Raw genomic sequence first — 56,748 nt, forward strand, 5'->3', positions numbered from 1 at the left:
CTACGAATCTGAGGGTCGGACGTTCGAATCGTTCCGGGCGCGCCATTTTTCAAACGGCTTAGCGGGTGGCTTCCACCCTTATTCCGACTTTAGCGACGTCGGAATCCCGACATCTGCTGAACCCGCCGCATCGCCCCCCTCTTTCACCGTCCGCAGCCGGTCGAGGATCGTGCGCCCGTGGCGTTCGCCCGTCTCGGCCAAGGCCGCCTCCAGCGCACGATAGGCGGTGACGACCGCGCGCCCCTCCTCGGTCAGGGTCGCGCCGATCCGGGCGCCGGGGTGGAGCGCGACCAAGGGTTCGGCGAAGGCGCGGTTGGTCGCGTCGATCATCAGCCACGCGCGGCGATAGCTGAGCCCCATCGCCCGCGCCGCCGCCGAGATCGAGCCCTCGCGCCCGATCGCTTCGAGCAATTCGGCCTTGCCGGGGCCGAGCGCGATCACCTCGCCCACCAGCAGCTGCGTCTTGATCCTGAGCCTGGCCACGCCGGCATAGTGTCGCCGATCGCGGCGCCAGGCAATCACCCCCTTTTCCGTGAGTGCTCTCCTATATACAGACGGATATAGCGAGTCGAAACGCAAAAGGTGGATGAATGCCGTTGATCTGGGCGATGACGCTTGCCGCCGACGCCGCGCCGACCGCGCCCGATCCGGTAGCGGTGGCCGAGGCGCCGGCGGACGTGACCGTGACCGCGCGCCGCCGGCCCGAGCCGGTGCAGCGCGTGCCGGCGGCGATTTCGGTGGTCGACGCGCCGCTGATCGAGCGCAGTTACACGGTGAACACCCAGGGGCTGACGGTGCTGGTGCCGAGCCTCAATTACAGCTCGGCCAACCCGCGCAACACCGCCTTCACCATTCGCGGGCTCGGCAGCAGCGTCGTCGCGGTGAGCCAGGCGAATGACGGGCTGGAGCCGGGCGTCGGCTATTATGTCGATCAGGTCTATCACGCGCGGCCCGCGACGGCGGCGTTCGATTTCGTCGATCTGGAGCAGGTCGAGGTATTGCGCGGGCCGCAGGGCACCTTGTTCGGCAAGAACACCACCGCCGGCGCGATCAACATCACCACCAAGGCGCCGAGCTTCACCCCCGAAGGGACGGCGGAATTTTCCTATGGCAGCTATAATCTGGTGCAGGCGCGGGCCGCCGTCTCGGGGCCGATCCTGGGCGACACGATCGCCGCGCGGCTGTCGGCGCTGCTCACCCGGCGCGACGGCGTGATCCATAATGTCCGCCGGCGCGAGGACGAGAACAGCGTCAACAACGCCGCCCTGCGCGGCCAGCTGCTGATCGCGCCGAGCAACGATGTGCAATTCCGCCTGAGCGTCGATTACTCCAGTTTCGACAGCGCCTGCTGCACCCAGGTCTATCTGCGCGTCGGGCAGAGCCTGCGCGCCGTGGCGCGGCAATATCCGGCGCTCGCGGCGGGGGCGAACTACGCGCCGCCGAGCCTGAACTACGCCGACCGGCTGACCGACATCGACGCGCCAGTGGGGGTCAACACCAATGAAGGCGGCATCGGCCTGATCGGCGACTGGAATCTGGGGCCGGCGACGCTCACTTCGGTAAGCGCGTGGCGCTTCTGGCGCTGGGACGCGGCGAACGACCGGGACTATACCGGGCTGCCGATCCAGCTCACGCAGCGCATCCCCTCGCGCCAGGATCAATATAGCCATGAGGTGCGGCTGGCCTCGAACGGCGACCGCCGGCTGAGCTATGTCGTCGGGCTCTATTATTTCTACCAGAAGATCAGCGGGCAGCCGATCAGCATTTATGGCCCGGCGGGCGCTTATTGGTTGCTGGGGCCGCCATCGCAATTCCCGGCCAATCTGCTCGATGGTTATGGCCAGGACGGGCGCACCCGCTTCCGCACCGATAGCGTCGCGGTGTTCGGCGAGGCCAATTGGCACGTCGCCCCCGCCCTCACGCTCACCGGGGGCCTGCGTTATACCTATGAGGAGAAGTCCGCCGATTATACCACGACCGTGGGCGGCGGCCCGCCCGTCACCGATTCGCGGCTGATCAACGCCCAGCTCTCGGTGCTGCGGCCGCAAAGCTATTCGGCGGCGAACCGCGAGGGCAATCTCTCGGGCCGCGCCAACATCGCCTATCAGCCGGCGCCGAACATGCTCGCCTACGCAAGCTATGCGCGCGGCTTCAAATCGGGCGGGATCAACGTGTCGGGGCTGCCGCTCGACGCGCAGAACCGGCCGGCGCTGGGCACCGCGGTCATCCGGCCCGAGCTCAACACCACTTATGAAGTCGGGCTGAAGACGAGCTGGTTCGCCAAGCGGCTCGAGCTCAATCTCACCGGCTATTATACCGAAGTCACTGATTTCCAGGCGACGATCGTCGATTCGAGCCAGACGGTCGCGCTGCGCGGTTATCTGTCGAACATCCCCAGGGTCACGGTGTCGGGGTTCGAGGCGGACGCGGTCGCCCGACCGGCGCAAGACGTCGTGCTGCGCGGGGGGCTGGCTTATGCGAACGGCACCTATGCGCGTTATCCAGCGGGTCCGTGCCCGCTCGAACTGCAAACGGCGGGCACTCAGGCGTGCGACCTGACCGGGCGGCCACTGGTCGGCCTGCCGCGCTGGTCGGTGAGCTTCGGCTTCGACATCGACCGCTCGCTCGCCGCGCTGGGGGTGCGCGGCAAGGCCTATCTCCATGCCGACAGCAATTGGCGCAGCGGCTATTATGGCGACCCTTCGCTGTCGCGCTTCACTTATATCAATGCCTATAACCTCACCAACGCGACGCTCGGCTATCGCGCGCCCGGCGGGTGGGAGGTGGCGCTGTTCGTCCGCAACCTGTTCGACGAGGCCTATGTTCAGAATGTGACCGTCCAGGCGGGCAATTCGGGGCTGATCCTGGGCCTGCCGAGCGACCCGCGGATCATCGGGCTCACCTTCCGCATCGCCCGCTAGTCGCCGCCGGTGGCGCGTGACGGCAAGGGGCTGGACGCGCGCGCGCGCGCATGGCATCGGCGGGGCGCCTCGCACGCGGGCGTGGCGGAATTGGTAGACGCAGCGGACTCAAAATCCGCCTCTGGCAACAGAATGTCGGTTCGAGTCCGACCGCCCGCACCACGCCCTCCAGGCAGCAAACACGCGGAAATCGTGCAAGCCGGCCGCCCGGCGCCCTGGGTATCCCGCGCGAACGCCCCGTTCGAGCAGGAGAGCCCCCATGTCCGCCATCGCCCCCACCCGCGTGCAAGCGACCCGCGCCTATCGCCGCAAGCTCGGCGATTATGAGATCACCGCCTTGTCCGACGGGTTCGTCGACCTGTCGTTCGGCGTCTGGCAGGGGATCGAGCAGGAGGCGTTCGACGCCGCGCTCACCGACCACTTCATGCCGACGGGCGGATTTCGCAACGGCATCACCTCGTTCGTCATCAATACCGGCGCCAAGATCATCATGATCGACGCGGGCGCGGCGGGATTGTTCGGGCCGAACAGCTATCACTTTCCCGATAATCTGGCGCATGCCGGGCTCACCGCCGCCGACATTGATCTGGTGATCCCCACCCATGCCCATCCCGATCATATCGGCGCGTTGCTGAGGGACGGGCAGGCGAGCCTGCCCAACGCCGAAATCCGCGTGAACCAGACCGAGCTCGATTTCTGGACGAGCGAGGCGGCGCAGGCCAAGGCGCCCGATTTCATGCGCGGCTGGTGGGATCTCGTGCGCGGGGTGGACCGGGCCTATGCCGGGCGGCTGACGAGCTTCGCCGACAATGCCGCGCTTGGCGATGGCATCACCCATATGCCCTTTCCCGGGCACACGCCGGGGCATAGCGGCTATCTGATCGAAAGCGCGGGCGAGCAGCTGCTGATCTGGGGCGATCTGGTCGTCCACCACGCGATCCAGTTTCCGCACCCGCAGGCGAGCATGATCTTCGATATCGATCCGGGGCTTGGCCACCAATCGCGGCTGCGCGGGCTCGATCTCGCGGCGACCGACAAGCTGCTCACCGCCGCCACCCATCTGCCTTTTCCGACCTTCGGCTATGTCGCCCGGCGTGGAGACGCCTATCAATGGGTGCCCGAGACGTGGCGGTATGACGTTTCGGGCCTCGCCTGGCAGCCGGTGGTTTAAGGCGCAAGATCGGCCATGCTCGCGCAGGATCGGCACCGCGTCGTTCGGCCGCCCGCGCCATGTTCCGGGGGCCGGGCCGGGCCCCCAATCGGCATTGCTTCCGGCATAACCCGCCCCAGGGCGCCTGGCCGAGGATCATGCCGATGTCGCAAGCCCCCGCACCGATCGACACCATGTTCGACGCGCGATTGCGCGCCGCGATGAGGCAGCGGCCCCGGGGGCCGGCACAAGCAATGATCGTCTCCGGCGGGCTCGCCCCGCACCGGCTGCGGCGGGTGGACGACTATGTCGAGGCGCATCTCGCCGAGCCGCTGCTGCTGGTCGATCTCGCGAAAATCGCCAAGCTCAGCCCCAAGCATTTTTCGCGCGCTTTCACCCAGACCACGGGGCGACCGCCGCATCGCTGGCTGATCGAAAAGCGGGTCGCGGCGGCGCGGGCGTTGCTGCGCGGTTCCGACAAGTCGTTGAGCGAGATCGCGCTCGAATGCGGTTTCGCCGACCAGAGCCATTTCACCTCGCTGTTCCGCCGCTATCTCGGTGCGCCGCCCGGGCTGTGGCGCCGGGCCTGGCACGAGGGTCAGGCCCGCGCGGCGTGACGGTGCCCGACCGCACCGGAAATGGCGCTTTGGCAACAGCGCGCGCGCGACAAACAGGGTAAGCATCACGGATGCGGACATTCCTCTAGACGTTGGCCAAGGTGGCGCCAATCGGCCCCGATGGGGGAGCGCCCCCGCCATCCTATCTCCACTGGATGCGCGGCGTCGCGGCGCGGCTCGGCAATCGCTACGAGGATCGCGTCGCCCCCCGGCAGCGACTGGCGATGATGCGCGGGCTGATCGGCGAGGCGCACAGCGATGCCGCCACGCCGCAATTGTCGCTGCAGCTCTGTACCGCCGGCGATTATGAGCTGACCGCCGATCTCGGCGCCGGCCGCTTTCGGGCGCGGCGGCGCGGCGGAGACATGGTGATCGGCCCGCCCAACCAGCCGCTCCAGCTTTCGGGGGGCAGCAAGGCGGGGATCGAGATGACGATCCTGGCGCTCGATTGGGCCGATGTGGCGGCGGTCTGCGAAGGTGTGCAGGCGCCGTCGCTTGGCGACTTCGGCCCGCTCCATGCCGGGCTGGTGCGCGATCCGCCGCTCGCCGCGGTGATCGAAACATTGTGGGACGAGCTGGGCAGCGATGGCGCCTTGCCCCGCCTCTATGTCGATAGCGCCAAGCAGCTGACGGTCGCGCGGCTGCTGCGACTGGGGCGCAGCTATCGACCGCGACCGGGCGCGGCGCTCGCCCCCTGGCAGCTCAACCGGGTGATGGACCTGCTCGTCGCCCGCTTCAACGAGGAGCTGTCGGTGGCCGAGCTTGCGGGCGCCATCGGCATGTCGCCCTTCCACTTCGCCCGCGCGTTCAAGGCGAGCACCGGCCGGCCGCCCCACCGCCGGCAGATGGAGCTGCGCATCGAGCGTGGCTGCGCGATGCTCGCCACCAGCGCGCTGAGCGTGATCGAAATCGCGATCGCGGTCGGCTATGGCTCGCCCCAGACCTTCGCCCGGCTGTTCCGGCAGATGATGGGCATGACGCCGAGCGAGTATCGGCGTCGCGCCGGGGGCCAGGGCAGCACCCGTCGCGACGGGTAAGTCCGGGAAATTCCGCAATATTCAGGGGCGCTTCACGCGCGCATTGGCAGAGCGATCGGCGGCAAGCGGGATGCGACGATGCGCGAGCGATGGACGGCGGAAGCGGCAGCGGCCTGGCATGGCGCGCAGCCCTGGCTGATGGGCTGCAATTTCACCCCCTCGACCGCGATCAACCAGCTCGAAATGTGGCAGGCGGCCACCTTCGACCTGCCGACGATCGAGCGCGAGCTGACGCTGGCGGCGTCGGCGGGGATGAACGTGGCGCGGGTGTATCTCCACGATCTGCTGTGGGTGGACGACGCGCCGGGCTTCCTGGCGCGCGTCGAGCAACTGCTCGCCGCGGCCGACGCGCGGGGCATCGGGGTGATGCTGGTGCTGTTCGATTCGTGCTGGCGGCCCGATCCGGCGCTGGGGCCGCAGCCGCATCCGGTCGATGGTGTCCATAATTCGGGCTGGCTGCAGGCGCCCGGGCCGGCGGCGCTCGCCGATCCCGCGCAGCATCCCCGGCTGCGCGCCTATGTCGAGGGCGTGGTCGCGCATTTCGCCCATGACCGCCGCGTGATCGCGTGGGACGTGTGGAACGAGCCCGATAATGGCGCCGAGGTTTCGGCGTGCGACCCGGCCGAGCTGAACGCCAAGGCGGCGCTGGTGCTGCCGGTGCTCCGCGCGGCTTTCGCCTGGGCGCGAGGCGCGGCGCCCACCCAGCCGCTGACGAGCGGCATCTGGTTGGGGGACTGGTCCGCGCCCGACAAGCTTACCGAGCTGCAACGCGCGCAACTGGATGAATCGGACATCGTCTCATTCCACAATTACGGCGACGCCGCTGATTTCGCGCGGCGCATCGCGTGGCTCAGCGCCTGGGGGCGGCCGATCCTGTGCAGCGAGTTCATGGCGCGCCCGGCGGGGAGCACGTTCCAGTCGATCCTGCCGATCGCGCGCGCGGAAGGGGTGGGCGCGATCTGCTGGGGCCTGGTGCGCGGCAAGACGCAGACGCATCTGCCCTGGGTCGCCTGGCAGGAAAAGGGTTTCGGCGGGGTGGGCGAGCCCTGGTTCCACGACATTTTCGAGGTGGATGGCGCCGCGCACGATCCCGCCGAGGTCGACTTTCTGCGCCTGATCGCCCGGATCGACGCCCGTGCCCCGCACTGGCCGATCGTGGCCGTGGGCGGCGTGGGGGCGCCCGACGTAGCCGATCAAGGCCGCGCGGCGGCCTGACCGCTCAGGCCAGCGCGCGTAGCCGCGCCAGATCCTCGGGGGTGTCGATGTCGATCAGCTCCTGCGGGCTGGTGACGATGTGGACCCCGCCCTGGATCAATGCCCGCGCGCCGTGATCGCCCTCCAGCGCGAGCAGTTCGGCGAAACGGCCGGCGGCGAAGAGCGCGGGGGGCGAGGGGCGCGCGCCGTCGCTGGAGGCAACGACCGCGTCCGCCGTTTGCGCCGCGTCGAGCAGCCGGAGGATTTGCACCGCCGTCACGCGCGGCATGTCGGCGAGGGCGATCAGCAGCGCCGCCGCGCCGCAATCGCGTGCCGCCTGCGCCGCCAGCCGCACCGATCCCGACAGGCCGGCGTCTGGCGCCGGGTTCTCGATCCGTCGATAACCGGGAAAGGCGACCCCGGTGCCCGAGACGATCGCGACGCGCGCGAGGAAGGGCACGGCTTCCAGCGCTGTCGCGACATGGCTGGCGAGTGGGCGGCCAAGGAAATCGGCGGCGAGCTTGTCCTCCGGCCCGAACCGCTCGGAGCGCCCCGCCGCGAGCAGCGCGAGCAGGGTGCGGCTAGCGTCGACCATTGAAGGCGCCCACCATCGCGGCGGCGATCGACAGCGCGATCTCCGCCGGCCCGATCGCGCCGATGTCGAGCCCGACCGGCGCGTCGATGCGGGCGATGGCGTCCTCGCCGACCCCGGCGGCCTTCAGGCGCTCGATCCGTGCGGCATGGCTACGGCGTGAGCCCAAGGAGCCCACATAAGCGGCGGGGGAGGCGAGGCCGGCGATCAGCGCCGGGTCGTCGATCTTGATGTCGTGGCTCAGGGTCACGATCGCGGTCGCGGGATCGGGCTTGAGCGCTTCGATCGCCTCGTCGGGCCAGCGATCGTCGAGCGTGACGCCGGGGAAGCGTTCCTCGGTCAGGAAGCGCGCGCGCGGGTCGATCACGGTGACGGCGATCCCCAGTTCGCGCGCGAGGCCGGCAAGCGCCTGCGCGATCTGCACGGCGCCGACGATCAGCAGCCGCCGCGGCGGATCGTAACGGTTGACGAAATCGCCTTCGCTGCCTTCGCGCGACTGGCCGCTGGCGAGATCGGTCGCGATGCTGAACGCTTCGCCGCGCGCGCGCGCCTCGCCGATGGCGGCGAACAAAGCGGGCGGGAAGCCGGCGTCGCGCACCGGCTGTACCAGCACGTCGATCTTGCCGCCGCACGGCAGGCCGACTTCCCAGGCGGCGTCATCGGCGACGCCATAATGTTTGAGCACGGCCGGGGCGCCGGCGATCACTTGCGCGGCGGTCGCGAGGATGTCGCTCTCGACGCAGCCACCCGAGACCGAGCCCTCGAAGCGGCCATCGCCATGCACCAGCATATGGCTGCCACGCGGCCGGGGCGCCGAACCCCAGGTGGAGACGACCGTCGCCAGCGCGAGCGGCGCGCCAGCCCATTGCGCGGCGGCGGCGAGGACGGAGTCGTTATCGGCCATGGTTTTGGTCCTGTGGTTGATCGGGTGTTGCGCGCTGGAAGGCCCTCACCCAACCCTCTCCCGTAAACGGGAGAGGGCTTTTCTGTTCCGCTTGCCATCAGCCCTCTCCCGCAGGCGGCAGAGGGCGTTACCGCCGCTTCCTTCCTATAGCCCTCTCCCGCCTGCGGGAGAGGGTTGGGTGAGGGTTCTTCTCCCCCCTCAAACCCCCGGCAATCCCGGCAAAATCTGGTCGAGCGTCATCGGCCAATCGCGCGCGCGCACGCCGCAGGCATTGTACACCGCATTGGTCACCGCCGCGCCCACGCCGGAAATGCCCAGCTCGCCCAGCCCCTTGGCGCCAACGGGGCTCGCATGGGGATCGATCTCCTCGATGAAATAGGCCTCGATCTGCGGCACATCGGCGTTCACCGGAATGTGATATTCGGCCAAGTCGCGGTTCACATAAGCGCCGGTGCGCGGATCGAGCACCGCCGCCTCGTGCAGCGCATAGCCCAGCCCCCAGATCATCCCGCCGATCGCCTGGCTGCGCGCGGTCTTGGCGTTGAGGATGCGCCCGCAATCGAACACGCCGAGCAGGCGGCGCACGCGCACTTCGCCCGTCACCGCGTGAACGCCGACTTCGGCGAATTGCGCGCCGAACGTGCCCTGGCTCCAGCTGCGCGAGTTGCGCCCGGGGGTGAGCACGCCGATTTCCTCGATCGCCGCGCCGCCGACGAGATCGCTGAGCGCCACACGCCGGTTGCCGGCGATGGCGTGGCCGTCCTTCAGCGTCATTTCCTCTGGCGCCGCGCCCATCCGCCGCGCGAGTTCGGCGACGATCGCGTCGCAGGCGATCAGCACCGACGACGTGCTCGACGCCGCGCCGAACGAGCCGCCCGAGCCCGCGCCGGAAGGATCGCGCGAATCGCCCAGCCGCACTTTCACCGCGCCGATCGGCAGGCCAAGCGCCTCGCCCGCCACCTGCGCCAGGATCGTGTAGGTGCCGGTGCCGATATCGGTCATATCGGTTTCGATCTCGGCATGGCCCTCGGGCGTCAGGCGGACGCGTGCCTTGCTGTCGGCGAGGAAGTTGACGCGCGCCGCCGTCGCCATGCCCATGCCGATCAGCCAATCACCCTCGCGCCGCGCGCCGGGCGTCGCCACCCGCTGATCCCAGCCGAAGCGCTTGGCGCCCTCGTCATAGCAATCGATCAGGCGTCGGGTGGAGAAGGGCGCGCCGCTGGTCGGGTCGCTCGTCGGCTCATTAGCCTTGCGGAAGGCGATCGGGTCCATGCCGAGCTTTTCCGCCATCTCGTCCATCGCGGTTTCCAGCGCCATCATCCCCACCGCCTCGCCCGGCGCGCGGACCGCGCCGGCGGGGGTGACGTTGATCTTGGCGATCCGCGTGGTGAAGCGGCGATTCTCGCCCGCGTAGAGCGACAGCGCGCCGAGCGCGACGGGCTCGAAGAAACCGAGGCCGGTCTTCTGGCTCACCAGGCTGTCCTGCGCGATCGCCGTCAGCTTGCCCTCGCGCGTCGCGGCGAGGCGGATGCGCTGGTGGGTATCGGAGCGACCATAGACCGAATGGAACAGCTGCTGGCGCGTCAGCTGCACTTTCACCGGCTGCCCGATCTGCTGCGCGGCGATCGCGGCGAGCAGCGTTTCCGGCCCGCCGCTCTTCCCGCCGAACCCGCCGCCGATATAGGGCGACAGCACATGGATCTTCTCGATCGGCACGCCCAGCGAATTGGCGAGCACCGGGGTGAAGCCGCGCATGATCTGGATCGAACCGTAAAGCGTCAGTTCGTCGCCCTGCCACTCGGCGATCGCGGCGTGCGGCTCCATCGCGGCATGGACCTGATAAGGGGTGGTGTAGGTGACATCGATCGTCACCTCGGCCGTCGCCATCGCCGCGTCGACATCGCCCTTGATCACATTGGGCAGCATCGCGCCCTCGTGCGGGTCTTGCGCCTTATGCTCGGCGGCGCGGGTGTCGTATTCACCCTTCACCGCGACATAATCGACCTTCACCGCATAGGCCGCCGCGCGCGCCGCCTCGAAACTCTCGGCGACCGCGAGGCCGAGGATCTGGCCATAGCTTTCAAGCGTGCCGTCATTCACCGGCATCCGTTCGGCGCGGATGATGTGCGCCTCGCGCGGCAGGCGGGGGTCTTCGGTGATGACCGCGATCACCCCGGGCATCGCCTCGGCCTCGGTCTTGTCGAGCGATTTGACCGCGCCGGTCGCGACGCTCGCGGTGATCGGGAAGCCGTAAGCGAGCTTGCCTTGCGGCTGGTGCTCGGCCGCATAGCGCGCGGCGCCCGTCACCTTGGCGACACCGTCGATGCGGTCGATCGGCGCGCCGAGCAGCCCCTGCACCCCGCGATCGAGCGCGGAGGCGCCGTAATCGGCATCCATGCGGAATTCGGCCATGGTTATGCCTCCGTCAGTTCGGCGAGCGTGGCGATCAGCGTGCGGCGCGTGAGCGGGATTTTGAAGTCATTATGCCCCTGGCCCATCGCGTCCATGAGCAGCGCGTCGGCGGCGGCGGCGAAGGTTTCGCGCGTCGCCGGCTGGCCGATCAGCGCGGCCTCGACCTCGGCGCTGCGCCAGGGGAGCGGCGCGAGCCCACCGAACGCGAGTTGCGCGGTGCTCACCACGCCATCCTCGACCGCGACCGCCGCCGCGACCGATACGAGCGCGAAGGCATAGGACGCGCGGTCGCGCACCTTGCGGTAGAGCTGGCGTCCGGGTGGCGGCGGGGGCAGCTCGACATGGGTGATCAATTCGCCGGGCGCGAGCACATGTTCGAGCTGCGGCGTGTCGCCCGGCAGGCGGTAAAGCCCGGCGAGCGGAATGCGCCGCCGGTCGCCCCCCGGTGCCAAAGTCAGCACCACCGCGTCGAGCGCGCGCAAGGCGACCGCCATGTCGCTCGGGTGCGTCGCGATGCACGCCTCGCTCGCGCCGAGGATCGCGTGGATGCGGTTATACCCGCCCTGCGCCGCGCAGCCGATGCCGGGGGTGCGCTTGTTACAGGGGGCGGCGGGATCATAGAAGAAATAGCAGCGCGTGCGCTGGAGCAGATTGCCGCCGACGCTCGCCTTGTTGCGCAGTTGCGCCGACGCGCCGGAGAGCAGCGCGCGCGCGAGCATCGGGTAGCGCGCGCGCACGTGCGGATGCGCGGCGACGTCGGAATTGATCGCGAGCGCGCCGATGCGCAGCCCGCCCTCGTGCGGCTCGATCTCGGCGAGCGGCAGGCGGCTGATGTCGATCAGCGCGTCGGGGGTTTCGATCTGGAGCTTCATCAGATCGAGCAGGTTGGTGCCCCCGGCGATGAAGCGCGCGCCGCCCGCGCCCTGCGCGACCGCGGCTTCGGGGGTTTCGGCGCGGGTGTAGGTGAAGCTTTTCATGGTTGCTCCTGGAAGGCCCCTCTCCCAACCCTCTCCCCTGAAGGGGAGAGGGCTATCACGTTGCGCAACGGCAAAGCCCTCTCCCCTTTAGGGGAGAGGGTTGGGTGAGGGGGCTAGGAAGCCCCAACCCCCGCCACCTCCTTGATCGCATCGACAATGTTCGGGTACGCCGAGCAGCGGCACAGATTGCCGCTCATCCGCTCCGAAATCTCAGCCTCGTCGAGCGTCACCGTGTCGAGCGAGGCGCTCGCATGGCTCGGCATCCCGGCCTCGACCTCGGCGAGCATCCCCGCCGCCGACATGATCTGCCCGGGCGTGCAATAGCCGCACTGGAAGGCATCATGCTTGATGAACGCGGCCTGCAGCGGGTGGAGCGTATCGCCCGCCGCCAGCCCTTCGATCGTGGTGATCGCATCGCCCTCGTGCATCGCGGCGAGGGTCAGGCAGGCGTTGATCCGCCGGCCGTTCACCAGCACGGTGCAGGCACCGCACTGGCCGTGATCGCAGCCCTTCTTGGTGCCGGTAAGACCCAGATGCTCGCGCAGCACATCGAGCAAGGAGGCGCGGATGTCGGGCTCGGTTTCGACCGATTGGCCGTTGATGATGAAGCGCATGTTGCCCCCTTCAGGAATGAAGACACGGCACAGATAAGGCCGTACAAGTGGCGCGGGTTGCACGGGAGCACAAGCCATGCGCGCGATTTTCCTGGCCGCGATGTTCGCGTTGGTCGGCGCCGCTCCGGGAGAGGATATGGTTCGGGACGTGATCGTGATCGCCCATCGCGGCGCCAGTGGCCTTCGGCCCGAACACACGCTCGCCGCCTATGATCTGGCGATCGCGCAAGGCGCCGATTTCATCGAGCCCGATCTGGTGCTGACCAAGGACGGGGTGTTCGTCGCGCGGCACGAGAACGACATCACCGCCACCACCAACGTCGCCGATCACCCCGAATTCGCCGCCCGCCACGCCACCAAGGTGATCGACGGCGAAAGCCACACCGGCTGGTTCACCGAGGATTTCACCCTCGCCGAGCTGAAGACGCTGCGCGCCAGGGAGCGGTTGCCGCAGCTGCGCCCCGGCAACACGCGTTATGATGGCCAGTTCGAGGTGCCGACGCTCGCCGAGATCATCGCGCTCGCCAAGAAGCGCGGCGCCGAGACCGGGCGCGTGATCGGCATCTATCCCGAAACCAAGCACCCGAGTTACTTCGCGGGGCTTGGCCTGCCGATGGAGGAGAAGCTCGCCGCCGAATTGCGCGCGGCTGGATGGGATTCGCCCACGGCGCCGGTGTTCATCCAATCGTTCGAGGTGGAGAATCTGAAGCGGCTCCACGCGCTCACCAAGGTGCGGCTGATCCAGCTGATGGACGCGCAAGGCGGGCCGGCGGACAAGGCCGCGCCGAGTTACGCCGCGATGGCCACCCCGGCGGGGCTGCGCGCGGTCGCCGCTTATGCTTATGGCATCGGGCCGAACAAGGCGATGATCTGGCCGGGCAAGGGGAGCGTCACCGCGCTCGTCGAGCAGGCGCACGCGGCGGGCCTACGCGTCCACCCCTGGACCTTCCGCGCCGAAAACGCCTTCCTGCCGCCGGTCTGGCAGCGCGGGCGGGTGCCGGAGGGCCAGGGCGATGTCGGCGCGGAGATCACGTATTTCCTCCAGGCCGGAATCGACGGTTTCTTCACCGATTTCCCGGCAGAAGGGGTGCGCGCCCGCGCCGCGTCGCGCTAAGCCGCTGGCGACACGGGGAGAATCGATGCGTATCCTGATCATCGCGGCGCTGCCGCTGCTCGGCGGCTGTCTCGCCAAGACCGCGATCGGGGTCGCGACCGCGCCGGTGAAGGTCGCCTCCAAGATGGTCGATTGGACGACGACCAGCCAGGACGAGGCCGATCGCAACTACGGCCGCAAACTGCGCAAGCAGGAAGCGCGCGAAGGCCGCGAACGTCGCGAAGCCGAGCGCCGCTGCCGCCGCGATCCGGAGGCGTGCGGGACCGATTATCGCTGACGCCCGGGCCGCATCGCCCCCATTCTACGCGGCGCGCTTCACCGGCTCGGTCCAGCCGAGCTTGGGCATCGCGCCGTCGATCCCCGTGATCAGCCGCGCGCCGCGATCGAACGTCAGATAGCTCCACATCCACTGCGCGCCCACGATCAGCCGGCTCCTGAAATCGGCCAGATAGTAGAGATGCGCGGTCGACCAGACGAACCAGGCGGCGTAGCCCGACAGGGTCGTCCAGCCGAAATCGGCGACCGCACGCTGGCGGCCGATCGTCGCGAGATTGCCGTAGTTCTTATAGACGAACGGCGCGGTCAGCGGCTGCCCGCGCAGCCGCGCCAGAATCGCGCGGGCGACGTAATGGCCCTGCTGCTTCGCCGCCGGGGCGACGCCGGGCACTGGCTTGCCGCCTTCGCCCGTCACCATCGCGGTATCGCCGATCACGAAGATGTTCGGCATGTCCGGCACGGTGAGATCGGGGCCGACCGGCACCCGACCGGCGCGATCGCCCGCCACCCCCAGCCAGCGCGCGGCGGGGGAGGCCTGGACGCCCGCCGCCCAGATCGTCGCCGCGACCGGCACCCGCTGCCCCGCGACCGTCACCGAATCGGCGTCGATCGCCGTCACCGCCGCGCCGAGCCGCACCTCCACGCCCAATTGCTCGAGCGCCAGCTTGGCCTTGGCCGAAAGCGCCTCGGGAAAGCTCGCCAGCAGCCTGGGGCCGGCCTCCACCAGCAGCACGCGCACACAGGCGCCGGTGATATAGCGGAACTCCAGATCGGCGGCGTGACGGGTCAGCTCGGCGATCGCGCCCGCCATTTCCACCCCGGTCGGGCCGCCGCCAATCACCACGAAGGTCAACTGCTGGCCGCGCGTCTCGGGCATTTGCTGGCGCTCGGTCTCGGCGCGTTCGAGCGCGCGGAGGATCTGCGCGCGCACCCGGGTGGCATCGTCGATCGTCTTGATGCCGGGCGCGTGCTCGGCCCAATCGTCACGCCCGAAATAGCTGTGGCGCGCGCCGGTCGCGATCACCAGCTCGTCGTAACCGAGCGCGATCCCGCTCGCGAGCCGCACCTGGCGCGCGTCGCTGTCCACCCCCACCACCTCGTCGAGCAGCACCCGCGCGTTGCGCTGGTGGCGCAGGATGGTGCGGACGGGCGCGGCGATCTCCGCCGGCGACAGCGCCGCCGTCGCGACCTGGTACAACAGCGGCTGGAAGAGATGATGGTTCTGCTTGTCGATGATCGTCAGCTCGACATCGCGGGCGTGGCGCAGCCCGCGCGCGACCGCGAGCCCGCCAAATCCCGCGCCGATCACCACGATGTGCCGCTTCGCCATCCTTCATCTCCTCGTGCCCGCCCAAGTTTACGTTGCGCTGCGGCAGAAGTTACGCACCGTTTGGAGCAACACGCTGGCATTGCTATAAGGTTGGGATGAGCGACACACATGTCCATAGCGCGCCACCCCCGGGCGCCGGCCCCGATTGGCTGATCCCGCAAGGCTGGGAGGCGTACACGCCCGAGGAGCACCGGGTGTGGGACATATTGTTCGAGCGCCAGGCGAAACTGCTCCCGGCGCGCGCCTCCAAGGCGTTTCTGCGCGGGCTGGAGCTGCTGAAGCTCTCCGAAAGCGGTATCCCCAATTTCGAGGAATTGTCCGAGCGGCTGATGAAGCTCACCGGCTGGCAGGTGGTCGCGGTGCCGGGGCTGGTGCCCGACGATGTGTTCTTCGATCACATGGCGAACCGCCGCTTCGTCGCGGGCAATTTCATCCGCCGCGCCGATCAGCTCGATTATCTGCAGGAGCCGGACGTTTTTCATGACGTGTTCGGCCATGTGCCGCTGCTCGCCGATCCATACTTCGCCGATTACATGGAATGCTATGGCCGCGGCGGCCAGCGCGCGCTGGGGCTGGGGGGCTTGAAGAACCTTTCGCGGCTTTACTGGTACACGGTCGAGTTCGGGCTGATCGAGGAAGCGGATGGCTTGCGCATCTATGGCGCGGGCATCGTCTCCTCCGGCGGCGAGAGCGTGTTCGCGCTGGACGACCCGAGCCCCAACCGGCTGGGCTTCGACCTGAAGCGGGTGATGCGCACCGAATACCGGATCGACGATTACCAGCAGAATTATTTCGTGATCCCGAGCTTCGATGAGCTGCTGCGGGTGACGGTGGAGACCGATTTCGCCCCGGTTTATGAAGAGCTGGCGGGGTTGCCGGATATTCGGATCGCGGAAATTGTCGAAGGGGACCGGGTGATTACGCGCGGCACGCAGGATTATGCGCGGGCCAAGGGTGGGGTGGCGGTTTTGGCTTGATCCAGCCGGCTTTTGCTGGCCCGCAAATCAGCCCGACCGAATTGGGTCTCGCTCGCGCGGCGTTTTGCCGTGGACAACCATTTTAAAATTCGCTTTTCTCAATGAAAAGAGCAGTGGCTTAGCAAGGCAAGCGCTGCCGCGCTGCTCTGATCAAGTCGTGGGAGGCGAGATGCGTTCATTGTTCCCGGCCATCATCCTAATCGGTTTTTTTATCGGTTTGTCGGCGTGCGACCGCCAATCCCAGCCGACGGGGAAAGCCCCTGTCGCCAAAAGCAACGAAGCCGCGATCAATGACCCGGAGATGGCGAAGAGGCTGGCCGAGGCCAAAGCTGCCTATGCAAAGCTCACGCCGGCAGAAAAAGCCAAACTTGCCGCTCGGTGGGAAAAGGAGCGCTCCACGCTGCCCATTTCTCTTACCGAGGCACGGTCCATAAAGATCAGGCCCGTTGGCGCCGCAGAGACAACCCTTGGCGCCAGGGCCCCGGTCGGAACGCCCACCGTTGTGGCGGCATGGGCGAGTTGGTGCATCCCGTGCAAGCTGGAAGCACGCGAACTGGCGCGCCTTCGCCAACAATATGGACGCGACAAACTCAACATCGTCTATCTGAACATCGGTACGCCCGACGAGGAGCGCGCCAAAGGTCCCGCATTCTTACGCGATGCGGGTGCGCAACAGCTCGGTCTCACGATGCTGGATCAGGCGGACTACATCAGGCTTACTCGAGTAGATCAGGTAAGCGTGCCGCGTGTCCTGGTCTTCGATCGTACGGGTAAGCCTATCAGCGTTATTAGTGGCGCCGTTACGGGCAAGCGGGACATGCGCCTGGCCAACGCCATTAACACGGTCGTCAGTTAGCGGTTTTGGTCGGGTTTATCGCCGCTGGCGATGAGGCAAGCGGCAAATAGTCGCTCTGCTCGGCCGCTGTCACAGTCAGAACAGCGACCGCGGCGCCCACAATGCGTTCCTGATGCGGGGGCAATTGTGTCGGGGATGTTCCCTGTCACCACCGTTCCGCCCCAATCGGTACGCTCGCCCGTCCGCCGCGCCGCCGCGCGCCCAACCGCTTGCGCAGCCGCAAGATCGTCCAATCCCCCAGCACCAGCCGTTCCGCCACGCGGCAGCCCTGGCGGCGATAGGCGGCTTCCACCGCGGGGGCCTGGCGCGTCAGCAGGCCGGCCAACAATAACTGCCCGCCCGGCGCGGTGATGCCCGCGAAATCGGCGGCGTATTCGATCAGCGGCGGGGCGAGGATGTTGGCGATCACCAGATCATAGGGGCCGCGCCGCGCGATCAGCGGGCTCGCCGCGCCGTCCGCCACGCCCAGCGCCAGCGTCCCCGGCAGGCGGCCGAGCGGCACCGCGTTCACCCGCGCATTCTCGCGGCTCACCTCGATCGCGATCGGATCGATATCGGTCGCGGTCGCCTGCGCGCGCGGCCACAGCGCGAGGCCCGCGAAGGCGAGCAACCCGGTGCCGGTGCCGAGATCGATCAGGTTGCGCACCCGCTCGCCCCGCCGGCGCAGCGCGTCGAGCAGGGTGAGGCAGCCGGTGGTCGTCTCGTGATGCCCGGTGCCGAAGGCGCGTCCCGCCTCGATGTGGAAGGCGCGCGCTCCTGCCGGCACCGCGCCCCGATAGGCGCTGGTGTGGACGAAGAAGCGCCCGGCGCGCACCGGATCGAGCCCGGCCTGGCTCAGCGTCACCCAGTCGTCCTCGGGCACCGGCGCGGCGGTGGCTTTCAGGCCGCGCGCGGAGGGGATCAGCGCCTGCACCGCGCGGAGCGCCGCCGCGCTCGGCTTGCCCTCGAAATAGGCGTCGAGCCGCCAGCGATCGGGATCGTCGGCGACTTCCTCGCTCACCATCAGCGCGGGCGGCGGCTCGATCCCAAGCGTCTCGCCATCGATCGCCTCGGCCTCGGCGCGGGTGCAGGGGAGGGTGAGTTTCCAGCTGGTCATGGCGTGGTCTTAGAGCAAATCGCCGTTGGCGTAAGCCACGTCGCCCCGGCCCCCGAGCCGGGGCTTGGCTTCTTCTTCCGCTGTCCCAAGGCAGCCTAACCCCGTGTCAAGCACGGGGCGACGGGGGTGGGTGTTCGGGGGATGCGCCGCCTCACCGCACGTAACTCGCGCCGTTCACGTCGAGCACCGCCCCGGTCATCGAGGGCGGTGCCTCCAGCGCGCAGAAGCGGGCCATCACCGCGACTTCCGCCGGATCGGCGACGCGGCCGAGCGGAATATCGGCGAGCAGTTTGTCGCCGCCCCGGCTCGCCAGATACTCCTCGGCCATCCCGGTCATGGTGAAGCCGGGGCAGATCGCGAAGGCGTAGATGCCCTCGCGCGCATAGCCGCGCGCGATCGATTTGGTCATGCCGACCATCCCCGCCTTGGCGGCGGCATAATGCCAGTGATCGGGCGAATCGCCGCGATACGCGGCGCGGCTCGCGATGTTGACGATCCGCCCGCCCACGCCGCGCTGCCGCCAATGCCGGATCGCGAGCCGGCTGAGTTCGGCGGCGGCGACCAGGTTGATCTGGAGCGTGCGCGCCCAGTCGGCCGCCCATTCGGCATCGTCGCGGTCGATCGGGTTGGCCTCGAACACGCCGGCATTGTTGATCAGCACGTCGATCGTGCCGCCGAGCGCGTCGAGCGCCTGTTCCCACAGCACGGGCGCGGCGCCGGGCGTGGCGAAATCGGCGGCGAGCAGGCCGGGCGTCGGGCGCGTCGCCTGGCCGATCCAGCGGATGTTGGCGGCGTCAAGCCCGGCGCCGATCGCCGCGCCGATCCCGCGACTCGCGCCGGTGAGGAGGATGTGCGTCATCCATGCGGCGTATTATCGCCGTACGATCCTGGCAATTGCGCGCATGGGACGAGATCACCCTGGCCTGCCCCTCCTCCCCTTCAGGGGAGGAGGTTGGGAGGTGGGGGCTCGATGCGGGGCGCAACGCTCGTTGACTGCCTCCACCCCAACCCAGCATCGGGTCGGTCAGGCTCCCAGCCTGACCTGAACCGTGCAGGGCACGGTTCATCCGATGCTCCTGAAGGGGAGGGGCTATTTTTGCGCCTGCCGAGATGGTGGTGCTCTAGCGCTCGACGCTCGCGGTGAACTCGATCGCGCGCTGCGACAGGTGGGCGAGCTGCTGGTTCAAGCCGGTGAAGCCCTGCTGCACCTGGGTAAGGTCGGTCGCGACGGCGCCGGTCCCCTCGCGGATCGCGCCCAGCGTCGACGAGATGGTGTCGGCAGCGAGCGCGGTTTCGTCGACCGCCGCGGTGATCGAGGCGACGGTCTGCGCCTGCGCGCCGATCACCGCCTGAATGCGCTCGGCGCTTTCGCGGACATCGGCGATGGTGCGGAAGATCACGCCGTTCGCGTCCACCGTCGCGCGCGAGGCGCTCTGGATCGCGGCGATCTTGGCGGCGATGTCGTCGGTCGCGCGCGCGGTCTGATTGGCGAGGGACTTCACTTCCTGCGCGACGACCGCGAAGCCGCGCCCCGCGTCTCCGGCGCGCGCCGCTTCGATCGTCGCGTTCAAGGCGAGCAGGTTGGTCTGCCCGGCGATGTCGCGGATCAGCGCCAGCACCGATTCGATCGACTGGGTATGCTCGCTGAACGCCTGGGCCATCGTCATCGCCTCGCGCGATTGATCGGCGGCGCGGTTGGCGATCGCGCCGGTCGAATCCGCCTCGCCGCGCGCGGTTTCGATCGCGTGCATCAGCCCGCTCGCGGTTTGCGCCGCCTCGCGCATCGCGCTCGCCGATTGGGTCGCGGCGGCGGCGACTTCGGTGGTGCGGCCCACCATCGCTTGCGCATTGGCGAGCGCGCCATCGGCCTGCTGCTTCAGCGACACGCCGAGCGCCGCGCCATTCTCCACCACTTCCGCCAGCAGCTGCTTGAACCGGAAGGACTGTTCCTGCCGCGCCTCGCGCGCGATCCGGGCCTCGAAATTGCCGAGCCAGGAAAGCATCGCCTCATTCTCGACCGTTGCCAGCCGATTGCTGATGTCCGCGAAGAGCAAATAGCGATCGAGGTCGCCGCCAACCTGGTCGCGCAGCGCCTTCAGGCCGCAGCTATGGCCCCAATTATAAGCGGCGAGCAGCGCCGATACCGGCGTGCCGACCTTGCGCGCCTCGGCCACCTGGCGCGCGGCGATCTTGCACCACTCGTCATTGAAGGGGTTGCGAAACTTCAGCCGGGTATATTCGGCGGTGCGAACGATCCGCTTGGCGCGATATTCGGCGGTGAACAGGTGCACATGCGGCCGCATGTGCGGCAGGCTGAGGAAATAGTCCCAGAAATGCGCCGCGATCTGTTCGATCGCCGGCTCGATCGCCGCGCCGAGTTCGGCATGGTGGCGGGCGATCATGCCGTCCTTGTCATAAGGCGCGATGCGGTCGCGGGCGGAGCGATCATCCTCGCCCCAAAGGCTGTCGGGGAGCTGGGCGAGGGCGCTCATCGGATCAGGCCGCGACCTTGGAGACGAAATCGTCGGCGCTGTATTTCAGCGTGCCGAGCCGCGCGTCGAACGCGTCGAAGCCCTGGCCGACGCGGTCGATCTCGCTCGCCACGCTTTCGGTATCCTCGCGGATCGCGGCGATCGTGTTCGACATCGAATCGGCGGCGAGCGCGGTTTCGTCGACGCTGGCGGTGATCGCGGTGACGGTCTGCGCCTGGGTTTCCATCGCGGTGCGGATCTTCTCGGCCGATTGCTGGACCTCGGCCACGGTCGCGCGGATCGAGGCGTTGGTTTCGACCGTCGATCGCGTCGCGGACTGGATCGCGGCGATCTTGGCGGCGATGTCGTCGGTCGCCCGCGCGGTTTGGTTGGCGAGGCTCTTCACTTCCTGCGCGACGACCGCGAAGCCGCGCCCCGCGTCGCCCGCGCGCGCCGCCTCGATCGTGGCGTTCAAGGCGAGCAGGTTGGTCTGCCCGGCGATGTCGCGGATCAGCCCCAGGATCGATTCGATCGACTTGGCATGGTCCGACAGCGTTTCCGACATGCCGACCGCGGCACCCGCCTGGCCGGCGGCACGGGTGGCGATCTGGGCGGCGGCCTCCACCTCGCTACGCGCATCCTCGATCGCGCGGATCAGCCCGGCGGCGGTCTGCGCCGCCTCGCGCATGGCGACCGCCGATTGTTCGGCGGCGGCGGCGACTTCGCTGGTCTTGCCAAGCATCCCGCGCGTGCTGCTGCTGGTGCGGCTCGCCTGGGTGCGCAGGGCGGTGCCCTCGTGCGTCAGGCTTTCGACCATCTTGGCGATGCCTTCGCGGAAATCGGCGGCGAGCCGGTCGCGCGCGAGCTGCGCGCCGTAATCGTGATAGGCGTTGAAGATCGCGACGGTGATCTCGCCCTCCAGCGCCGACAGGCGCAGCAGCGTGTCGATCATCACCGGCAGGCGCGGATCGTCGCGCTCCACCCGGCGCATGATCACGTCGAGCGCGGCGCGGTCGCTCGCCGAGATCATCGACAGCAAGGCGAGCGGCGAGGCATCGCCCTTGTACGCGGCGGCGACCGAGCGCTCGATCGATTCGATCCAGGCACGGCCCGCGGTATCGAGGAAGCGGTTGCGCAGGAACACGCAGCCGACATCGATCATCCGCTGCGTGTCCATCGGCGCCCAATTGCGCTCTTCGGGGAAGCAGTGGAGCCATTGTTCCCAATAGGCCTCCGCGATCGCGCGGATTTCGGGCTCGAGCAGCGCCCAGGTGTCGCGCGCGCTCGCGGCGAGCGAGCCGTCCACGTCGAACACACGCAGCCGGGCGGCGATGTCAATCTGCGCTGCCACCGTGCCGATCGCGGGCATTACCTTCGTGCTCAAAGCCTTTTCTCCCCCGAACGCGGGCAGTTACCGCGTTTCGCCTCATCACGCGCCGGGGGTAAGCGCTTTTGGTTAAGGGCTGGTTAGTGATAGGCGGTTCGCGCACGCGCCGCGCCATCCCCATTGCAACGCCGCGCACGACCACTAATAGGGGCGGCATAGAAGACCTTAGGGAAGGACCAAGCCTTGGTAGCCCCGCGTAGCGCGCGTCCGCGTTCGCCCCATTTGACCGTTTGGAAATGGGGCCCGCACATGCTGGTATCGATCGTTCACCGGGTGACCGGGGACGGGATGGCGGTGGTCGGCACGCTGCTGTTCACCTGGTGGCTCGCGGCGCTGGCGGGCGGCAAGGAAAGCTATGAGTTCTTCCTCGGCGTGTTCACCCGCGCCGACGGGCATCTGAACCCGCTGGGCTATCTGTTCGGCATCGGCCTGACGCTCGCCTTCTTCCAGCACATGGCATCGGGGGTGCGCCACCTGGTGCTCGATACCGGCGCCGGGTACGAGCTGGGCGCGAACAAGCGCATGGCGCAGGGCACCTTCTTCTTCGCGATCGTCGCGACGGCGGCCTATTGGGCCTTCTTGCTTTCGGGGAATTGAGCGATGGGCACGGGAACTGAGCTCGGCCGCGTGCGCGGGCTGGGCGCGGCCAAGCACGGGCCGCACCATTGGTGGCATCAGCGGCTGACCGCGGGCGGCAATCTGGTGCTGATCGTGTGGCTGCTCGCGTCGCTCGCGCTGCTGCCGGGGCATGATTATGCGAGCGTGCGCGGCTGGCTGGCGTCGCCCTGGGCGGCGGTGCCGATGCTGCTGTTGGTGCTCAACACCTTCTACCATTTCCGCCTGGGGCTGCAGATCGTGATCGAGGATTATCAGCACGGCGCCTCGCGCGTCGCGCTGATGCTGCTCGTCAATCTGTTCGTCGTCGCGGCCGGGGCGACGGCGATCTTCGCCATTCTGAAAATCGCATTCACCGGAGGCAGCGCGGCATGAGCGCGTACAAGATCATCGACCACACTTATGACGCGGTGGTGGTGGGCGCGGGCGGTTCCGGCCTGCGCGCGACGATGGGCATCGCCGAGGCGGGGCTGAAGACCGCCTGCATCACCAAGGTGTTCCCGACGCGAAGCCACACCGTCGCCGCGCAGGGCGGGATCGCGGCGAGCCTGGGCAACAACACCCCCGATCACTGGTCGTGGCATATGTACGATACGGTGAAGGGCTCCGACTGGCTCGGCGACCAGGACGCGATCGAATATATGGTCCGCGAGGCGCCGGCGGCGGTGTATGAGCTGGAGCACGCCGGCGTGCCGTTCAGCCGCAACGCCGATGGCACCATCTATCAGCGCCCGTTCGGCGGCCATATGCAGAATATGGGCGAGGGCCCGCCGGTGCAGCGCACCTGCGCCGCCGCCGACCGCACCGGCCATGCGATGCTCCACGCGCTCTATCAGCAGAGCCTGAAGTATGACGCGGACTTCTTCGTCGAATATTTCGCGCTCGATCTGATCATGGAAAATGGCGCCTGCCGGGGCGTGATCGCTTTGTGCATGGAGGATGGCAGCATCCACCGCTTCCGCGCGCATTCGGTGGTGCTGGCGACGGGCGGCTATGGCCGCGTCTATTATTCGGCGACCTCGGCGCACACCTGCACGGGCGACGGCAACGCGATGGTGCTGCGCGCGGGGCTGCCGCTGCAGGACATGGAGTTCGTCCAGTTCCACCCGACCGGCATCTACGGCGCCGGCGTGCTCATCACCGAGGGCGCGCGCGGCGAGGGCGGCTATCTGACGAACAGCGAGGGCGAGCGTTTCATGGAGCGTTATGCCCCTTCCGCCAAGGACCTGGCGAGCCGCGATGTCGTCTCGCGCTGCATGGCGATCGAAATCCGCGAGGGGCGCGGGGTGGGCAAGGAGAAGGACCATATCTTCCTGCACCTCGACCATATCGACCCCAAGGTGCTCGCCGAGCGGCTGCCCGGCATCACTGAGACCGGCAAGATCTTCGCCGGCGTCGATCTCACCCGCCAGCCGCTGCCGGTGGTGCCGACCGTCCATTACAATATGGGCGGCATCCCCTGTAACTATCATGGCGAGGTCGTTCATCTGAAGGACGGCAACCCGGATGCGGTGGTGCCCGGCCTGTACGCGGTGGGCGAGGCGGCGTGCGTTTCGGTGCACGGCGCCAACCGGCTCGGCTCGAACTCACTGATCGACCTGGTGGTGTTCGGCCGTGCGACGGGGCTGCGCATCAAGGAAAGCTTGAAGCCCGGCACGCCGCACAATCCGCTGCCCAAGGGCTCGGAAGAGATGGCGCTCGCCCGGCTCGATCATTTCCGTAACGCCGCGGGCAGCACGCCGACCGCCAAGGTGCGGCTGGAGATGCAGCGCACGATGCAGAAGCACTGCGCCGTGTTCCGCGACAATGCGCTGCTGAGCGAGGGCGTCGCCAAGATCGAGAGCATCTATCAGGGCTTCCAGGACGTGCGGGTGAGCGACCGCTCGCTCATCTGGAACACCGATCTGGTGGAGACGCTGGAGCTCGACAATCTGCTCGCGCAAGCCGTGGTGACGGTGCATTCGGCCGCCAACCGCAAGGAAAGCCGCGGCGCGCATGTGAACGAGGATTACCCCGATCGCGACGACGCCAACTGGATGAAGCACACCATCGCCAGCTTCACCGGCTGGGGCGGCAAGGGCGGCGCGACGAGCATCGATTACCGCCCGGTGCACGACTATACGCTCACCGACGACGCGGAGTATATCAAGCCGAAGAAGCGGGTTTATTGAGGGGCGTCTAGCGAACCTCGACCAGAGCTTCGCCGTTTGTCAGGGCCGCCAGTATCTCGGGGAAGCGGGGCGCGAACCACGTCAGCAGTTCCCGGTTACTGGCGTTGCCTAGCCGTATCCACACGAGCTGATAACCGCCGGTTAGGTGGCGGAGTGTGAAATCTTCGTCCTTGGAAATCAACGTCAGGCCGTGATCTGCCGCATACGCCGCGACGACCGCGTCGGGTGTTTCACCGGTCAGCAGCGTGGGAACGTATAATGCTTCGTGACCTTGTTCGCGAAGCCATTGACACAGGCGTTCGGGCAGTTGCGCATCGACCAGAAACCGCATCAAGCGGCCATGACGATCCGGTGATCGACTGCGCGTGCGGCATAGGCCAGGGCAGCGCGGATATCTGCGGCTCCCAGAAACGGAAAGTCCGAGACAATTTCAGCCTCGCTCACGCCCGCGGCGAGCATCTCAAGAATATCGACAACGCGCATCCGAGTTCCGGCGATGATCGGTCGGCCGCCACAGACTTCCGGGTTGATGACGATGCGTTGCTGGGTCACCCAAGTAACTTCGCCTGCCGCGCCCGCTTTGACAAGGGCGAACCAGTCCCGGTGTCGACGCGCTCGTCGTACCTACCGCGCTTTTCGCCGTTGACAGCCGCCGCCGCTCCAGCGGACGAAGGGCAATGTTCCGGATCGTCCGCCCTCACATCTTCCCGCTGCTCGCCCTGGCGCTCGCCCTCGCCGCCGGCCCCGCCGCATCGCAGCGCGTCGCCGAGCCGCCCAAGCATGGCGCGCCGCCGCCCTTCTTCAACGGCGTCACGCCCGAGCAGGGGGCGTATTACGCAGCCGGCGGCACCAGTATCGAGCATCACCGCGATGCGGCGCAGGAGCTTGCCGAGGCGCGGCTGTTGCAGGGCCAACTCGCCGCTCTCGCGCCGCAGCGCAAGGGGCAGGTGGATGCCTATGTCGTCTCGGTCGCGCTCGATAGCGACGGCGTGTTTGCGCGCGAGGCGCGCGAGGCCGGGCGGGTGCTCACCGCGCGCTATGCGGCGCAGGGGCGGAGCATCACGCTCGCGGGACCGGATGGGCGCGGCGGGCCGCTGCTCGCGCGCGGCTCGCCCGCCAATCTCGACATGGCGCTCGCCCGCGTCGCCGAGCTGATCGACCCCAAGGAGGATGTGCTGATCCTCTACACGACCAGCCACGGCGCGCCGTTCGGCGTCGTCTATAATTATGGCGACGAGGGCTGGGGGGTGATGAGCCCGGCGCGGCTCGACGCTTTGCTCGACGCGCTCAGGATCAAGCGGCGGCTGCTGATCGTCAGCGCCTGCTTCTCGGGAATCTTCGTCCCCGCGCTCGCGACCGGCGACACCGCGATCCTCACCGCGTCGAGCGGCGATCGCACCTCGTTCGGCTGCCAGGCGGATAGCGACTGGACCTTTTTCGGCGACGCGCTGATCAACCAGGCACTGCGCAAGCCCCAGCCGCTCGAAGCCGCCGGGCGGGAGGCCGCCGGGCTGATCGGCCAATGGGAGGCGAAGGGCAGCCTCACCCCCTCGCTCCCGCAAATGCTGATCGGTGAGCGCGCCAAGGCATGGCTCGCCGCGCTCGACGCCCGCGCGCCCAAGGTGGCGAGCAGCCCGGTCGGGCGCCCGGCGGTGTCCTTGCTGGAGAAATAAGCGAGCGCGCCGGCTCGCCTCAGCCGACGCGTTCGACCGCGCGGGGCTGCACCACCGGCAGGTCAGCGTCCGGCAGGCGGTGCCAGCCGGTCGGCCCCAGCGCCTCGATCGGGCGGTAGCGCGTCTTGTAGCTCATCCGCGCGCTGCCCTTCACCCAATAGCCGAGATAGACATAGGGCAGCCCGGCCATGCGGGCGCGGGCGATGTGATCGAGGATGATCAGATTGCCCAGCCCCGGCCGATCGGCGATATCGGCATCGAAGAAGCTGTAGATCATCGACAGCCCGTCCGCCTGCTGATCGGTGAGGCAGGCGCCGACCAGGCGCCCGCGCCGGCCGCGCGCGGCGGGCTCGCGATATTCGATCACGCTGCTGTTGACGGGGGACTGTTCGACCATGTCGGCATAGTCGCACTCGTCCATTCCGGCCATGCCACCGCCCGGATGGCGCGCGGCGAGGTAGCGGCGGAGCAGACCATATTGCTCATCGGTCGCCCAGGGGCGGCAGGCGCTCACTTCCAGGTCGGCATGGCGGCGCATCAGCTTGCGCTGGGTGGCGTTGGGCTCGAACGCGCTCGCGACGACGCGCACCGAGACGCAGGCGGCGCACCCCGCGCAGCTCGGGCGATAGGCGACCGACTGGCTGCGGCGGAAACCGATCCGGCTGAGCGCGTCGTTCAGCTCGGTCGCGTGCGGGCCGCTCAGTTCGGTGAACACTTTGCGCTCCAGCCGCCCCGGCAGATAGGGGCAGGGCGACGGGCTGGTGACGAAGAAGCGGGGGAAGCGGAAAGGGGCCGTCACGCGCCGATGGTCCTTGGGGTCCGGCCGCCCATCGACCGGTCGCGGACGACTATGGAAGAGCGGCGAGACGATGAAAAGCGACTTTACCAAGAAAGGTGGTTAACGGAAGCGGAGGGGGCCGCCGCGCGATGCCGCCGGCCGGATCATAGCATGTCGGGCGAGCGGGAGAATCCGCCGCCGCGCCTGCTTCGTCGCAAGGCCGAGTCATTTGGGCGCAGGCCAGTGCCCGTAGCGCCCCCGCCTTCGCCGGCGAAGGCCGGGGTCCAGTCACCGGCGGTGCGCTGATCGCGCGCGCCGCGCTGGCGCCGTGCGGGATGCTGGGCCCCGGCCTTCGCCGGGGAAGGCGGTCATGTCAGCGCTCGGGAAGGGGCTAAAGGATGGCCCCGTCCTCTCACCCCAGCTCCATCAGCTGCACGTCATAGCCCGCCGCGCGGATCGCGGTGATCAGCCGATCGAGATGCGCGCCGTCGCGCGTCTCGCATTCGATCTCGGTGATTAGCCCCTTGGCGGGCAGCGAGGTGAAGATGCGCTGGTGATACACCTCCATGATGTTCACTCGTTCGGCATCGAACACCCCGGCCAGCTTGAACAGCGCGCCCGGCTGGTCCTGCAGCCGGATTTTCAGCCGCGCGAGCCGGCCCGAGCGCGCCAGATCGCGCACCAGCACGTTGGCGAGCAGCCGGGTGTCGATATTGCCGCCGCACAGCACCAGCCCCACCTTGCGCCCGGCGAAGCGCCCGGGGTGCTGGAGCAACGCGGCAAGGCCCGCGGCGCCCGCGCCCTCGACCACGGTCTTTTCGATCTGCACCAGCAGCGACACCGCCTTTTCCAGGCTGCGTTCGGAGACGAGCACGATCTCGTCCACCAGCGCCTCGACGATCGCCGAGGTCACGCGCCCCGGCTCCTTCACCGCGATGCCCTCGGCCAGCGTGTCGCCGCCGCAGGGCAATTGGGTGTGCCGGGTGCGGTTGTACATCGAGGGGTAGAGCTCGGCCTCCACCCCCACCACGCCGATCGGGTGGCTCCACGCCCGCGCGACGGTCGCCATGCCGCTGATCAGCCCGCCGCCGCCGATCGGGGTGACGAACAGATCGATGTCGGGCGCGTCGTGCAGCATTTCGAGCGCGGTCGTCCCCGCGCCGGCGATGATCCGGGGATCGTCGAACGGATGGACGAAGGTGAGGCCCTGCGCCGCCTCCAGCCGCCGCGCCTCGGCATGGGCATCGTCAAAGGTTTCGCCGTGGAGCACCACGGTCGCGCCGTGCCCCTCGGTCTGCGTCACTTTCACGATCGGGGTGGTGCGCGGCATCACGATCGTCGCCGGGATGCCGAGCCGGTGGGCGTGATAGGCGAGGCCCTGGGCGTGGTTGCCCGCCGAGGCCGCGATCACGCCCGGGGTATCGGCGGGCAGCTGCAACAGCGTGTTGAGCGCGCCGCGCTCCTTGTAGGCGGCGATGAACTGGTGGTTCTCGAACTTCAGCCACACCTGCGCGCCGGTGATGTCCGACAGGGTGCGGCTGTAGAGCGTGGGGGTGTGGACGATCGCGTCCTTGATGCGATCATGCGCGGCGCGAACATCGTCGATCGAAACGGGGAGGCTGGTCATGGCGTGCGGGCCTAGACTATCTGGCGCGGCGGGGGAACGGGGGTTATGCCGCCGCCATGGCACGCATATCCTTTATCGGGCTGGGGGTGATGGGCGCCCCCATGGCCCGCCACCTCGCCGCCGCCGGGCACGGCGTCACCGTCTATAACCGCACGACCGCGAAGGCCGAGGCCTGGGTCGCGGCGCATGGCGGGCGCTGGGCGCCGACCCCGGCCGAGGCGGCGCAAGGGGCGGACGCGGTGTTCGCCTGTGTCGGCCGCGACGCCGACTTGGAGGAAGTGACGCTGGGGGCGGACGGTGCCTTCCAGACGCTGGGCGAAGGCGCGCTGTTCGTCGATCACACCACCGTCTCCGCCGCCATCGCCCGGCGGCTGGCGGCGGAAGGCGCCGCCAAGCATCTGCACGTGCTCGACGCGCCGGTTTCGGGCGGGCAGGCGGGCGCGGAGGCCGGCAAGCTCGCGATCATGTGCGGGGGCAGCGCGGAGGCCTTCGCCGCCGCCGAGCCGCTGATGCGGGCCTATGCCGCCCGCGCGGTGCATGTCGGGCCGGCGGGCGCGGGGCAGCAGGCGAAGATGGTCAACCAGATCGCCATCGCCGGGGTGCTCGGCGGCCTCTCCGAAGGGCTGCGCTTCGCCGAGCGCGCCGGGCTTGATCTCGACAAGGTGCTGGAGGCGATTTCTGGCGGCGCCGCGCAGAGCTGGCAGATGGTCAATCGCTGGCCCACCATGACGAAACGCGAGTTCGACTTCGGCTTCGCGATCGACTGGATGCGCAAGGATCTGGGGCTCGCGCTCGATGAGGCACGGGCGAATGGCGCGGCGCTGCCGGTCGCGGCGCTGGTCGATCAATTCTATGCGGAGGTGCAGGCGATGGGTGGGGGCAGGAACGATACCAGCGCGTTGATCCGGCGGCTGAAATGAAGCGCCTGTCCGCCGCTCTCGCCGCCGCCGCCGCGCTGCTGATCGCCGGCCCCGCCGCCGCCGACGCGCTGATCGACAATGTGAACGGGGTGACGCTCGACGACCGGGGCGCGCCCTTGCGCTTCACCGGCATCGTCATCACCCGCGAGGGGCGGGTGGTGAAGCTGCTCCAGCCGAACGAAAAGCGCCCCGACCGCCCCGATTGGCGCGCCGACCTGAAGGGCAAGACGGTGCTGCCCGGCTTCGTCGACGCGCACGGCCATCTGCTCGAACTCGGTTTCGGCGCGCTGACGCTTGACCTCGCCGACACCAAATCGCTCGACGAGGCGCTGGCGAAGATCGCCGCCTATGCCGCCGCCAATCCCGAGCGCAAATGGATCTTGGGGCGCGGCTGGAACCAGGAGGCATGGGGCCTCGGCCGCTTCCCGACCAGCGCCGATCTCGACAAGGCGGTGCGCGACCGGCCGGTGTGGCTGGAACGCGCCGACGGCCACGCCGCCTGGGCGAACAGCGCGGCGATGGCGGCCGCGGGGGTCGACGCCAAGACCGCCACCCCCGCCGGCGGCCGGATCGAAAAGGCGAACGGTGCCCCCTCGGGCGTGTTCGTCGATGCCGCCAAGGCGCTGGTCGAGCGTGCCGTCCCCAAGCCGCTGCCCAAGGAGCGCGCGCTGGCGCTGGAGAAGGCGCAGGTCGCTTTGCTCTCGGTCGGCGTCACCGCCACCGCCGACATGGGCACCACGCTCGACGATTGGCAGGCGCTGCGCCGCGCGGGCGATCTCGGCGCTTTGCGGGTGCGGGTGATGAGCTATGGCGCGGGGCTCGAGGATACGTTGCGCATCGGCGTCACCGGGCCGACGCCGTGGCTTTACGGCGGCAAGCTGAAGCTTGTCGGGGTGAAGCTCTATGCCGATGGCGCTTTGGGCTCGCGCGGGGCGTGGCTGAAGGCGCCTTACGCCGATGCCGCCGGCCAGCGCGGCGCGGGCTTCTATAGCGACGCGCAGCTCAAGAACCTGATGAGCCGCGCGGCGATGGACGGCTATCAGGTGGCGGTCCACGCGATCGGCGACGCCGCCAACGCGCAGGTGCTGAGCGCGATCGAGGATTTGGCGCAGACTTATACCGGCGACCGCCGCTGGCGGATCGAGCACGCGCAGATCGTCGATCCGGCGGACCTGCCGCGCTTCGGCAGGAACGGGGTGATCGCCTCGATGCAGCCGATCCACCAGCCGAGCGACCGGACGATGGCCGAGGCGCGGCTGGGGCCGGATCGCCTCGCGGGCGCCTATGCCTGGGCGACGATGCTGAAGGTCGGCGGCGCCCTAGCGTTCGGCACCGATTACCCGGTCGAGCGCCCCGATCCCTTCGCCGGCTGGGCCGCCGCGTTTACGAGGACCGACGCCGCGGGCGCCCCCTATGGCGGCTGGCAGCCGCAAGAGAAGCTGACGCGCGAAGCGGCCTGGGCGGCCTACACCTCGGGCGGCGCCTATGCGGGCTTCGCCGAGAAGGAGTTCGGCCGCCTGGCGCCGGGGATGTGGGCGGATTTCATTGTCGTAAGCGGCGGCGACCCGCTGCTCCTCTCGCCGAGCGAGCTGCGCGCGGTGAAGGTGGAGCAGAGCTGGGTGGGGGGTGTGATGGTTTGGGAGGGGCGGTAGGCTGCCGCTGGGTTCAGTTCCAAAATAACTACATCGGATATGAGCGCGCCGATCTTTTAATATCACAACGTCTAATGTTGCGATCGGTAAATGTTCGCGTTACCTCAGAAGCTATGTATTGCGATTTCATCAAAATTTCTCCCATTTCTCGTCGATTTGGTTGTGATCCTTGGTAACGACTCTCGACGAAATCAGGGAAAGAATCTAAAACTCGTAAGGCTCTATCCATGTCAAATGACGTTTCAAGAGATCCGAGATGTCTCGCCGCTTTCTTCAAGTTATGGCCAAATTCTCTTTTCAGTTCGTCAGCGGCGTGGGCGCGGACTGATAGGCCGGCCTTTAGGGCCAGCTCGGTGCCCAACAAAGCACTTTGTAAAGAGCCGCGGTAATCGGATCCACTGGTCGCAGTGGCTGCTGCCGACTCTAAATGGATGTGTGATCTGAAAATAAGCTCTTTGGATAAATCCGATACAGGTTGATAGTGGCCAAATTCCATTTGACCGTAGCCAAAATCAAAAAGATCAAACGCTTGATCCGTAAATCTTTTCATCGCGTTACTGTCTAATCCCATCCATCGTTTCTGATCATCAGAAAAATCTAGTAACTGCATCATATCTATAACCGGATTACCAAATGCGATTGGCACTCGGAAACGGGAAAATAAATCCCTAAACATAAAAAACCCTAGGTGAATTCCTCCGACGCTTTGATCAATCGGTCTAAAAAGTTTATTATTTGCGGCATGTATCCGTCTTACAATTTCAGGAGCGCGATCTCCTGTGATCGAAACGTCATCTAGGCCTAATTTTGAAAACATTCGTAAAATATTTTGAAAAGATCTCTGCTTTGGCTCCTCGCCAGCTGCTAATCCCTCGTTGTCGGAAACGATAGCTATGCTCAATAACTCGTCATCGGATGGCCTTATCAGGTGCTTGGATAAGGCCCCGCAACAATGTTTGTACTTTTGACGACTTCCACACGGACATCGGCTGTTCCGGGGCCGCTGCATTGCGTTAAATCACGCTCGATCGTCTTCCCCTACCGGCAGCACCCACACCCGCAAACCGGGCGATGCCACCGCTTCACCGGACGGCGCACCACCCGCTTGGCGCGGACGGTGCGATATTCGGTGACATACTCCGTCACCGTCCGCGTCTCGACGATCGGGGCGGCCTGGGTCACGGTGATCGTGGTCAGGGCACCTGGGGCGGTGGGGTAGAACTGGCCGTTCACCGTCACCCCGCTCGCATAGGCGCCCGCGCCATAGCTCTGCACATAGCCCTGCGGCGGCAGTTGGTGGATCACCGGCGGCGGCGCCTGATAGCTCACCGCCGGCGGGGCGATATACTGGCCCTGATAGGTCCCCTGCCAGCGCGCGCCATTGGCATAGCTGCCCGAATAGTCACCCGAATAGCCATAGGCGTTCCAGTCGAGCCCGCTCACACTGTCATACACCCGGCCGCTCGCGTCGATCAGCACCGCATCGTCATAATAGCGCGACCAGCTATAGCCGCGCGGGGGCACCGGCAGGCCATAGCCCTGCCAGTTGACGATCACGAAATCGGGCGCGGTCCAATAGCCGGGCAGGCGCGCGCCGCGCTCCATCCGGCGATAGCCGCGCCAGCCGCCGGGGGCTCGGGTGCCGGCTTCCCAACGGCCGGCTTGCCAGCGCTGCTGCTGCCAGCCGCCGCCCGCGCTCTGCCAACCCTGCACGGGCGCGGACGGCAGCGCGCGGGGCTGCCCGGGAAAGGCTTGGGGCGGCGCGAGCAGGGCTTGGGGCTGCGCCGGCAAGACCTGGGACGGCGCGGGAAGGGCCGGGAGCGGCGCTTGCGCCAGCGGTCCGTTGGCCGGCGGCACCGGATAGGGAGCGCCGATTCGCTGCGCCTCGGCGGGGCCGGCGATCAGGGCGAAAGTGGCCAGGATCGTCGCAATCTTGCGGGCTTGCATCGTTAACGCCTCCCTGTTGGCCGCCCGCATGAACGAGCGACCCGGCAAATGGTTGATCCAACGTTACCAATTTCGCCGGTTTTCCGCCAGTTGGGGCGCTTCGGCAGCGCTTGTGCCGAATTGGGGCAGGGGGCGCCTGGCGGGGGTTAGACCCGTCCTGCCAGCAGCGCCGCGATCGCCTCTACCCCCGCCGCGTCCTCGGCATCGAAGCGGTTGGGGCGGGGGGAGTCGAGGTCGATCACCCCCACCACCGCGTCCCCACGCACGATCGGCACCACCAGCTCCGAGGCACTATCGGCATCGCAGGCGATATGTCCTGGAAAATCATGGACATCCGCCACGATCTGCGTCGCGCGCGTCGCCGCCGCCGTGCCGCACACGCCTTGCCCCAGCGCGATGCGGATGCACGCCGCCTTGCCCTGGAACGGCCCCAGCACGAGCTCGCCCTCGACCACCCGGTAGAAGCCCGCCCAGTTCAGCTCGGGCAGATATTGCCACAAGAGCGCCGCGACATTGGCCATATTGGCGACGGCGTCGCGCTCATCGGCGGTGATCGCGTCGATCGCGCCCAGCAGGTCGCGGTAGAGCGCGGGTTTATCGGCGGCGTCGATTTCGAAGGCGTACATGGTGGGCGATGTAGGCGCGCGGCCGCGCTTTGGCGAGAGGGGCGGCACTCGCCCTTCAATCTCACAAGCACAATTAACTGTTGTGTATACACGACAGATCGCTAGATAAGGGCAATGTTCAATCGACTCGCCTTGATGCGGAGCGATCGCGGGATCAGCCGCCGCCGGCTCGCCGAACTGGTCGGGGTGAACCCGCAGACGATCGGCTATCTGGAGCGCGGCGATTACAAGCCCAGTCTAGAACTGGCGTTGAAGATCGCGGCCGTGTTCCGAGTGCCGGTGGAAATGCTGTTCTCGCTCAAGCCCTTCCCATCGGTGGCGGTCGTGCTGCGAGAGGCGGAAGGCTGGGCGCCGAGCAACATCGAGGAGACGGACTTGCCAAAGAGGGTAAAGCGATGAGCGGTAACGCGCTACTGACCCTGCTCGATCGATCGGTTCGCTGGACAGGCATTCCGGCGGCTACTGCCGGTCCGCCGCACCGCCGGCCGCGGCGCATTTTCTCGACGCTGGCGCTCGCGCTCGCCTTCGCCGGGTTCGTCGTTTTCGCGATCATGCTGGTGATCGAGGAGCAGCCGGCGCGCTGGCTCGCCTATGGCGTCTTGATCGTCGGGACGACGGGTTGCCTAGTCCAGCCGGCGGTTGGGCCGCTGAAGCCGTTCGTCGCGATGGAGCAGGCTGACGAGTTTGATCGATCGCTGCGATCGCGGTCCTATCTGGCGGCCTTCGTGGTGTTGATGGCGATGGCGATCATCGGGCTCGTCACCATCGTGATCGTATCGGTGCTGCCCGGCGCGACCCTCGATCAAGTGCGATGGCTGTCTTTGGGCCTCCTGCAGCTATTGCCCGCCATCGGCGCTGGCGTTCCAAGCTGCTATGCCAGCTGGGTCCAGCCCCGGCCCGAGCCCGAAGAGGATTAATCCTACTGCACTCATCGCTATTGCCCCGAGGCGCGGCAACCTTGCGTGCTGGGCCAAATTGGCGAAAGGAGGCGCTCTTGTCAGCGAAGGAGCCGCCATGTCGTCCACCATCGAACAGCTGGAAGCCAAACGCGCCGCCGCGCGGCTCGGCGGCGGGCAGAAGCGCATCGACGCGCAGCACGCCAAGGGCAAGCTCACCGCGCGTGAGCGGCTGGAGGTGCTGCTCGATGCCGGCTCGTTCGAGGAGCTCGATATGTATGTCGAGCATAATTGCACCGATTTCGGGATGCCCGAGCAGGTGATCCCTGGTGACGGCGTCGTCACTGGATCGGGCACGATCAACGGCCGGCTGGTGTTCGTGTTCAGCCAGGATTTCACCGTGTTCGGCGGTTCGCTCTCGGAACGGCACGCACAGAAAATCTGCAAGATCATGGACATGGCGATGAAAGTCGGCGCGCCGGTGATCGGGCTGAACGATTCGGGCGGCGCCCGCATCCAGGAGGGTGTGGCCTCGCTCGGTGGCTATGCCGAGGTGTTCCAGCGCAACGTGCTCGCCTCGGGCGTGGTGCCGCAGCTCTCGCTGATCCTGGGGCCGTGCGCAGGCGGCGCGGTCTATTCGCCGGCGATGACCGACTTCATCTTCATGGTGAAGGACTCGAGCTACATGTTCGTCACCGGCCCCGACGTGGTGAAAACGGTGACCAACGAGGTCGTCACCCAGGAGGAACTGGGCGGCGCGGTGACGCATACGACCAAGTCGGGCGTAGCCGATGTCGCGTTCGACAACGACATCGAAGCTTTGCTCGCCGCGCGCGATTTCTTCGACTTCTTGCCGCTGTCCAACCGCGAGGAGGTGCCCGAGCGGCCGAGCGCCGACCCTTGGGACCGGATTGAGGACAGCCTCGACACTTTGGTGCCGGCGAGCGCCAACCAACCCTACGACATGCACGAGCTGATCCGCAAAGTGCTGGACGAGGGCGATTTCTTCGAGCTGCAGCCGGCGCATGCGGGCAATATCCTGATCGGGTTCGGCCGGATCGAGGGGCGCACGGTGGGGGTCGTCGCCAATCAGCCGATGGTGCTCGCGGGCTGTCTCGACATCAATGCGTCCAAGAAAGCCGGGCGCTTCGTGCGCTTCTGCGACGCGTTCGATATTCCGATCGTCACCTTCGTCGACGTGCCGGGCTTCCTGCCGGGGACGGCGCAGGAGCATTCGGGGATCATCAAGCACGGTGCCAAGCTGCTGTTCGCCTATGCCGAGGCGACGGTGCCCAAGATCACGGTGATCACCCGCAAGGCCTATGGTGGGGCCTATGACGTGATGGCTTCCAAGCACTTACGCGGCGACCTTAACTATGCCTGGCCGACCGCCGAGATCGCGGTGATGGGCGCGAAGGGCGCGGTCGAGATCATCTTCCGTGGCAAGACACCCGAGGAAATCGGTGAGAAAACCGCCGAATATGAGGCGCGCTTTGCTAATCCATTCGTGGCGGCCAGCAAGGGCTTCATCGACGAGGTGATCATGCCGCACTCGACGCGGCGACGGATCGCGCTGGGCCTACGCAAGCTAAGGGGCAAGGCGCTGGAGAACCCGTGGAAGAAGCATGATAACATTCCGCTGTAGAGCGCGTTGTCACGGGGCGCTGCAAAGCTTATAATGTCATTATAAGGAGCAGCCGATGCAGACCGAACGGGTGACCTTCCTGACGAGCCCCGATCACAAGGCGGCGCTCGATGCGTTCGCGCGGGCGAGCGGCATTTCGGTCGGCCATATGCTTCGCGAGGCGTCGAGCCAATATATGGCTGAAGCCCCGCTGGGCGACGAGGCTGACCTTGCGCTGCTGATCGCCGAACTCAACGACGCTGTGCCGCAGATGCGCGCTGATATTCGCGCGGCGGTGGCTGCGATCGAAATGGCGAATGCCCGGGTCGACGCCCTTCTCGCGGCAGATAAGCCGGCCTCGTGAGCGGTCTTGGTGACGCCCTCAAGGCGGTACAAACGGTGCTGCTGTTGAGGGAAGAGGTGAGGCTGCTCAAGGAAGCCTCGCAAGCGCAGAGCGCCCGGCTGACCCAGCTAGCCGAGGCTCATGCGTCGCTGCGCGACAGAGTGTCGCGGCTCGAAGGCTTTATCGAAGGCGCCGCCGCTGCCGCGCGCGCCCAGCAGCCAAGGATCGAAGGATGAAACTCGGCCGCCTCAACCATATCGGCGTTGCGACGCCCTCGATCGCGGGCAGCATTGCCTTCTACCGCGACGTGATGGGCGCGACGCACATCCGCGAACCCTTCGACCTGCCCGAGCAAGGCGTGAAAGTCTGCTTCATCGACACTCCCGCCGCCGATGGCGCGGCGACCGGCACGCAGATCGAGCTGATCGAGCCGCTCCCCGGCAACACCTCGATCGCAGCTTTCCTCGAAAAAAACCCGCAAGGCGGGCAGCATCACCTCTGTTACGAAGTGCCCGATATTTACGCGGCCAAGGCGTGGTTCGAAGGGCAGGGCAAGCGCGTGCTCGGCGAACCGCGACTCGGCGCGCATGGCACGCCGATCTTCTTCGTCCATCCGCGGGATATGGGGGGCGTGCTCACCGAGATCATGGAAACCCCCAAGGCCGGGCATTGATTTCCGTAGCGTCGAGCACTGCCATACCCAATATTCTAAACAAGGCCATGAATGTTGCTTGAAAGCCAATTTCAGCGCATACTCTCAGCCGTAACGACAGGAGCGGGTGGATGACGTTCGAGACGATCCGGGCCGAGCGGCAGGGCGATGTACTGGTGGTCACGCTGAACCGGCCGGAGCGCCTGAACGCAGCCCCACCGGCGATGTTCGCGGAGATCGGCGCCGCGCTCGACGCGCGCGAGGGGGCGCGGGCGGTGCTGATCACTGGCGAGGGCCGCGCCTTCTGCTCCGGAGCTGACCTTGCGGGCCGCGACCAAGCGGCGAGCCAGAGTCCGGCCAAGCGCGCGGGCGACGCGCTGCGCTCGGGCTATAATCCGCTGATGCTCAAGCTCGCGCGGCTGCCGGTGCCGATCGTCTCCGCGGTGAACGGCGCGGCGGCGGGCATTGGCTGCAGCCTGGCACTTGCCGCCGACTTCTGCGTGGCGGGCGAGAGTGGCTATTTTCTGCAGGCGTTCGTCAATATCGGTCTCGTCCCCGATGGCGGCGCCTCGTGGATGCTCGCGCGGCTGGTCGGCAAGGCGCGCGCGACCGAGATGATGCTGCTCGGCGAGCGGATCTACGGCCCGCGCGCTGCCGACTGGGGGCTGATCCACAAATGCGTGCCTGATGCTGAGTTGATGCCCACGGCTATGGCGCTTGCCGAGCGGCTGGCGGCAGGGCCGACGGTCGCGCTCGGGCTGATGCGTCAGGGCTTGGCGGCCGCTTTGGAAAGCGATTACGCCAGCGCGCTCGACGGCGAGGCCGAGCGGCAGATGCAGGCTGGCGCGACCGCCGACGCGGTGGAGGGAGCGGTCGCGTTCCTCCAGAAGCGCAAGCCGGCGTTCAAGGGGGCTTGAGCCGCCCCCAACCCGCTTCCCTTTGCCGCCAAAGCCGTTAGGGAAGCGGCGCATGAGCACGCCGGATCACCCCAAGCGCGCCGATTGGGAAGCGCTCGCCGCCCGCGAGGTGAAGGGCGCCCCGCTCGGCTGGACCAGCCCCGAAGGCATTGCCGTCAAGCCGCTCTACACCACCGAGGACGCGGGCGATCCCGGCCTGCCGGGCTTTGCGCCCTTCACCCGCGGCGTGCGCGCGACAATGTATGCCGGGCGGCCCTGGACGATCCGCCAATATGCGGGCTTTTCCACCGCCGAGGCGTCGAACGCCTTCTACCGCCGCAATCTGGCCGCCGGGCAAAAGGGCCTGAGCGTCGCCTTCGATCTGGCGACACATCGCGGCTATGACAGCGATCACCCGCGCGTTGTCGGCGATGTCGGCAAAGCGGGGGTGGCGATCGACACCGTCGAGGATATGAAAATCCTGTTCGACGGGATTCCGCTCGATCAGATGTCGGTCTCGATGACGATGAACGGCGCGGTGATCCCGGTGCTCGCCTTCTTCATCGTCGCCGCCGAGGAGCAGGGCGTGCCGCAGGCCAAGCTCGACGGCACGATCCAGAACGACATTCTGAAGGAGTTCATGGTCCGCAACACTTATATCTATCCGCCTGAACCTTCGATGCGGATCGTCGCGGACATTATCGAATATACCTCTGCCCATATGCCCAAGTTCAATTCGATCTCGATCTCGGGCTATCACATGCATGAGGCCGGGGCGACGGCGGTGCAGGAACTCGCTTTCACGATCGCTGATGGCCGCGAATATGTGCAGCGGGCGATGGCGCGTGGGCTGGATATCGATGCTTTTGCCGGGCGCCTGTCGTTCTTCTTCGGCATCGGCATGAATTTCTTCATGGAAGTCGCCAAGCTGCGCGCGGCGCGCACGCTCTGGTGGCGGGTGATGGACGGGCTGGGCGCCAAGGATGAGCGCTCCAAGATGCTGCGCACCCATTGCCAGACCTCGGGCGTGTCGCTGCAAGAGCAGGACCCGTATAACAATGTGATCCGCACCACGCTGGAGGCGTTGGCGGCGGTGCTGGGGGGCACCCAGTCGCTCCACACCAATGCGCTCGACGAGGCGATTGCGCTCCCCACCGATTTTTCGGCGCGGATCGCGCGCAATACGCAGATCGTGCTCGCCGAGGAAACCGGGATCACCAAGGTCGTCGATCCCCTGGGCGGCAGCTATTATGTCGAGGCGCTGACCGAGGCGCTGGTGAGCCGCGCCTGGGCGCTGATCGAGCGGATCGAGGCCGAGGGCGGGATGGCGCGCGCGGTCGACGCCGGCTGGCCCAAGGCGATGATCGAAGAAGCCGCCGCCGCCAAGGCCGCGCGGATCGATCGCGGCGAGGAAGTGATTGTCGGCGTCAACAAATACCGTCCTGCGGAGGACGCACCGATCGACATTCTCGACGTTGATAACCACGCGGTGCGCGAAGCGCAGATCGCGCGGATCAAGGCGGTGAAGGCGGCGCGCGATGAGGCACGGTGCCTGGCGGCGCTGGAAGCGCTGCGCGCCGGCGCGCGACTAGCTCCATCCCCTTCAGGGGAGGAGGCTATGTCGAACCTCCTCGGCCTTGCGATCGAGGCGGCTCGCGCGCGCGCGACGCTGGGCGAGATCAGCGCCGCGCTGGAGGATGTGTTCGGCCGCCACGCCACCCGCCCGACGCCGGTGAGCGGCATCTATGGCGGTGCTTATGGCGATGATGCGCGCTGGGCCGCGCTCACCGATGGCGTCGCCGCCACCGAGCGCCGGCTGGGGCACAAGCCGCGGATGCTCGTCGCCAAAATGGGGCAGGACGGGCATGATCGCGGCGCCAATTTGGTGAGCAGCATGTTCGGCGATCTGGGGTTCGAGGTGGTCGCCGGCCCCTTGTTCCAGACGCCCGCCGAAGCCGCGGCGCTGGCGATCGAACGGCAGGTCGATGTCGTCGGCGCCTCGTCGCTCGCCGCTGGGCACAAGACGCTGATCCCCGAATTGATCGCCGAACTTGCCGCTGCCGGGCGCGCCGATATCAAGGTAGTCGCGGGCGGCGTGATCCCGCCGCAGGACTATGAGTTTCTGCGCGACGCCGGGGTACAAGCGATCTTCGGCCCCGGCACCAATCTGATCCACGCGGCGGGCGAAGTGCTGCGGCTGCTTGGCCACAACATGCCGCCGGTCGAGGCGGTGGAGGACATTTCCGCATGACTGCCATCGACACCCTGTCGCCCGCGATCGCGCCTGCTGCGCCGTCTGCCGGTATCCGCACCGATTGGACCCGCGCCGAGATCGCCGCACTGTTCGACCTGCCCTTCACCGAGCTCGTCTTCCGCGCGGCGGAAGTCCACCGCGCACATCACGCAGCCGGCGAGGTGCAGCTCTGCCGGCTGCTCTCGATTAAGACCGGCGGCTGCCCGGAGGATTGCGGTTATTGCAGCCAGTCCGCGCATCACGACACCGGCCTGAAGGCCGAAAAGCTGATGGAAGTGGAAGCCGTGCTCGCCCGTGCGCGTGAGGCGAAAGCGGCGGGCTCGCAGCGCTTCTGCATGGGGGCGGCGTGGCGCAACCCCAAGGACCGCGATATCGACGCGTTGTGCGCGATGGTCGAAGGCGTGAAGGCGCTGGGCCTGGAAACCTGCATGACGCTCGGTATGCTGAGCGGCGATCAGGCGCAGCGGCTGAAAGCGGCTGGGCTCGATTATTACAACCATAATCTCGATACCTCGCCCGAACATTATGGCGATATCGTCTCAACCCGGACTTATGAGGACCGGCTGGAGACGCTCGCCCATGTCCGCGCCGCCGGCATGGCGGTATGCTGCGGCGGTATCGTCAACATCGGCGACACCCGCGAGGACCGGGTGGGGCTGATCCACGCGCTCGCCACGTTGCCGCGCCACCCGGAGAGCGTGCCGATCAACGATCTGATGCCGGTGCCGGGCACGCCGCTGGGCGACATGCTCGCCGAAACCCCGCTCGCCAAGGTGGACGAGATTGAGTTCGTCCGCATGATCGCGGTCGCCCGCATCACCATGCCGATGAGCATGGTGCGCCTCTCCGCCGGCCGCGAGCATATGAGCGATGCGACCCAGGCTTTGTGCTTCCTCGCGGGCGCGAACTCGATCTTCACCGGCGACACGCTGCTCACCACCGCCAACCCCGGCGACAATAAGGACGCAGCGCTCTTCGCCAAGCTGGGACTGAAAGCGATGGAAGGTGAAGAGCCGATGCGGGTGATGGCAGCGGCGTGAAGCTCGTCCGGACTTGGCTGCTCTTTTGGTTGGGTGCCGCAGTCGTCGCGGTCGCGTCATGTTTGACGAGCAACTCTGCCGGACCGACAGGCACACCAACCGATATCAAGCCGGCGCATGAAGTGCTTGCGGGCGGCGCTGCTGTCTATCTTCTTGGGCTAATTCAATTTCGTCGTCGAAAGAGGGGCTAATGTTCACCAAAATCCTCATCGCCAATCGCGGCGAAATCGCCTGTCGGGTGATCCGCACCGCGCGACGGATGGGCATCAAGACGGTCGCCGTTTACTCCGACGCCGATGCGCGCAGCCCGCATGTGCTGCTGGCGGACGAGGCGGTGCGGCTGGGGCCGGCGCCCGCGAGCGAAAGCTATCTGAAGGCCGAGCTGATCCTGCTCGCCGCCAAGGAGACGGGCGCCGATTGCATCCACCCCGGCTATGGCTTCCTCTCCGAGCGTGAGAGCTTCGCCAAGGCGTGCGCCGAGGCCGGGATCGCCTTTGTCGGCCCGCCGCCGAACGCGATCGCGGCGATGGGCGACAAGATCGAATCGAAGAAGCTCGCCAAGGCGGCGGGGGTGAATGTCGTCCCCGGCTATCTGGGTGAGATCGCCGATACCGAGGAAGCGGTGCGGATCGCCGCCGAGATCGGCTTTCCGGTGATGATGAAGGCGAGCGCGGGCGGCGGCGGCAAGGGGATGCGGCTCGCCTATAGCGAGAAAGATGTCCGCGAGGGGTTCGAGGCGACCAAGCGCGAAGGGCTCGCCAGCTTCGGCGATGACCGGGTGTTCATCGAGAAATTCATCGAACAGCCGCGCCATATCGAAATCCAGGTGCTGGGCGATCAGCACGGCAACATCGTCTATCTCGGCGAGCGCGAATGTTCGGTCCAGCGGCGCCACCAGAAGGTGGTCGAGGAAGCGCCGTCGCCATTCGTGACGCCCGAGATGCGCCGGGCGATGGGCGATCAAGCGGTCGCTCTCGCCCGGGCGGTGGGCTATTACAGTGCGGGCACGGTCGAGCTGATCGTCTCGGGCGCCGACACTAGCGGGCAGGGCTTTTACTTTCTGGAGATGAACACGCGTCTGCAAGTGGAACATCCGGTCACCGAGGCGGTGACGGGGCTCGATCTGGTCGAGCAGATGATCCGCGTGGCGGCGGGCGAGAAGCTGGGCTTCACCCAGAAGGACGTGCGGCTGAACGGCTGGGCAATCGAGAACCGGGTGTACGCCGAAGACCCGTATCGTGGGTTCTTGCCGAGCATCGGCCGGCTGGTGCGTTACGGCGCGCCTGAGCAGAACGCGCCAGACTATCCCGAGGAGCCATTCGTTGCCGCGTCGTCTGCCGCAGATGGCGCCTATGTCCGCGTCGATGACGGTGTTGCAGAGGGCGGCGAAGTCAGCCGCTTTTATGATCCGATGATCGCCAAGCTGATCACGTGGGCGCCGACGCGCGAGCAAGCGATCGACGCGCAGATCGCCGCTATCGACGAATTCGAGATCGATGGGCCGGGCCATAATCTCGATTTCCTCTCAGCGCTGATGCAGCATCCGCGCTTCCGCGAAGGCCAGTTGACCACGGGCTTCATCGCCGAGGAATATCCGGACGGCTTTCACGGCGCCCCCGCGAGCGCTGGGCTCACCCGCGCACTCGCCGCGATCGCTGCCTTCGTTGCGACCGCCGAGGCCGACCGCGCGCGGCGGATCGATGGGCAGCTCGGCAAGCGGCTGCTCCCGCCCGCGGATTGGGTGGTACGGATTGCCGGTGCCGATCACGCGGTTGAACTTGCCGAGGACGAGATCGCGGTCGATGGCACGCTGCTCGACATGGACGTGGCTTACACCCCGGGTGACCGCTTGATAGAGGCGACGCTCTACGCCGAGGATGGCGAGACACCCGCCGAGCGGCTGGTGGTGAAGCTTGCTCGCGTACGCGCAGGTTATAAACTTACGACGCGGGGTGCCAGCCATGTCGCGCGGGTGCTGCCGGCGCACGTCGCGCCCTATGCCGAGCATCTAATCGAGAAAGTGCCGCCCGATCTCAGCCGCTTTCTGCTTTGCCCGATGCCGGGGCTGCTCACCCAGCTGCATGTGAAGCCCGGTGACCGGGTCGAGATCGGTCAGCCGCTCGCCGTGGTCGAGGCGATGAAGATGGAAAACATCCTGCGGGCCGAAAAGGCAGGGCAAGTAAAGGCGCTGCAGGCGCAACCCGGGGACAGTTTGGCGGTCGACGCAGTCATCTTGGAGATTGAGTGATTGTCCGCCGCTGTCAGCCGTGAAAGCTGTGGATAATCGTTACTGGCATGAAAAATTGCGCCTTTCGCGGCGATCGTAACGCTTTATAGCCTCCCTCGAACAAGTCGCGACAAATCGCGACAAGAACGGGGTTGCGGGGAGCGTATTGCATGAGTCACACAGTCGGCATGGTCCGAAGCTGGTTGGCTTGTGCCGCGCTCTTCCCGCTCGCCGCGTGCGCGGTGGGTCCGAACTATCGAAAGCCCGTGCCGGCGACGCTTGGTGTGCCTGCCGCGTTCACGACGCCCGCGCCCGAGGGCGCCCGGCCCGATCTGACGCGCTGGTGGACGAGCTTCGGTGATCCCCAACTCGAGGCGATCGTTGACATCGCGCTCAAGAATAATCTCGACATCGCCCAGGCCGTCTCGCGGCTGCGCCAGGCGCGCGAGGCGCTGATCCAGCAGCGCGCCGGGCTGTTCCCGACGATCCAGGCGACCGGCAGCTATTCGCGCCAGATCAATGTTCGCGGCCAAACCTTTGGCCAGATCACCAACGCCGGTATCGTCAACGAGAACTACGCGCTCGGCGGTGATGCTTCCTATACATTGGACGTTTTCGGCGGCGTACGGCGCGGGATCGAGGCGGCGCGCGGCAGCTATCAAGCGAGCGGCTATAACCTCGCGCAGGTACAGGCGACGGTCGCGAGCGAGGTCGTGCGCAACTATATTCTGGCTCGTGCGGCGCAGGCCAGCGCCGAGATCGCGCGCGGTTCGCTGCGAGTGCAGGACGAAAATCTGGAGATAGCCGGCTTCCGCGTTCAGGCGGGGCTGGTGTCATCGCTCGATGCCGAGCAGATCCGGGCGCAACGCGCGCAGACCGCGACGCAGGTGCCAAGCTTCGACCAGAGTTTCGAACAGGCTGCCAACCGGCTCGGCGTGCTCACCGGCCAGGCGCCGGGGGCGTTACGCGCCGAGCTGGTGGCGACCAAGCCGATCCCGCAAGGGCCGGGGGCGGTGCCGGTCGGCTTGCCAGCCGATCTGTTGCGGATGCGCCCAGATGTGCAGGCGGCCGAGCGCAACCTAGCGTCGGCGACCGCACAGATCGGCGTCGCGAAGGCGCAATTGCTGCCGCAGCTGACGCTGAATGCCGGGATCAACACCAATGCCCGCAGCTTCGAGCAGCTGACCGACATCATCACCGGTCGCATTTTCGGCCAAATCGCGCAGACGATTTTCGACGCTGGGCGCAATCGTGCGGTGGTACGCTCGAACCGCGCGGCCGCCGAGCAGGCGTTTGGCGCGTACAAGGCGGCGGTGCTGACCGCGCTCGAAGATGTCGAGAACGCGCTCACCGCGTTGCGTACCGCTCAAGCCCGCCGCGCCGAATTCGCGGTGGCGGCGGAGGCGTCGAATAACGCCGCGATCCTGGCGCGTAGCCAGTATCGCGCGGGGTTGACAGACATCACCACGCTTAACACCGCGGAAGCATCGCTGCTGTCGGCGCAATCGGGCCTGGCGCAGGCCAGAGCCGATGAGGCGCAGGCGCTGCGCCAACTTTATCTGGCGCTGGGCGGCGGTTGGGATGCCAACGCCCCGGCGCCGACCGCTCAACCCCTGAAACATGGCGACGGCCAACCGCCGCGCCCTGCCGAGTGAGACGATAATGGCTGATCAAAGCGCTGACCTCGACGCCTTTTTGGGGGTGAAGCCCGTGCCTGCCTGGCGCCGCTGGCTTAAATGGGGGCTGATCGCGCTCGGCGTGGTGCTGCTCGCGCTTCTTGGTATGCGGTTGCTGCGCCCTGCCGAAAAGACGCAGTACCAGACGGAAACCGTGGCACCAGGCGAGCTTACCGTCACGGTTTCGGCGACCGGCAAGCTCGCGCCGACCAACCAAGTTGATGTCGGTTCGGAAGTGTCGGGCCTTGTCGCCAAGGTGCTAGTCGACGTGAATGACCGGGTGGCCAAGGGGCAACCAATCGCGCTGATCGATCCCTCGCGCTTCCGTGACGCGGTTAACCAGACCCAGGCGCAGCTCGCCGCGAATATCGCGACAGTCGCGCAGGCGCGCGCCACGCTCGCGCAATCGAGCGCGCAGCTGCAGCGGCTGGAGGAAGTGAACAAAGCGTCTGGTGGCCGCGTGCCGTCCAAGACGGAAATGGACCAGGCAATCGCCGATCGCAACCGCGCGGTCGCTAATCTGCGCGCGGCGGAGGCCAATGTTTCCCAGGCCCGCGCCGGGCTCTCGTCCAATGAATATAATCTGGTGCGCGCGGTGATCCGCTCGCCGGTGAATGGTGTCGTGCTCGCGCGGCAGGTGGAGCCGGGGCAGACCGTCGCGGCCTCGTTCAACACGCCGACGCTGTTCGTGATCGCCGAGGATCTGACGCGGATGAAGCTGGAGGTCGCGATCGATGAAGCCGATGTCGGCGAGGTGCAGGCGGGACAGAGGGCGCGCTTCACCGTCGATGCTTTCCCTGGTGAGACCTTCCCGGCGACGATCACCCGTGTCGATCTGGGCTCGAACCTGTCGGCGCAATCGAGCACCAGCACGACCAGCACCAGCAGCACGGGCAATCAGGTGGTGAGCTATAACGCGGTGTTGGCGGTCGATAATCCCAAACTGCGGCTGCGCCCGGGAATGACCGCGACCGCCGATATCACCACCACCCAGAAGAACAACGTGCTGCTCGTTCCCAATGCGGCTTTGCGCTTCCGCCCGGGCGAGGGCAGCGGCGCCGGCGGCGGCGGCGGTATCGCCAGCGCGCTCGGCCCGCCGCGCTTCCGTCGCGGCGATCAGCCGCGCGGCGCGACGCTCAACCGTGGGGCGACGCAGAGCGTCTATGTCCAGCAGGCCGATGGCAACCTGAAGGAAGTGGAGGTCACCACCGGCAACACCAATGGCACCGTTACCGAAGTCCTCGGCGGTGGGCTGAAGGCAGGGATGAAGGTCGTGACGGCGCAACTCGCGGCGGGCGCCAACCGACAGGGCGGCGTGGCGAAGGCGGGCGGGGCTGGCGGTGGCCGCTGATCCGCTGATCCGGCTGCGGGGGGTCGCCAAGACCTATGGCCAGGGCGCGACCGCGTTCCAAGCGTTGAAGGGAGTCGATCTCGAGATCGCCAAGGGTGATTTCGTCGCGGTGATGGGCCCTTCGGGCTCGGGCAAATCGACGACGATGAACATCCTGGGCTGTCTCGACGTACCGAGCACCGGCGAATTCCTGTTCCGCGGTGTCCATGTCGAGCATCTCGATCGCGATGAGCGCGCGTTGCTGCGGCGCAGATATCTCGGCTTCGTATTCCAGGGGTTCAACCTGCTCGCACGCACAACCGCGCTCGAAAATGTCGAGCTGCCGTTGCTTTATCGCGGTGATCCAGCGCATGAGCGACGTGCGACCGCGCTTGCGGCGCTGGACAAGGTGGGTCTGAAGCCTTGGTGGGACCATACCCCGGCCGAGCTTTCGGGAGGCCAACAGCAGCGTGTCGCGATCGCCCGGGCGATCGTCACTAACCCGGATGTACTGCTGGCCGACGAACCCACCGGCAATCTCGATTCCGAACGATCGATCGAGATCATGCAGCTCTTGACCGACCTCAACCGTACGAGCGGCATCACCGTGCTGATGGTGACGCACGAGCCCGACATGGCGGCGTTCGCCAACACGATCGTCCATTTCAAGGACGGACTGGTTGAGCGGATCGAGCGGAGGCACTGATGTTCTGGACCACGCTCACTCTCGCGCTGCGCTCGATCGCGCGCCACAAATTGCGCTCGTTCCTGACAACGCTCGGCATCATCATCGGCGTCGCGGCGGTCGTGACGATGGTGACGCTCGGCAAGGCGACGACCAAGGCGGTGCAGGCATCGATCTCCTCGCTCGGCAACAACATCCTCCAAGTGCGCCCTGGCCAGGGCTTCGGCCGCGGCGGCGGCGGGCCGCGTCCAGCCGATTTCAAGATCGAGGACGTGGACGCGATCCGCAAACAGATCGCTGGTGTCCGCGTGGTGGCGGAAGAAGCGCAAACCACCGGCACCGCCATCTATGAGGGTGCCAACTGGTCAACCACCATCAATGGCACTACCAACGACTTTTTCCGGGTAAATCCCTGGCCGCTCGCCGCGGGTCGCGAGTTCAGCGACATCGAGGTGAAGGCCGGCAAATCGGTTTGCATTCTTGGCAATACCGTCAAGAAGAACCTTTATCGCGACAAAGACCCGGTGGGGACGCGGATGCGCATCGCCGGGATCAGCTGCGATGTGATCGGCGTGCTGATCGGGAAGGGGCAGGCGGGCTTTGGCGCCGACCAGGACGATTTGGTGGTAATGCCTATCAAGGCGGTTCAGCGCCGCCTGACGGGCAATCGCGACATTCGCGTGATGCTGGTCGGGGTCGATGACGATTACTCAACCGCTCAGGTGCAAGCCTCGATCACCGCGCTGCTGCGCGAAAGGCGCAACATCACCGCCGGCAAGGACGACGACTTCTTCATCTTTGACACGACGCAAATCCAGCAGACGCTGACCCAATCGACGACGTTGCTCACCGGCATTGTTTCCGCCGTGGCGGCGATCAGCCTGGTGGTAGGCGGGATCGGCATCATGAACATCATGCTCGTCTCGGTGACCGAGCGCACGCGGGAAATCGGCATCCGCCTCGCGATCGGCGCCGTCGCGCGCGAGGTGTTGATGCAGTTCCTGGTCGAAGCGGTCGCCCTCTCGTGCCTGGGCGGCGTCGTCGGGCTGGTGCTCGCGCAGTTGGTCGTGGTGGTGCTGCTGCCGGTGCTCAAGGTCGAATATCTATTCGATGCTCAGATCAATGTGGTCGCGTTCGTGATCGCGGCGGTGATCGGTGTCGTGTTCGGCTATTTTCCGGCCCGCCGCGCGGCGAGCCTCAATCCGATCGACGCGCTGCGCCACGAATAGCAGGCACTACGCCAGCACCAGCCGATGCGGCACATCGAACGCGCGATCGGGAACCGTGGTCGCCAGCTCCAGGTGATAGGCGCCCGAGGGGATCAGGCCGGCGCCGCCGAAGCGCGCCATCACCCGCTGCTGCGCGAAGACGTCTTCCCCGGCGTGCGCAGCGGGCAGATCGCGCCAGAAATCGAACCCCCCGCAGGCCAGCAGCTTCGCGCGGTCATACAGCACGCAGCCGCCGATCCAGGCGATTTTGTAGAGCCGTGCGGCCGCCGGTGTGGGGGCCAAGCGCTGCTGAACGTGCCAGAGGTTGGCGGCATTGTGCAGCCGGTGGCGATCCCAGCCTGATCCATCCGGTGCGATCCGCTCGGGTCGAGGCGGTTCATCCCACAACTCGATCGCCTGCTGGCAGGGCCGAACATCGTGCCGATGGCTGAGCCCAATGACCGCGCTGCCGACAAAGCCGCAGCCGGCCCTTGACAGCTGGTCACCGAGCAGCGCGAGCAGCCAGGGCTCGCTGATCACATCGTCGTCGAGGAACAGCAGCTGATCGGCGCGCGCGTGATCGAGCAGGAACTGGCGCTGATGCGCCAAACCCCGACGCGGGAGGTTGCGATGGAATTCGACCACCACTCCTTTGGCGCGCAGCAGCAGCACGATCGCGCCGATTTCGGGGACGTCGGTGACCGGAGCGTCGCTCTGATCGCTGATGATGATCCGCTTCGGCAGCCGGGTTTGAAAAGCGAGCGCGGTGAGCGTCACGGCAAGCGCGGTCGGCCGCTGATAAGTCGGGATCAGCACCTCGATCATTCGGCGGCGACCGTAACTCGCGCAGCGCGCGCCCGGATCGCGGCGCGGAGCAGGGCGACCAGCGCATCGGCCTGAGCGTCGAAGGTGAAGTCACGCCGCTGCGCCCAGACATTGCCGCGTACCGCATCGACCGCGCGCCGGTCGCGTAACTGCCCGGCGAGGCCGGCCATATCCTGGAAAAAGAAGCCTAATCCCCGCTCGCGCGCGAGGGTCTGGGTAGCGACGATGTGTCCGCTATTGTCTCGCTGCAGCATTGGCAGCCCGCACACCCCAAGCGTCGCCATCCGCGCGGGTAGGTTCAGATCGTCCCAATCGGCGCGACGCAGGTCGCCTTGGTTCTTCGACTGAAAGAAGTGCAGCCACCCGGCATGGTAGCGTGAGAATTCCTCGACCCATTGCTCCTGGTGGACGGTCGAATGGATGTGGAGGAAGCGTCCGGCGAGGCTTTGGGTTCGCGCAATCCAGGCGCGCCACATATCGTGGATGAAATCGCCGTAGACATGGAGATGCACCCCGTTCGCGGCGAGTTCGGCCACGGTTTCGGGGTGGAGCCCGATCGGCCGCCCGGGGACAACGGTGTGAATCTCTCCGTCGGCATCGGAGAGGCGCGGGGTGGGCGCTTCCCGCAGCACATCGGCTTTCGGCAGGTCGCCGTCGAGCACCAGTTCGGGCGCCCCGCCGCCGGCCAGGCGCGGGTCGGCGAGCGCGAACCAGTCGCGCATCTCGGCGCTTGAATAGACTCGGCCGTCCGCCTCCAGATAAAGGTCGAGCAGCCTAGGCCAGAGGCCCTTTTCTATGGCGATGAACGGGCCTTCCTTGAAATGCCAGACGAAGGGCCCCCCCGGATTGTCGCGGAGAATCCGGTGGGCGAAGGCTATGGTTTGCCAGTTGAGCAGCGCGTAGATCACGTCCGGCCGCACCCGGCGAAGTGCGTTCTGCCAGTCATCCGCCGGCAGATCCTCGACATGGCCGAAGGGCTGCGGGCCAACCCAGTTGAACCAGCAGGGCGTGTCGGTCCAAAGGCCGAACAGCGTGTTGCCGCGCTCGGCGAGCGCGAGCACCCGCTCGGGATTATAGGCGAGTTCCCCGACGAGCAGGATTTTAAGCCCATCCTTGGCGCGGGGATAGCTTGTCGCACGGAAGGGAGCGAAGCGCGCGCGCTCATCAATGGCCAGCCCGGTGGTGCTGCGGAAGTTAAGTGGCTCGCGGACGCGATAGCGTTGGCGATATGGGTTCACGCCACCATCAGGGCTGCGGATCGCCTTATGGCGCTGCAGCGGGTGATCGACCCACTCGGCGGTAATCTGCCCGCTTTCCACGGGCGGCCCGAATTGATCCCAGAACATCGCATCGAGATCATCGGTGGTAAGCTCTGCGCGCTCCACCCAGCGTTCAGGACCGGCGCGGTGGAGTGCCTGGACGAGCTGGATCGGCTCGCCCTCAATGCGCCCCGGAGCCAGTTTACTGTAATGGTGACGCAAGCCGCTCACTGCCAGTCGTGCGTGCGGAGCGGCCTCAAGTGCGCCGATCAGGCTTGTCAGGTGGCCGCCGAAATAGTGGTCGTCGCTTGGAAGGTAGGCGATGAGGTCACCCTGTGCCGCGCGCAACCCTGTGTTGAGCGCGGCGCCCAGGCCAAGGTTACCCGGATGGCGGATGAGCTTCAGCCGCGACTCAGTCCGCGCCCAGGCGGCGAGTAACGCCGGAGTCTCGTCGGTCGAGCCGTCATCTACCGCGATCGCTTCCCAATCGCTGAAATCCTGCGCGACGAGGCTCGAGAGCGCTCGGGGCAGGAACGCCGCCTGATCATAGCTTGGTACGATCACCGAAAGGCGCGGGCGGTACGGTTCGTCGGCCATGGATCGTTCCCGTTGCTGAGGCGAAAACGTCCGAAGCAGGCAAAGGGTGCCGTTTTGTCCGCGTGGATATGCCACTGCTTTGCCGGCGAGAGCCGGGGATCGGCGTCACGTCTAGAGCCGGTGGTAGCTCACCCCTGCGGTCGGGGTCGCCGCCGAACCTCGGCCTTCGCGGGGCACGGGAAGCTGTGGAAGCCGTTCACCCTTCGAGCACGTCGCGCACCTTCTGCGCCAGCGCCTGGTAGGTAAAAGGCTTGGCGATCATTTCCACCCCATGATCGAGCCGCCCGGCATGAACGATCGCGTTGCGGGTATGGCCCGAGGTGAAGAGCAGCTTCAGCCCCGGCTGGCGCGCCCGCGCCGCGTCGGCGAGCTCGCGCCCCGACATGCCAGGCATCACCACATCGGTGAACAACAGGTCGACCACTTGCCCCTGGCGCTCGAGCAGTCGCAGAGCTGCCGGTCCATCATGCGCTTCCAGCACTTTATATCCCAGGTCGCGCAGGCATTCGGCGGTATAGGCGCGCACATCGTCGTCGTCCTCGGCGACCAGGATCGTCTCGGCATAAAGGCTGGTCTCCAGCCCGGCGTGCGCCGTCTCCTCGAACGCCACCGCTTCGCCCAGCAGGCGCGGCAGGTAGATTTTTACGGTCGTGCCATGGCCTTCCTCGGAATAGATTTTCACATGCCCGCCCGATTGCTTGACGAAGCCATAGACCATCGACAGGCCAAGCCCTGTGCCTTTTCCGACTTCCTTGGTGGTGAAGAAGGGCTCGAACGCCTTGGCGATCAGCTCGCGCGGCATCCCGGTGCCGGTATCGGTGACGGCGAGGACGACATAGTGCCCGGCGGCGACCTCCGCATGGTTGGCGACATAGGCCTCGTCGAGCCGGGCATTGGCAGTCTCGATCGTCAGCCGGCCGCCGCCGGGCATCGCATCGCGCGCGTTGACCGCCAGGTTCAGGATCGCCGACTCGAGCTGGTTTGGATCGACCTCGACGCGCCATAGCCCTGGTGAGGTGACGATCTCCAGCTGGACCGTCTCGCCCAAGGATCGATTAAGCAGGTCCGACATGCCGAGCACGAGCTTGTCGACATCGATCGGCTTGGGCGCGAGCGGCTGGCGACGGCTGAAGGCGAGCAGCCGCTGGGTCAGCGTCGCGGCGCGATCCGCACCCTTGCGGGCGCTTTCGAGTACCCGCCGCGCGCGCGGCTCGCCACCAACGCCGTCGAGCGCGCGGAGCGCCAGTTCGATATTGCCGACGATCACCGTCAGCAGATTGTTGAAATCATGGGCGATCCCGCCGGTGAGCTGCCCCACCGCTTCCATCTTCTGCGCTTGGCGTAGCGCTTCCTCGGCGCGGGCACGCTCGGTGACTTCCTCGATCACCCGGCTTTCCAGCGTCTCATTGGCGAGCTGCACCTGCTGGAACAGCCGGGCATTGTCGATCGCGATCGCCGCCTGGCCGGCTAGGCCCAGTAGCAAGGTCTCATCGCGAGCGCCGAAGCGGCCGGGCTCGGGATGGCCGAACAACATCGCGCCGATCACTTGGCCGCCGCGTGACACGACGGGCACCGCCAGATAGCTCCGCACCGGCAAATGCCCAGGCGGCATCCCGCGATGTGGGGCGTTGTGGCCATAGGCTTGGTGCGTAAGGACATCGTCGCAGCGCACCACCGCCTTGCCGCTGAAGGTGGGCTCGAACAGTCCGGTGGGGCGTGGCATCGGGAAGTCAGCGAACGCCTCGGGCGTGGCGCCTGACAGTGCGTACAGCATGTACGGCCCCTCGGCCGCCCGGTAAAAGAACGCGCCATGCGCCGCGCCGGTCAATTCGGTACCGGCATCGACCACCGCCTGGACGAGGCGATCGACGTCAAGCTCGGCCGCCAGCGCCGCGCCGGTACGGTTCAGCGTTTCGAGCGAGCGCGTCTCCTGCTTCAGCGCCGCCTCGGCACGCTTCAAATCGTCGATATCGGTGCAGGTGCCATACCAGCGGGTGATCGCGCCGCTCGCGTCGCGTACCGGCTGCGCGCGGCCGATCACCCAGCGATACTGGCCCGAGCGGTGCCGCAGCCGATATTCGATATGATAGGGCGCGCCGGTCTCAAGACTTTGGCGCCACACCGCCCAGGCGCGCTCCTGGTCTTCCGGATGGAACATGCCGTTCCAGCCCTCGCCATCGGTCGATCCATAGGGGACGCCGGTGTATTCGTACCAGCGATCGTTGTAATAGTCGTGGAAGCCATCGGGCCGGGTCGACCAGATCATCTGGTCTATCGAATTGACCATCGCGTGCAGCCGCGCTTCGCTATCGGCGCGGGCGGTGTTGGCGTGGTGGCGATCGGTGGTCTCGGCAAGGATGCAGATCACCCCCGCCGGAGTGCCATCGTCGCCGAGGACGGGTGAGTAATCGAGATCGAACCATACAGCTTCGGGCGGACCGTGGCGGTAGAGCGTCAGTTCGTGATCGCGGTAAGCGAGCGTCTCTCCAGCAAGGCCGCGGCGCATCGCGTGATCGTTGAAATCGGCGACTTCGGGCCAGCCTTCACGCACTGGAGCACCAAGAAGAGCAGGATGGCGGCCGCCGGCGATCGCTGAATAGCCGTCATTATAGAGCATTACCCCCGCTTCGCCCCACAACAGGACCATCGGAACAGCGGAGCGTAGCATCATGGAGGTCGTGATGCGTAGGCTTTGCGGCCAATGCTCGATCGCCCCGATTGGGTTCGCCGACCAATCGCGGGCGGCGATCAGCACGCTGCACTCACCGCCGCCCGCCAGAAAATCCGGGGCCGCGGCGGAGACGGCGCGGGGGGCCGTGCCGTCTAGTTGAGGTTGCTGCATCCCGGCAATCAGTCCTGTAGTCACGCGCCCCCGCCCGTAACCTCCTTTCCGCACCTAGTTTGCGGCTCCGCGCAATCACCTATGTTAAGTTTCGCGAGAATTGCTCCCTTCGCTGGTATGGCGCCGGCTCAACCGGCCGCTGGTACCAATCCCGCCGCCGTCTGTGCCGCCTCTTCCCGCGGCAGCCGCTGCCAAAGGGCATAGAGCGCTGGCAGGAAGAACAGGGTGAGCGCTGTGCCCATCAACGTGCCGCCGATCAGCACCACTGCGAGCGGTCCCCAGAAGCTCGAGAAGGTTAGCGGCAGGAAGGCGAGCACAGCGGCGAGCGCGGTAAGGATTACTGGCCGCGCGCGGCGCACGGTCGCCTCCACTACCGCCTCGCGCTTGGTGAGGCCGCGCGCGACTTCGATATCGATTTGATCGACCAGGATCAGCGTATTGCGCATTAGGATGCCGGCCAAGCCGATCAACCCCAGGATCGCATTGAAGCCGAACGGATTGCCGGTAAGCAGCAGCGCTGGAACCGCACCGACTAAGCCCAGCGGCGCGGTCGCGAAGACCAGGAAGGTCATGCGGAACGAGCGCGTTTGCAGCATGATGACGAGCAGCATCAACCCGACCATGATCGGGAAAATCGGCGCGAGCGCGGCATTGGCCTTGCCCGATTCCTCAATGGAGCCGCCGGTCGTGATCGCATAGCCGACTCCAAGTTTCGCTTTGATCGGCGCGAGCTGGCGTTCGAGCGCGACGCTGACGTCGGGCGGCTGGACCCCATCGCGTACATCGGCGCGCACCGTCATCGTCGGCACCCGGTCGCGGCGGAGCAGCAGCGGGTCTTCATAATCGGGCACCAATCGCGCGACCGAGGAGAGCGGCACGGCCGCGCCGCCAGCGCCGCCGATCACGATGTCGCCCAGCGCCTGCGGCGCGCGGCGTTCCTCGGCGGGCAGTCGGACGACGATGTCGGCGGTGCGGTTCCCTGTGCGCAGCTGCGCGACGGTGGCGCCCGAGATCAGACCGCCGATCTGTCGCCCGACGCTCGCCGGGTCGAGCCCGAGCTGGCGCAGCCGTTCCTGATCGAACACCAGCCGCATCGTCGGCGCGCGCTCGCCCCAATCGAAATTGACGTCGCGGACATCAGAGTTGGCCCGCATCACCTGCGCCACCTGCTCGGCGATCACGCGTAACCGCTGCGGATCGGGACCCGAGACACGGAAGTTCACCGGGAAAGGCACCGGCGGACCGAACAACAGGCCGAGCGCGCGCACCCGCGCCGCCGGATAGGCTCCCGCCGCCGCGCGCGACTGGACATAGCGTTGCAGCCGGAGGCGCGCCGCCGCGTCGGGGGTTTGAACAATCAGCTTGGCGAAGCTGGGGTCGGGCAGCTCTGGGTTGAGCGCCAGGAAGAAGCGCGGGGCGCCGGCACCGATATAGCTATCGACGAAGCGCGCTTCGGGTCGCGCGCGCAGGTCGCGTTCGATCGCCTCCGCCTGGGCGCGGGTGGCATCGATGCTCGATCCCTTGGGCAGGCTGACCTCGACCAGCAGCTCGGGCCGGTCCGACGAGGGAAAGAATTGCTTGGGCACTGCGACAGCCATGCCGACGCCCGCCAGCAGGAACGCGATGAGCGTCGCGAGCACCACCCGCCCGCGATCCTGGACGCACGCCGCCACCCAGCGCCGCAGCCGCTGGTAGCGCGGCGTCGCATAGATGGCGTCATGCCCGCCTTCGACCTGCTTGATCTCCGGCAGCATCTTCACCCCGAGATAAGGGGTGAAATAGACCGCCACGAGCCATGACACGATCAGCGCGAAGCCAACGATCCAGAAGATGTTGCCGGCATATTCGCCCGCGCTCGATTGCGCGAAGCCGACGGGGACGAAGCCGATGATGGTCACCAGCGTGCCGGCGAGCATTGGCGCCGCGGTCGCGCCCCAAGCATAGGTCGCGGCCTCGATGCGGCTCAGGCCCTCCTCCATTTTCACGACCATCATTTCGATCGCGATGATCGCGTCATCCACCAGCAACCCAAGCGACAAGATCAGCGCCCCCAGGGTGATGCGATCGAAGTCGCGCCCGGTCGCCAGCATGATCACGAACACGCAGGCGAGCGTTACCGGTACAGCGGCGGCGACGACCAGCCCGACGCGGAAGCCGAGCGCGATCAGGCTCACCACCATCACCACGCCGAGCGCGACCGCGAATTTCAGCATGAACTCGTCATATGCTTCGGCGATGTTCCGCGCCTGGTCCGAGATCTGAGTGAGCGTGATGCCGAGCGGTAGTTCGGCGCGCAGGCCGCGCAGCTCCTGTTTCAGCGCGCCGCCGAGCTTGGTGCCGTTGTACCGCTCGCGCATGATCACGCCGAGCATCACCGCTGGCGCGCCTTGGTGGCGGACGAGATAGGTGGGCGGGTCTTCATAGCCGCGCTTCACCTCGGCGATGTCGCCCAGCCGGAAC

At 67.0% G+C, this 56,748-nt stretch carries 51 protein-coding genes, 1 tRNA gene and 1 pseudogene (1 of these 53 only partly in view); 30 read left to right on the forward strand and 23 right to left on the reverse strand.

What is annotated here, in order from left to right; all coding sequences use genetic code 11:
- Positions 1-78: 78 nt before the first annotated feature.
- Positions 79-483, reverse strand: a complete 405-nt coding sequence (locus K2X73_RS11160) for a LysR family transcriptional regulator (protein WP_294110887.1) — start codon at positions 481-483, stop codon at positions 79-81.
- Between the two features lie 107 nt (positions 484-590).
- Here K2X73_RS11160 and K2X73_RS11165 point away from each other — a divergent pair, with 107 nt between their 5' ends.
- The 6 genes from K2X73_RS11165 (at position 591) to K2X73_RS11190 (ending at position 6,940) form a co-directional block, all read left to right on the forward strand.
- Positions 591-2,921 carry a TonB-dependent receptor gene (locus K2X73_RS11165; protein ID WP_294110889.1) on the forward strand — a complete coding sequence of 777 codons (2,331 nt, stop codon included), beginning with the start codon at positions 591-593 and terminating at the stop codon, positions 2,919-2,921.
- Between the two features lie 75 nt (positions 2,922-2,996).
- Positions 2,997-3,083: transfer RNA gene (locus K2X73_RS11170), tRNA-Leu, on the forward strand.
- A gap of 97 nt (positions 3,084-3,180) precedes the next feature.
- The gene (locus K2X73_RS11175; protein WP_294110891.1) at positions 3,181-4,092 is read left to right on the forward strand and encodes an MBL fold metallo-hydrolase; all 912 of its coding nucleotides are present in this window, start codon (positions 3,181-3,183) and stop codon (positions 4,090-4,092) included.
- Positions 4,093-4,235: 143 nt separating this feature from the next.
- Positions 4,236-4,688 (forward strand): AraC family transcriptional regulator, encoded by a 453-nt coding sequence (locus tag K2X73_RS11180; protein ID WP_294110893.1) that lies wholly within the window; start codon positions 4,236-4,238, stop codon positions 4,686-4,688.
- Positions 4,689-4,843: 155 nt separating this feature from the next.
- The gene (locus tag K2X73_RS11185; RefSeq protein ID WP_294110895.1) at positions 4,844-5,725 is read left to right on the forward strand and encodes an AraC family transcriptional regulator; all 882 of its coding nucleotides are present in this window, start codon (positions 4,844-4,846) and stop codon (positions 5,723-5,725) included.
- 78 nt (positions 5,726-5,803) lie between these two features.
- On the forward strand, positions 5,804-6,940 hold the full coding sequence (locus tag K2X73_RS11190) for a cellulase family glycosylhydrolase (RefSeq protein ID WP_294110897.1): 1,137 nt from the start codon (positions 5,804-5,806) through the stop codon (positions 6,938-6,940).
- A 4-nt stretch (positions 6,941-6,944) separates the two neighbouring features.
- Here the strand turns inward: K2X73_RS11190 and K2X73_RS11195 are convergent, their stop codons facing one another.
- From K2X73_RS11195 to K2X73_RS11215, 5 genes are all read right to left on the reverse strand, one after another.
- Positions 6,945-7,514 carry an NTP transferase domain-containing protein gene (locus tag K2X73_RS11195; protein WP_294110899.1) on the reverse strand — a complete coding sequence of 190 codons (570 nt, stop codon included), beginning with the start codon at positions 7,512-7,514 and terminating at the stop codon, positions 6,945-6,947.
- Positions 7,501-8,415 (reverse strand): XdhC family protein, encoded by a 915-nt coding sequence (locus K2X73_RS11200; RefSeq protein ID WP_294110901.1) that lies wholly within the window; start codon positions 8,413-8,415, stop codon positions 7,501-7,503. Before K2X73_RS11200 ends, K2X73_RS11195 begins: the two co-directional genes overlap by 14 nt.
- A gap of 198 nt (positions 8,416-8,613) precedes the next feature.
- Positions 8,614-10,827 carry a xanthine dehydrogenase family protein molybdopterin-binding subunit gene (locus K2X73_RS11205; RefSeq protein WP_294110903.1) on the reverse strand — a complete coding sequence of 738 codons (2,214 nt, stop codon included), beginning with the start codon at positions 10,825-10,827 and terminating at the stop codon, positions 8,614-8,616.
- A 2-nt stretch (positions 10,828-10,829) separates the two neighbouring features.
- Positions 10,830-11,804: a xanthine dehydrogenase family protein subunit M gene (locus tag K2X73_RS11210; RefSeq protein ID WP_294110905.1), complete on the reverse strand. Its 975-nt coding sequence runs from the start codon at positions 11,802-11,804 to the stop codon at positions 10,830-10,832.
- 113 nt (positions 11,805-11,917) lie between these two features.
- Positions 11,918-12,418, reverse strand: coding sequence for a 2Fe-2S iron-sulfur cluster-binding protein (locus K2X73_RS11215; RefSeq protein WP_294110906.1), 501 nt, complete (start codon positions 12,416-12,418; stop codon positions 11,918-11,920).
- A 100-nt stretch (positions 12,419-12,518) separates the two neighbouring features.
- Here K2X73_RS11215 and K2X73_RS11220 point away from each other — a divergent pair, with 100 nt between their 5' ends.
- Together K2X73_RS11220 and K2X73_RS11225 are read left to right on the forward strand one after the other, a co-directional pair.
- Entirely contained in the window at positions 12,519-13,532 is a 1,014-nt protein-coding gene (locus K2X73_RS11220; protein WP_294111182.1) for a glycerophosphodiester phosphodiesterase, read from the forward strand.
- A 25-nt stretch (positions 13,533-13,557) separates the two neighbouring features.
- Positions 13,558-13,809: a hypothetical protein gene (locus K2X73_RS11225; RefSeq protein ID WP_294110907.1), complete on the forward strand. Its 252-nt coding sequence runs from the start codon at positions 13,558-13,560 to the stop codon at positions 13,807-13,809.
- 24 nt (positions 13,810-13,833) lie between these two features.
- Here K2X73_RS11225 and K2X73_RS11230 read toward each other — a convergent pair whose 3' ends face one another.
- A complete protein-coding gene (locus tag K2X73_RS11230; RefSeq protein WP_294110909.1) occupies positions 13,834-15,138 on the reverse strand; it encodes an NAD(P)/FAD-dependent oxidoreductase in 1,305 nt (434 codons plus the stop codon).
- Positions 15,139-15,233: 95 nt separating this feature from the next.
- On the opposite strand from K2X73_RS11230, the gene phhA reads away from it, so the two are divergent.
- Both phhA and K2X73_RS11240 read left to right on the forward strand, forming a co-directional pair.
- Entirely contained in the window at positions 15,234-16,115 is an 882-nt protein-coding gene (phhA, locus tag K2X73_RS11235; protein WP_294110911.1) for a phenylalanine 4-monooxygenase, read from the forward strand.
- A 169-nt stretch (positions 16,116-16,284) separates the two neighbouring features.
- Entirely contained in the window at positions 16,285-16,971 is a 687-nt protein-coding gene (locus K2X73_RS11240; protein WP_294110913.1) for a TlpA disulfide reductase family protein, read from the forward strand.
- A gap of 145 nt (positions 16,972-17,116) precedes the next feature.
- On the opposite strand, the gene K2X73_RS11245 is transcribed toward K2X73_RS11240, so the two are convergent.
- The 4 genes from K2X73_RS11245 to K2X73_RS11260 all read right to left on the reverse strand — a co-directional run bounded on the left by K2X73_RS11245 (position 17,117) and on the right by K2X73_RS11260 (position 21,907).
- Complete coding sequence (locus tag K2X73_RS11245; protein ID WP_294110915.1) at positions 17,117-18,067, reverse strand: 50S ribosomal protein L11 methyltransferase; 951 nt, start codon at positions 18,065-18,067, stop codon at positions 17,117-17,119.
- 151 nt (positions 18,068-18,218) lie between these two features.
- Entirely contained in the window at positions 18,219-18,926 is a 708-nt protein-coding gene (locus tag K2X73_RS11250; protein ID WP_294110917.1) for an SDR family oxidoreductase, read from the reverse strand.
- A 262-nt stretch (positions 18,927-19,188) separates the two neighbouring features.
- Entirely contained in the window at positions 19,189-20,559 is a 1,371-nt protein-coding gene (locus K2X73_RS11255) for a methyl-accepting chemotaxis protein (RefSeq protein ID WP_294110920.1), read from the reverse strand.
- 4 nt (positions 20,560-20,563) lie between these two features.
- A complete protein-coding gene (locus K2X73_RS11260; protein WP_294111183.1) occupies positions 20,564-21,907 on the reverse strand; it encodes a methyl-accepting chemotaxis protein in 1,344 nt (447 codons plus the stop codon).
- Positions 21,908-22,108: 201 nt separating this feature from the next.
- Here K2X73_RS11260 and sdhC point away from each other — a divergent pair, with 201 nt between their 5' ends.
- The 3 genes from sdhC to sdhA are packed head-to-tail and all read left to right on the forward strand — an operon-like array spanning position 22,109 to position 24,711.
- Positions 22,109-22,522: a succinate dehydrogenase, cytochrome b556 subunit gene (gene sdhC / locus K2X73_RS11265; RefSeq protein ID WP_294110922.1), complete on the forward strand. Its 414-nt coding sequence runs from the start codon at positions 22,109-22,111 to the stop codon at positions 22,520-22,522.
- Positions 22,523-22,525: 3 nt separating this feature from the next.
- The gene (sdhD, locus tag K2X73_RS11270) at positions 22,526-22,915 is read left to right on the forward strand and encodes a succinate dehydrogenase, hydrophobic membrane anchor protein (protein WP_294110924.1); all 390 of its coding nucleotides are present in this window, start codon (positions 22,526-22,528) and stop codon (positions 22,913-22,915) included.
- Positions 22,912-24,711, forward strand: a complete 1,800-nt coding sequence (gene sdhA, locus K2X73_RS11275; RefSeq protein ID WP_294110926.1) for a succinate dehydrogenase flavoprotein subunit — start codon at positions 22,912-22,914, stop codon at positions 24,709-24,711. The genes sdhD and sdhA overlap by 4 nt, the downstream gene beginning before the upstream one ends.
- A gap of 7 nt (positions 24,712-24,718) precedes the next feature.
- Here the strand turns inward: sdhA and K2X73_RS11280 are convergent, their stop codons facing one another.
- Together K2X73_RS11280 and K2X73_RS11285 are read right to left on the reverse strand one after the other, a co-directional pair.
- On the reverse strand, positions 24,719-25,042 hold the full coding sequence (locus tag K2X73_RS11280) for a DUF5615 family PIN-like protein (protein ID WP_294110928.1): 324 nt from the start codon (positions 25,040-25,042) through the stop codon (positions 24,719-24,721).
- A complete protein-coding gene (locus K2X73_RS11285; protein ID WP_294110930.1) occupies positions 25,042-25,263 on the reverse strand; it encodes a DUF433 domain-containing protein in 222 nt (73 codons plus the stop codon). The genes K2X73_RS11280 and K2X73_RS11285 overlap by 1 nt, the downstream gene beginning before the upstream one ends.
- A gap of 125 nt (positions 25,264-25,388) precedes the next feature.
- On the opposite strand from K2X73_RS11285, the gene K2X73_RS11290 reads away from it, so the two are divergent.
- Positions 25,389-26,384 (forward strand): C13 family peptidase, encoded by a 996-nt coding sequence (locus tag K2X73_RS11290; RefSeq protein ID WP_294110932.1) that lies wholly within the window; start codon positions 25,389-25,391, stop codon positions 26,382-26,384.
- Positions 26,385-26,403: 19 nt separating this feature from the next.
- Here the strand turns inward: K2X73_RS11290 and K2X73_RS11295 are convergent, their stop codons facing one another.
- Positions 26,404-27,183 carry an arginyltransferase gene (locus K2X73_RS11295; RefSeq protein WP_294110934.1) on the reverse strand — a complete coding sequence of 260 codons (780 nt, stop codon included), beginning with the start codon at positions 27,181-27,183 and terminating at the stop codon, positions 26,404-26,406.
- A 391-nt stretch (positions 27,184-27,574) separates the two neighbouring features.
- Positions 27,575-28,789: a threonine ammonia-lyase gene (locus tag K2X73_RS11300; RefSeq protein WP_294110936.1), complete on the reverse strand. Its 1,215-nt coding sequence runs from the start codon at positions 28,787-28,789 to the stop codon at positions 27,575-27,577.
- A 56-nt stretch (positions 28,790-28,845) separates the two neighbouring features.
- Between K2X73_RS11300 and K2X73_RS11305 the strand changes: the two genes are divergently transcribed.
- Positions 28,846-29,709: an NAD(P)-dependent oxidoreductase gene (locus tag K2X73_RS11305; RefSeq protein ID WP_294110937.1), complete on the forward strand. Its 864-nt coding sequence runs from the start codon at positions 28,846-28,848 to the stop codon at positions 29,707-29,709.
- A complete protein-coding gene (locus K2X73_RS11310; RefSeq protein ID WP_294110940.1) occupies positions 29,706-31,361 on the forward strand; it encodes an amidohydrolase family protein in 1,656 nt (551 codons plus the stop codon). Before K2X73_RS11305 ends, K2X73_RS11310 begins: the two co-directional genes overlap by 4 nt.
- A 28-nt stretch (positions 31,362-31,389) precedes the next feature.
- Here K2X73_RS11310 and K2X73_RS11315 read toward each other — a convergent pair whose 3' ends face one another.
- The 4 genes and pseudogenes from K2X73_RS11315 to K2X73_RS11325 all read right to left on the reverse strand — a co-directional run bounded on the left by K2X73_RS11315 (position 31,390) and on the right by K2X73_RS11325 (position 33,934).
- Positions 31,390-32,262 carry a hypothetical protein gene (locus tag K2X73_RS11315; RefSeq protein ID WP_294110942.1) on the reverse strand — a complete coding sequence of 291 codons (873 nt, stop codon included), beginning with the start codon at positions 32,260-32,262 and terminating at the stop codon, positions 31,390-31,392.
- Positions 32,263-32,304: 42 nt separating this feature from the next.
- Positions 32,305-32,370 (reverse strand): annotated as a pseudogene (locus K2X73_RS15500) (SEC-C metal-binding domain-containing protein); the annotation flags it as partial.
- 29 nt (positions 32,371-32,399) lie between these two features.
- Positions 32,400-33,308 (reverse strand): RcnB family protein, encoded by a 909-nt coding sequence (locus tag K2X73_RS11320; protein WP_294110944.1) that lies wholly within the window; start codon positions 33,306-33,308, stop codon positions 32,400-32,402.
- Positions 33,309-33,454: 146 nt separating this feature from the next.
- Positions 33,455-33,934 carry a GAF domain-containing protein gene (locus tag K2X73_RS11325; RefSeq protein WP_294110946.1) on the reverse strand — a complete coding sequence of 160 codons (480 nt, stop codon included), beginning with the start codon at positions 33,932-33,934 and terminating at the stop codon, positions 33,455-33,457.
- 114 nt (positions 33,935-34,048) lie between these two features.
- Here K2X73_RS11325 and K2X73_RS11330 point away from each other — a divergent pair, with 114 nt between their 5' ends.
- The 14 genes from K2X73_RS11330 to K2X73_RS11395 all read left to right on the forward strand — a co-directional run bounded on the left by K2X73_RS11330 (position 34,049) and on the right by K2X73_RS11395 (position 48,786).
- Positions 34,049-34,333, forward strand: coding sequence for a helix-turn-helix transcriptional regulator (locus tag K2X73_RS11330; RefSeq protein ID WP_294110948.1), 285 nt, complete (start codon positions 34,049-34,051; stop codon positions 34,331-34,333).
- On the forward strand, positions 34,330-34,851 hold the full coding sequence (locus tag K2X73_RS11335) for a hypothetical protein (RefSeq protein ID WP_294110949.1): 522 nt from the start codon (positions 34,330-34,332) through the stop codon (positions 34,849-34,851). Before K2X73_RS11330 ends, K2X73_RS11335 begins: the two co-directional genes overlap by 4 nt.
- A 97-nt stretch (positions 34,852-34,948) precedes the next feature.
- Positions 34,949-36,475, forward strand: a complete 1,527-nt coding sequence (locus K2X73_RS11340; RefSeq protein WP_294110951.1) for an acyl-CoA carboxylase subunit beta — start codon at positions 34,949-34,951, stop codon at positions 36,473-36,475.
- A 55-nt stretch (positions 36,476-36,530) separates the two neighbouring features.
- Positions 36,531-36,818, forward strand: coding sequence for a hypothetical protein (locus tag K2X73_RS11345; RefSeq protein ID WP_294110953.1), 288 nt, complete (start codon positions 36,531-36,533; stop codon positions 36,816-36,818).
- 35 nt (positions 36,819-36,853) lie between these two features.
- A complete protein-coding gene (locus K2X73_RS11350) occupies positions 36,854-37,033 on the forward strand; it encodes a hypothetical protein (RefSeq protein ID WP_294110956.1) in 180 nt (59 codons plus the stop codon).
- The gene (mce, locus tag K2X73_RS11355) at positions 37,030-37,470 is read left to right on the forward strand and encodes a methylmalonyl-CoA epimerase (RefSeq protein WP_294110958.1); all 441 of its coding nucleotides are present in this window, start codon (positions 37,030-37,032) and stop codon (positions 37,468-37,470) included. Before K2X73_RS11350 ends, mce begins: the two co-directional genes overlap by 4 nt.
- Before the next feature lie 110 nt (positions 37,471-37,580).
- Positions 37,581-38,366: an enoyl-CoA hydratase-related protein gene (locus tag K2X73_RS11360; RefSeq protein ID WP_294110959.1), complete on the forward strand. Its 786-nt coding sequence runs from the start codon at positions 37,581-37,583 to the stop codon at positions 38,364-38,366.
- Between the two features lie 52 nt (positions 38,367-38,418).
- A complete protein-coding gene (gene scpA / locus K2X73_RS11365) occupies positions 38,419-40,596 on the forward strand; it encodes a methylmalonyl-CoA mutase (RefSeq protein ID WP_294110960.1) in 2,178 nt (725 codons plus the stop codon).
- Entirely contained in the window at positions 40,593-41,639 is a 1,047-nt protein-coding gene (bioB, locus tag K2X73_RS11370) for a biotin synthase BioB (RefSeq protein ID WP_294110961.1), read from the forward strand. The genes scpA and bioB overlap by 4 nt, the downstream gene beginning before the upstream one ends.
- Before the next feature lie 190 nt (positions 41,640-41,829).
- Positions 41,830-43,887 carry an acetyl/propionyl/methylcrotonyl-CoA carboxylase subunit alpha gene (locus K2X73_RS11375; protein WP_294110962.1) on the forward strand — a complete coding sequence of 686 codons (2,058 nt, stop codon included), beginning with the start codon at positions 41,830-41,832 and terminating at the stop codon, positions 43,885-43,887.
- Positions 43,888-44,036: 149 nt separating this feature from the next.
- The gene (locus K2X73_RS11380) at positions 44,037-45,521 is read left to right on the forward strand and encodes an efflux transporter outer membrane subunit (protein WP_294110963.1); all 1,485 of its coding nucleotides are present in this window, start codon (positions 44,037-44,039) and stop codon (positions 45,519-45,521) included.
- Between the two features lie 7 nt (positions 45,522-45,528).
- Complete coding sequence (locus K2X73_RS11385; RefSeq protein ID WP_294110964.1) at positions 45,529-46,893, forward strand: efflux RND transporter periplasmic adaptor subunit; 1,365 nt, start codon at positions 45,529-45,531, stop codon at positions 46,891-46,893.
- Positions 46,883-47,578 (forward strand): ABC transporter ATP-binding protein, encoded by a 696-nt coding sequence (locus K2X73_RS11390; protein ID WP_294110965.1) that lies wholly within the window; start codon positions 46,883-46,885, stop codon positions 47,576-47,578. Before K2X73_RS11385 ends, K2X73_RS11390 begins: the two co-directional genes overlap by 11 nt.
- A complete protein-coding gene (locus K2X73_RS11395) occupies positions 47,578-48,786 on the forward strand; it encodes an ABC transporter permease (RefSeq protein WP_294110966.1) in 1,209 nt (402 codons plus the stop codon). The genes K2X73_RS11390 and K2X73_RS11395 overlap by 1 nt, the downstream gene beginning before the upstream one ends.
- A 6-nt stretch (positions 48,787-48,792) precedes the next feature.
- Here K2X73_RS11395 and K2X73_RS11400 read toward each other — a convergent pair whose 3' ends face one another.
- The 4 genes from K2X73_RS11400 to K2X73_RS11415 all read right to left on the reverse strand — a co-directional run.
- Entirely contained in the window at positions 48,793-49,590 is a 798-nt protein-coding gene (locus tag K2X73_RS11400) for a glycosyltransferase family A protein (RefSeq protein ID WP_294110968.1), read from the reverse strand.
- The gene (locus K2X73_RS11405) at positions 49,587-51,446 is read right to left on the reverse strand and encodes a glycosyltransferase family 2 protein (RefSeq protein WP_294110969.1); all 1,860 of its coding nucleotides are present in this window, start codon (positions 51,444-51,446) and stop codon (positions 49,587-49,589) included. The genes K2X73_RS11400 and K2X73_RS11405 overlap by 4 nt, the downstream gene beginning before the upstream one ends.
- A gap of 196 nt (positions 51,447-51,642) precedes the next feature.
- Positions 51,643-54,312, reverse strand: a complete 2,670-nt coding sequence (locus K2X73_RS11410; RefSeq protein ID WP_365980613.1) for a PAS domain-containing protein — start codon at positions 54,310-54,312, stop codon at positions 51,643-51,645.
- A gap of 104 nt (positions 54,313-54,416) precedes the next feature.
- Positions 54,417-56,748: the 3' portion of an efflux RND transporter permease subunit gene (locus K2X73_RS11415; protein WP_294110971.1), read on the reverse strand. It continues 764 nt past the right edge of the window; 2,332 of the gene's 3,096 nt are visible here — the last part of the coding sequence; its start codon lies beyond the right edge, outside the window — the gene reads right to left on this strand; it ends in the stop codon at positions 54,417-54,419.

Source organism: Sphingomonas sp., assembly GCF_019746665.1.
Taxonomy (GTDB): Bacteria; Pseudomonadota; Alphaproteobacteria; order Sphingomonadales; family Sphingomonadaceae; genus Sphingomonas.

Bases quoted from the DNA above. Each gene is read 5' to 3' on its own strand.
- K2X73_RS11300 (WP_294110936.1), bottom strand. From the start codon at position 28,789: ATGACCAGCCTCCCCGTTTCGATCGACGATGTTCGCGCCGCGCATGAT.
- K2X73_RS11205 (WP_294110903.1), bottom strand. From the start codon at position 10,827: ATGGCCGAATTCCGCATGGATGCCGATTACGGCGCCTCCGCGCTCGAT.
- K2X73_RS11405 (WP_294110969.1), bottom strand. From the start codon at position 51,446: ATGGCCGACGAACCGTACCGCCCGCGCCTTTCGGTGATCGTACCAAGC.
- K2X73_RS11210 (WP_294110905.1), bottom strand. From the start codon at position 11,804: ATGAAAAGCTTCACCTACACCCGCGCCGAAACCCCCGAAGCCGCGGTC.
- K2X73_RS11230 (WP_294110909.1), bottom strand. From the start codon at position 15,138: ATGGCGAAGCGGCACATCGTGGTGATCGGCGCGGGATTTGGCGGGCTC.
- K2X73_RS11375 (WP_294110962.1), top strand. From the start codon at position 41,830: ATGTTCACCAAAATCCTCATCGCCAATCGCGGCGAAATCGCCTGTCGG.
- K2X73_RS11215 (WP_294110906.1), bottom strand. From the start codon at position 12,418: ATGCGCTTCATCATCAACGGCCAATCGGTCGAAACCGAGCCCGACATC.
- K2X73_RS11290 (WP_294110932.1), top strand. From the start codon at position 25,389: ATGTTCCGGATCGTCCGCCCTCACATCTTCCCGCTGCTCGCCCTGGCG.
- K2X73_RS11260 (WP_294111183.1), bottom strand. From the start codon at position 21,907: ATGCCCGCGATCGGCACGGTGGCAGCGCAGATTGACATCGCCGCCCGG.
- bioB (WP_294110961.1), top strand. From the start codon at position 40,593: ATGACTGCCATCGACACCCTGTCGCCCGCGATCGCGCCTGCTGCGCCG.
- K2X73_RS11255 (WP_294110920.1), bottom strand. From the start codon at position 20,559: ATGAGCGCCCTCGCCCAGCTCCCCGACAGCCTTTGGGGCGAGGATGAT.
- K2X73_RS11220 (WP_294111182.1), top strand. From the start codon at position 12,519: ATGTTCGCGTTGGTCGGCGCCGCTCCGGGAGAGGATATGGTTCGGGAC.
- K2X73_RS11330 (WP_294110948.1), top strand. From the start codon at position 34,049: ATGTTCAATCGACTCGCCTTGATGCGGAGCGATCGCGGGATCAGCCGC.
- phhA (WP_294110911.1), top strand. From the start codon at position 15,234: ATGAGCGACACACATGTCCATAGCGCGCCACCCCCGGGCGCCGGCCCC.
- K2X73_RS11180 (WP_294110893.1), top strand. From the start codon at position 4,236: ATGTCGCAAGCCCCCGCACCGATCGACACCATGTTCGACGCGCGATTG.
- K2X73_RS11245 (WP_294110915.1), bottom strand. From the start codon at position 18,067: ATGACCAGCTGGAAACTCACCCTCCCCTGCACCCGCGCCGAGGCCGAG.
- K2X73_RS11195 (WP_294110899.1), bottom strand. From the start codon at position 7,514: ATGGTCGACGCTAGCCGCACCCTGCTCGCGCTGCTCGCGGCGGGGCGC.
- sdhA (WP_294110926.1), top strand. From the start codon at position 22,912: ATGAGCGCGTACAAGATCATCGACCACACTTATGACGCGGTGGTGGTG.
- K2X73_RS11325 (WP_294110946.1), bottom strand. From the start codon at position 33,934: ATGTACGCCTTCGAAATCGACGCCGCCGATAAACCCGCGCTCTACCGC.
- K2X73_RS11280 (WP_294110928.1), bottom strand. From the start codon at position 25,042: ATGCGGTTTCTGGTCGATGCGCAACTGCCCGAACGCCTGTGTCAATGG.
- K2X73_RS11250 (WP_294110917.1), bottom strand. From the start codon at position 18,926: ATGACGCACATCCTCCTCACCGGCGCGAGTCGCGGGATCGGCGCGGCG.
- K2X73_RS11240 (WP_294110913.1), top strand. From the start codon at position 16,285: ATGCGTTCATTGTTCCCGGCCATCATCCTAATCGGTTTTTTTATCGGT.
- K2X73_RS11360 (WP_294110959.1), top strand. From the start codon at position 37,581: ATGACGTTCGAGACGATCCGGGCCGAGCGGCAGGGCGATGTACTGGTG.
- K2X73_RS11305 (WP_294110937.1), top strand. From the start codon at position 28,846: ATGGCACGCATATCCTTTATCGGGCTGGGGGTGATGGGCGCCCCCATG.
- K2X73_RS11165 (WP_294110889.1), top strand. From the start codon at position 591: ATGCCGTTGATCTGGGCGATGACGCTTGCCGCCGACGCCGCGCCGACC.
- K2X73_RS11395 (WP_294110966.1), top strand. From the start codon at position 47,578: ATGTTCTGGACCACGCTCACTCTCGCGCTGCGCTCGATCGCGCGCCAC.
- K2X73_RS11310 (WP_294110940.1), top strand. From the start codon at position 29,706: ATGAAGCGCCTGTCCGCCGCTCTCGCCGCCGCCGCCGCGCTGCTGATC.
- K2X73_RS11345 (WP_294110953.1), top strand. From the start codon at position 36,531: ATGCAGACCGAACGGGTGACCTTCCTGACGAGCCCCGATCACAAGGCG.
- K2X73_RS11320 (WP_294110944.1), bottom strand. From the start codon at position 33,308: ATGCAAGCCCGCAAGATTGCGACGATCCTGGCCACTTTCGCCCTGATC.
- K2X73_RS11190 (WP_294110897.1), top strand. From the start codon at position 5,804: ATGCGCGAGCGATGGACGGCGGAAGCGGCAGCGGCCTGGCATGGCGCG.
- scpA (WP_294110960.1), top strand. From the start codon at position 38,419: ATGAGCACGCCGGATCACCCCAAGCGCGCCGATTGGGAAGCGCTCGCC.
- K2X73_RS11335 (WP_294110949.1), top strand. From the start codon at position 34,330: ATGAGCGGTAACGCGCTACTGACCCTGCTCGATCGATCGGTTCGCTGG.
- K2X73_RS11400 (WP_294110968.1), bottom strand. From the start codon at position 49,590: ATGATCGAGGTGCTGATCCCGACTTATCAGCGGCCGACCGCGCTTGCC.
- K2X73_RS11385 (WP_294110964.1), top strand. From the start codon at position 45,529: ATGGCTGATCAAAGCGCTGACCTCGACGCCTTTTTGGGGGTGAAGCCC.
- K2X73_RS11185 (WP_294110895.1), top strand. From the start codon at position 4,844: ATGCGCGGCGTCGCGGCGCGGCTCGGCAATCGCTACGAGGATCGCGTC.
- K2X73_RS11200 (WP_294110901.1), bottom strand. From the start codon at position 8,415: ATGGCCGATAACGACTCCGTCCTCGCCGCCGCCGCGCAATGGGCTGGC.
- K2X73_RS11175 (WP_294110891.1), top strand. From the start codon at position 3,181: ATGTCCGCCATCGCCCCCACCCGCGTGCAAGCGACCCGCGCCTATCGC.
- K2X73_RS11340 (WP_294110951.1), top strand. From the start codon at position 34,949: ATGTCGTCCACCATCGAACAGCTGGAAGCCAAACGCGCCGCCGCGCGG.
- K2X73_RS11380 (WP_294110963.1), top strand. From the start codon at position 44,037: ATGAGTCACACAGTCGGCATGGTCCGAAGCTGGTTGGCTTGTGCCGCG.
- mce (WP_294110958.1), top strand. From the start codon at position 37,030: ATGAAACTCGGCCGCCTCAACCATATCGGCGTTGCGACGCCCTCGATC.
- sdhD (WP_294110924.1), top strand. From the start codon at position 22,526: ATGGGCACGGGAACTGAGCTCGGCCGCGTGCGCGGGCTGGGCGCGGCC.
- K2X73_RS11225 (WP_294110907.1), top strand. From the start codon at position 13,558: ATGCGTATCCTGATCATCGCGGCGCTGCCGCTGCTCGGCGGCTGTCTC.